Below are 55,926 nucleotides of genomic sequence, written 5' to 3'. Positions count from 1 at the left end.
CTGCGGCAAATCCACCTTGCTGCGCATCGTGGCGGGGCTGGACCAGCCCACCACCGGGCAGGTGCTGCTGGACGGTGTACCGGTGCAAGGGCCGGGGGCCGACCGGGGCATGGTGTTTCAGAGCTACACGCTGTTTCCGTGGCTGACCATCGAGCACAACATCCGCTTTGGCCTGCGCGAGCGCGGCATGCCCGAGCGCGAGCAAAAAGAACGGGCCGATTTCTTCATCGCCAAGGTGGGGCTGCGCGGGTTTGAGCAGCACTTCCCCAAGCAGCTGTCGGGCGGCATGCAGCAGCGCACGGCGATTGCACGGGCGCTGGCCAACGACCCCAAAATCTTGTTGCTAGACGAGCCCTTTGGTGCCCTGGACAACCAGACCCGCGTGCTGATGCAAGAGCTGCTCTTGGGCATTTGGGAGTCCGCCCAAAAAACCGTGCTGTTCGTCACGCACGACATCGACGAAGCCATCTTCATGGCCAACCGCGTGGCGGTGTTCAGCGCCCGGCCTGGCCGCATCAAGACCGAGCTGGCGGTGGACTTTCCGCACCCCCGGCATTACACGATCAAGACCTCGCCCGAGTTCATGGCCCTCAAGGCGCGGCTGACCGAAGAAATTCGTGCCGAAGCCATGGCCACCGATCTGCACTGAGTCAGCTTTCACGCTGCTTTGAAACCGACGCCCTTCATGACCCGCCTTGCTCCTTCTCCCGCCCAGTTGGCCACACACATGGCCACTGACACGGCCACCGCCCACCGCCCGCACAAAGCGCGGGCGGCGCGGCCGGCCTCGGGCGATGTGGCCTTGTTCCAGCAGGTCAAGGACCACATTGCCCGCCAGATTCAAGACGGCACGCTGCGTGCGGGTGACCGCCTGCCGTCCGAGCACGAGCTGGTGGCGCAGTTTGGCATCTCGCGCATGACCGTCAACCGGGCCTTGCGCGAGTTGGTGACTCAGGGGCGCATCGTGCGCGTGGCCGGTGTGGGCAGTTTTGTGGCCGAACAAAAACCGCAGGCCAACTTGCTGCAAATCGTCAACCTGGCCAGCGAAATCCGCCAACGCGGGCACGACTACGCCTGCGAAATGTTGGTGGTCGAACGCGTGGCGGCCACCCTGGAAGTGGCTGCCGCCCTGAATGTGCGCACCGGCGAGTCGGTGTTCCATTCGGTGTGTGTGCACCTGGAAGATGGCGTGCCCATTCAGCTCGAAGACCGCTTTGTCAACCCGCAGGTGGTGCCCGACTTTGCGCAGCAAGATTTCACGCAGCAACAGCCTTCGGAATTTTTGGTGCGCACCGTGCCGTTTGACGAAATCGAGCATGTGGTCGATGCGGTGCTGCCCACACCCGAGCAGGCGCAGCGCCTGCAAATGGACGCGGCCGAGCCCTGCTTGCTGCTCACACGCCGCACCTGGACCCAGGGCGTGCCGGTGACCCTGGTGCGCTGCCTGCACCCGGCCAGCCGCTACCGCCTGGGCAGCCGCTACAGCGCCAGTGGCAACCCGATGTCGACCTGATGCCTGCACGAAACTGAAGGCCCATGATGTTTGCCAGTTCTCTCCTCCGTTTCACGCGTTCTGCCTCTCGTGTAGGAGCCCACCCTGTGGGCGATGGTTTCAGGGGCGTGTGCCACGCCCATCGCCCACAGGGTGGGCTCCTACACCAACACACCTGCGACAGGCCTTTCGCTCAAGACTTCAACAGGCCGGCTGAATAAGCTGGTCATGACCCATCCCCTCAGCACCCAGCACATGACACACACATTTTTGAACCTCATTCCCGGCCAGGTGCCTTTGGTCGATTGGTGCGCCATTTACCGGGGCGCTACTCCCGTGCTGGACACGGCTTGCGCCACGGCGATTCAAGCCAGTGCCGACAGCGTGGCCCGCATCGTGGCCAAGGGCGAGCCTGTGTACGGCATCAACACCGGCTTTGGCAAATTGGCCAGCGTGCGCATTCCTGCCGAAGACCTGGAAACCCTGCAACGCAACATCGTGCTCTCGCACGCTGCGGGTGTGGGCGAAGCCACGCCGGTGGCCATCACCCGATTGATGATGGCTTTGAAAATCGCCAGTCTGGCCCAAGGCGCTTCGGGCATTCGCCCGGCCACGCTGGCTTTGCTGGAAGCCATGCTGACCCAGGGCATCATCCCGGTGGTGCCTTGTCAGGGCTCGGTTGGGGCCTCGGGCGATCTGGCCCCGCTGGCGCACATGACGGCCGTGATGATCGGCATGGGCGATGCCGACACGCCCCAAGGCCGCATGCCCGCCGAACAAGCGCTGGCCAGCGTGGGCCTGACCCCGGTGACGCTCGGCCCCAAAGAAGGCTTAGCCCTGCTCAATGGCACGCAGTTTTCCACCGCCAACGCATTGGCCGGTTTGTTTGAAGCCGAGCGCCTGTTCCAGTCGGCCCTGCTCACCGGTGCTTTGGCCACCGATGCGGCCAAGGGGTCGGACGCGCCTTTTGATGCCCGCATCCACCGCCTGCGCAAGCACCGGGGGCAGATCGCCACCGCCGAGGCCCTGCGCCAGTTGCTCAGCGGCAGCGCCATCCGCGCCTCGCATTTGCAGGGGGACGAGCGCGTGCAAGACCCGTATTGCCTGCGCTGCCAGCCGCAGGTCATGGGCGCGTGTTTCGATGTGCTGCACAACGCCGCCCAGTTGCTGGAGACCGAGGCCAACGGCGTGTCCGACAACCCGCTGATCTTCAGCGACACCGACGAATCGCTGTCGGGCGGCAACTTCCACGCCGAGCCGGTGGCCTTTGCCGCCGACATGATCGCCATGGCCATTTGCGAAATCGGCTCTTTGGCCGAGCGCCGCATCGCCATGCTGGTGGACCCGGCGCTGTCGGGGCTGCCCGCATTTCTGACACCCAAGCCGGGACTCAATTCGGGCTTCATGATCCCGCAGGTCACCGCGGCTGCGCTGGTCTCAGAAAACAAACAACGCGCCTACCCGGCCAGTGTCGATTCGATCCCCACCTCGGCCAACCAAGAGGACCATGTGTCCATGGCCGCGCACGGTGCACGCCGCCTGCTGCCCATGGCCGACAACGCCATGGCGGTGATCGGCATCGAGTGGATGGCCGCGGCCCAAGGCTGTGACTTTCATGCGCCGCTGCACACCAGTGCGCCCCTGGCCAGCGCCATGGCTTTGCTGCGCACACGCGTAGCGCACCTGAGCGACGACCGCCACATCCAGCCCGACATGCAAGCGGCCATCGACATGGTCAAAAGCGGTGCCTTGCTGCAATGCGGCTCGGGCCTTGATTTGCCCGGCCTGCGCTGAACGCCTCTTATGTATCCATTGCTCACCCTCAAGGAGACCCCATGACCCCCTCCATCGACCCCCGCCTCGACCCGACCCGCGTGGTGCGTGCGCCGCGTGGCAGCACGCTCACTTGCAAGAACTGGGTCACCGAAGCCGCTTACCGCATGATCCAGAACAACCTGGACGCCGAGGTGGCCGAGAACCCGCAAAGCTTGGTGGTCTACGGCGGCATTGGCCGCGCCGCCCGCGACTGGGCCTGCTTTGACCAAATCCTGGCTTCTCTCAAAGACCTGAACGAAGACGAGTCCTTGCTGATTCAATCGGGCAAACCCGTGGGCGTGTTCAAGACGCACGCCAACGCGCCGCGTGTGCTGATTGCCAACTCCAACCTCGTGCCCAAGTGGGCCAATTGGGAGCACTTCAACGAACTCGACCGCAAGGGCCTGTTCATGTACGGGCAGATGACGGCGGGCTCGTGGATTTACATCGGCACCCAAGGCATCGTGCAAGGCACGTTCGAGACCTTTGTGGAGGCGGGTCGCCAGCACTACCACAACGACTGGACAGGCCGCTGGATTTTGACGGCCGGACTGGGCGGCATGGGCGGCGCACAGCCCTTGGCCGCCACGCTGGCCGGAGCGTGCTCACTGAACATCGAATGCCAGCAAAGCAGCATCGACTTCCGTTTGCGCACCCGCTATGTGGACAAGCAGGCCAAAGACCTGGACGATGCTCTGGCCCTGATCGCACACCACACCGCCGCCAAAGAGGCGATCTCGATTGCCCTGTTGGGCAACGCGGCAGAGATCCTGCCCGAGTTGGTGCGTCGCGCCAAGGCAGGCGGCATGCGCCCCGATCTGGTGACCGACCAGACTTCGGCGCACGACCTGATCAACGGCTACCTGCCCCCGGGCTGGACCGTGGCGCAGTGGAAAGCCGCCCAGCACGACCCCGCACAGCACGCCCGCCTGAAGGCCGAAGCTGCACAAGGCTGCGCCACCCAGGTGCAAGCCATGCTGGACTTTCAGGCCATGGGCATCCCCACGGTGGATTACGGCAACAACATCCGCCAGGTGGCCTTTGACCATGGCGTGAAAAACGCATTCGACTTCCCCGGCTTTGTGCCCGCCTACATCCGCCCCATGTTTTGCGAAGGCAAGGGCCCGTTCCGCTGGGTGGCCTTGTCGGGTGACCCCGAAGACATCTACAAAACCGACGCCAAAATCAAGGAACTGTTTCCGAACAACACGCACACCCACCGCTGGCTCGACATGGCGCGTGAACGCATCAGCTTTCAGGGCCTGCCTGCACGCATTTGCTGGCTGGGCCTGGGTGAGCGGCACCTGGCCGGTCTGGCCTTCAACGAGATGGTGCGCACGGGCGAACTCAAAGCCCCCATCGTGATCGGCCGTGACCACCTGGACACCGGCTCGGTGGCCAGCCCCAACCGCGAGACCGAAGCCATGAAAGACGGCACCGACGCCGTGAGCGACTGGCCGCTGCTGAACGCCTTGCTCAACACCGCAGGCGGCGCCAGCTGGGTCAGCCTGCACCACGGCGGCGGCGTGGGCATGGGCTATTCACAACATTCGGGCATGGTCATCGTGGCCGACGGCACCGACGCAGCGGCCGAGCGCCTGGCGCGTGTGCTGGTCAACGACAGCGCCTCAGGCGTGATGCGCCACGCCGATGCCGGGTACGAGCTGGCCGTGGCCACCGCCAAAAAGCAAGGGCTGAAGTTGCCCATGATCAAGTGATGTGGTGAAGCGAACCATGACTGACGGTTTCAACTTGGCGGCCATGCCCAGTGCCGACGGCGTCTGGCATCACTTGCACCTGGCCCCTGAGGCCTTGGGTGCAGGTACACCAGCCCTGCCCGATGGGGCCATCGTGGTCGCGCAAGGGGCCATCGCCTGGGTGGGTGCACACACCGATTTGCCAGACGCTTACCGGCCACTGCCCTCACACGACGGCCAAGGTGCCTTGGTCACGCCCGGCCTGGTCGACTGCCACACGCACCTGGTGTACGGCGGCCAACGCGCCAACGAATTTGCCATGCGCTTGGCCGGTGCCAGTTACGAAGAGGTGGCGCGAGCGGGGGGCGGCATTGTGTCCAGCGTCAAGGCCACGCGCCAGGCCAGCGAAGAAGCCTTGTTCGACGCGGCCGTGCCCCGTTTGCAGGCTTTGCTGGCCGAAGGCGTGTGCGCCATCGAGATCAAATCGGGTTATGGCCTGAGCCTGGCGCACGAGCGCAAACAGCTGCGTGTGGCCAGGCGGCTGGGCGAGGTGTTTGGCGTCACGGTGCGCACCACGTTTTTGGGGGCGCATGCGCTGCCACCCGAATACGCCGGACGCAGCGACGACTACATCCGTCTGGTGTGTGAAGAGATGATGCCCGCGCTCGCTGCCGAAGGCCTGGTGGATGCGGTGGATGTGTTTTGCGAAACCATTGGCTTCACGCTGGCCCAGACCGAGCAAGTCTTCCAGGCCGCGCAAGCGCTGGGCTTGCCGGTCAAGCTGCACGCCGAGCAGCTGTCGGACATGGGTGGCTCGGCGCTGGCGGCACGCTTCGGGGCGCTGTCGTGCGACCACATCGAACACCTGAGCGCCGAAGGCATCGCCGCCATGCGTCAAGCGGGCACAGTGGCCGTGCTCTTGCCCGGCGCTTACTTCACCCTGCGCGACACCCACTTGCCGCCCATTGCCGACCTGCGTGCTGCTGGCGTGCCCATGGCCGTGTCCACCGACCACAACCCGGGCACCTCGCCTGCTTTGAGTTTGCTGCTCATGGTCAACATGGCCTGTACCTTGTTTCGCCTCACAGTGCCCGAGGCCTTGGCGGGCGTGACACGCCATGCCGCGCAGGCGTTGGGCCTGCAGGCCACACATGGCCGCATTTCAGCCGGGTGCCCTGCCAATTTTGTGCTGTGGCCATTGGGCGATGTGGCAGAACTCGCCTATTGGCTGGGCCAACGCCCGGCCTGCAGCGTGGTGCGCCAGGGCCGTTTGGCGGTCGATGGCATGGGCCTGCACCGAATGAGCCCCTTGCCCGAACATCCACCCTTGTCTCCTCATCAAGCATGACTTTTCAAACCACCGAACCCCCTTTTCGCTTTCGCCAAGGCACGCGACCTTTGCTGATTTCGATGCCGCATGTGGGCACGCATGTGCCGCCCGCATTGGCCGCACGGTTCACCGACGAGGCCCAGCGCGTGCCCGACACCGACTGGCATCTGGAACGCCTGTACGACTTTGCCGACGCGCTGGGGGCCTCGGTGCTGGTGGCCACGCATTCGCGCTTTGTGATCGACCTGAACCGCCCGCCAGACGGAGCCAGTCTGTACCCCGGGCAAAGCGTGACGGGCCTGTGCCCGGTGGACTTGTTTGACGACCAGCCGCTGTACCGCGACCCGGCCGATGTGCCAGGCGAGGCCGAAATTGCCGAGCGCCGCGAAGCCATTTGGCAACCCTATCACGCGCAACTGGCGCAAGAGCTGACCCGCATCAAGGCGCAGCATGGCGTCGCGGCCTTGTGGGACGCGCACTCGATCCGCTCGGTGGTTCCGCGATTTTTTGAAGGCCGTTTGCCCGACCTGAACCTGGGCACGGCAGACGGTACCAGCTGCTCACCTTTGCTGGCCGAGCAGCTGCTGGCCATTGGCCAGTCAGCACCGAGCTACACCGCCGTGCTCAATGGCCGCTTCAAGGGCGGGCACATCACGCGCCAGTATGGCAATCCGGCGCAAGGCATCCACGCCGTGCAGCTGGAAATGACGCAGTGCAGCTACATGCAGGAAAGCTGGCCGTTTGACTATCTGCCTGAGGTGGCGAAAGGCGTACAACCCCATGTACGGCGCATGCTGGAGGCCGTGCTGGCCCTTGTGGAAACCTCCCCGGGATGACCGCCCACTTGTAGGTCGGCACTCGAAGAGTCCGACGTTTCCCATCAAGCACAAGCCCTTTTCCTGGCAGTCGCGGTCAGCAAGCATTTGTCGGAGTCTTCGACCACCGACCTACAAATGTGCAGCGCATGCTGAAAGCGGTGCTGGCCTATATGGAAACCACCTCCGCATGACCGCCTCCCGTAGGTCGGCACTCGTAGAGTCCGACGTTTCCCATCAAGCACAAGCCCTTTTGCTGGCAGTCGCGGTGAGCAAGCATTTGTCGGGGTCTGCGACCACCGACCTACAAATTTGCAGCGCATGCTGGAAGCGGTGCTGGCCTTTATGGAAACCACCCCCGCATGACCGCCTCCCGTAGGTCGGCACTCGAAGAGTCCGACGTTTCCCATCAAGCTCAAGCCCTTTTCCTGGCAGTCGCGGTGAGCAAGCATTTGTCGAGGTCTGCGACCACCGACCTACAAATGTGCAGCGCATGCTGGAAGCGGTGCTGGCCTTTATGGAAACCACCTCCGCATGACCGCCTCCCGTAGGTCGGCACTCGTAGAGTCCGACGTTTCCCATCAAGCGCAAGCCCTTTTCCCTGGCAAAACCGGTGAGCAAACATTTGTCGGGGTCTGCGACCACCGACCTACAAATGTGCAGCGCATGCTGGAAGCGGTGCTGGCCTTTATGGAAACCACCTCCGCATGACCGCCCCCCCGTAGGTCGGTACTCGCAGAGTCCGACGTTTCCCATCAAGCAAAAGCCCTTTTCCTGGCAGTCGCGGTCAGCAAGCATTTTTCGGGGTCTGCGACCACCGACCTACAAATGTGCAGCGCATACTGAAAGCGGTGCTGGCCTTTATGGAAACCACCCCCGCATGACCGCCCCCCGTAGGTCGGCACTCGCAGAGTCCGACGTTTCCCATCAAGCAAAAGCCCTTTTGCTGGCAGTCGCGGTGAGCAAGCATTTGTCGGGGTCTGCGACCACCGACCTACAAATGTGCAGCGCATGCTGGAAGCGGTACTGGCCTTTATGGAAACCAACCCCGCATGACCGCCTCCCGTAGGTCGGCACTCGCAGAGTCCGACGTTTCCCATCAAGCTCAAGCCCTTTTCCTGGCAGTCGCGGTGAGCAAGCATTTGTCGAGGTCTGCGACCACCGACCTACAAATGTGCAGCGCATGCTGGACGCGGTGCTGGCCTTTATGGAAACCACCCCCGCATGACCGCCTCCCGTAGGTCGGTACTCGAAGAGTCCGACGTTTCCCATCAAGCACAAGCACTTCTCTGGCAGTTGCGGTGAGCAAGCATTTGTCGAGGTCTGCGACCACCGACCTACAAATGTGCAGTTGGTTTCATCCACCCAAAGCGTCAAGTGCACTCAAGTCACAATCAAGCCCTTTGCAACGACACACACCGAACACACTTTCCGGCATGCACACCCTTGAACAACTGCGCAGCGGCGCACTGGCGGGCACACGCCGCCTAGATCTGTCTTGCGGCCTGACCGAAGTGCCGGACGAGGTTTTTGCCCTGGCCGACACGCTGGAGGTGCTCAACCTGAGCGGCAACCGCCTGCGCGATTTTCCGCACCAGCTGAGCCAACTGCACAAGTTGCAGGTGCTGTTTGCCTCGGACAACGAATTTGAAGTGCTGCCCGAAGTGCTGGGCGATTGCCCGGCTTTGCAAATGGTCGGCTTCAAGGCCAACCGGATTGCCCATGTGCCTGCCGCCTCGCTGCCCCCTGCCTTGCGATGGCTGACCCTGACGGACAACGCCATCGGCCATTTGCCCACCGAATTGGGCCGACGCCCCGCTTTGCAAAAGCTGATGCTGGCGGGCAACCAACTCACCGGGCTGCCCGATAGCCTGCAGGCTGCTCAAAAACTGGAATTGCTGCGCGTTTCGGCCAACCGTCTGGGCAAGGTGCCCGGCTGGCTGACCGAATTACCGCGCCTGTCCTGGTTGGCCTTGGCGGGCAATGCCCTGGGCTGGGTTTGTCCCGCAGGGTCTGACTTGCCAGGCATCGCTTGGCCCGATCTGACGCACGGCCCGCTGCTGGGCGAGGGCGCTTCGGGCCACATCCACCGCGTGCTGGCCACGGATTGGCCACACGCCTTGGCGCTCAAGCTGTTCAAAGGGGCTGTCACCAGTGATGGCCTGCCCGAAGACGAACTGGCCGCCTGTCTGGCGGCGGGCCAGCACCCGAGCCTGACCACGCCGGTGGCACGGCTCACAGACCACCCCACGCAAGCCCAGGGTTTGCTGATGCCGCTGATTCCCGCCGCACACATCAATCTGGCGGGGCCGCCCAGTCTGCAAAGCTGCACCCGCGACGTGTACCCGCCGGGCTTTCAACTCTCATCCTCTTTGGCACTGGGCATTGCCCACGATGTGGCCCATGCGCTGGCGCACCTGCACCAGCGTGGTGTGATGCACGGCGACCTGTATGCCCACAACATCCTGATGGACCCGGTGCACGGTCAGGCGCGGCTGGGTGACTTTGGCGCGGCCACGCGATTGCCCGGGGACACACCCGAGCTGCGACAAAGCCTGCTGGCGCTGGAGGTGCGGGCTTTGGGGTGTTTGCTGGAAGAATTGGCCCTTGCGGTGCAGCCCCCATCGCCAGCCTCTGCCATGACACCTTGGCATCACGAGTCAGGCACGTCCTCAACAGCAGATGACTCATCAGCCGACGCAGCCGTCCAAACCCTGCAAGCACTGGCCCGTGCCTGCCTGTCAGATCAGCCGCGTCAGCGACCCACTGCGGTGGAGGTGGCCCAAGCCCTCCAAACCCTCAAGCCTTGACGATCGTGACCTGATTCAGCTGGGCCTGCGCCTTGACCAGCGAGGGCACCATCTCGCTGCCGTAGCCCAAAGCCACGGCCGTGTTCAAGGCCTGGTGCACGCTGGTGCCAATCATGGAGGGCACTTTCACGCTCTCGGTCAGGTGCGAGTAGTAACGCAAATCCTTGGCCGCGTTGTTCAGCTCGAACTTCATCGCGCCGTAGTCGCCCTGCAGGGTTTTGCTCATCAGCTGGAACAGGCCCGAATTCACGCCCCCAGCCGAGATGACCTGCACCAGTTTGTCCAGGTCCACGCCCGCCTTGGCCCCCACCGAAAAAGCTTCGGCCGTGGCCGTGCAAATGGCCTGCGCCACAAAGTTGTTGAGCAGCTTGATGACGTGGCCAGAGCCCATTTCGCCGACATGGAACACGTTTTCGCTGTAGGCGCGAATCACGGGCTCGATGCGGGCAAACACTTCGGGTGATGCGCCCACCATGGAATTGAGCTTGCCCGCCTCGGCCTCGATGGGCGTGCGCGTCAGCGGTGCGTCCACATAAATCACGCCTTGCGCAGCACACAAGGCTGCGAGGCGGCGTGTGGACTCGGGCTCGCTGGTGGAGGTGTCGATGACGATCAGGCCCGCGCGTGCCTGGGACAAAATGCCGCCCGGCCCGGCCACCACCGCCTCGACCTGGGGTGAGCCGGTCACACAAATGAGCACCGCGTCGCATGCCGCCAAGTCGGAATAAGCGCTGACCTGCCGCGCCCCTGCCGCCAGCAAGTCCTGCACAGGCGCGGTGCGTTGGTGCACCGTGATCGATAAATCAAAACCCTTGGCCCGGATGTTCTTGGCCATGCCATGGCCCATCAAACCCGAAGCGCCGACAAATCCGATGTGTTGCATGTGAGTCTCTGGTGTGTGGTGAATGAGCGGTCATTCTGGGAGAAAGTACAGGATGGGGCTGTCGCCTGTGCAGCCGGAGACGGCCTTCAGTACCCCTGAAATCAAGCGTTCAGGTCAGCACTTGCAATCCGTGTTTTTGCACAATGTCCAGCAGCTTCAAGGCCATGCCGCTGGGCTGCTTGTTGCCGGTTTCCCACTTTTGAATCGTGGATTCGCTGGTGTTGAGGTACAGGGCGAAGACCGGTTGACTCACATGCTCACGCTCACGCAATTGTTTGATTTGATCGGGTGCCAGCAAGGTGGGGCGTGACCCAGCAAGAAGCATCCAATTGACGCAGGGTGGCCTTGTCGATCCCGCCGACTTTGAGCAAGGCTTTGGCCGATGCATGGGCCGCCTGCAGGGCATCGCTTTTGAATTTGGGTTTAGGCGTCATGACAAATCTCCAAAAAGTCACCTTCATCCAGCTTTGCTGAATTGAAGGTGTCGGGTCGGCCCTTTGAAGGATTCAATGGTCAAAGGTGTTGTCAAAGCTTAAGCGAAGACAGGGATGGCTTGTTGGGTGTGCTGCGCACCCATCGCCCACAGGGTGGGCTCCTACAAAAATTCATCCCTTGCCTGTTGCTCAAGACTTCAATGGGCCGAATCAATCGGGTGGCAGAACAAGCCGCTACAAGGCCAGCGCCGTCGTGTTCTTGACCTCTTCCATCACCGCATAAGTGCGCGTTTCGCGCACGCCGGGCAGTTGCCACAGCACGGTGCCGGCAAATTCGCGGTAGGCGTTCATGTCGGCGGCGCGGGTCTTGAGCAGGTAGTCAAAGCCCCCGGCCACCATGTGGCACTCCATGATTTCGGGGCGCACCTGCACCGCCGCCTTGAACTGCTCGAACACATTGGGGCTGGTGCGGTCGAGCAAGATTTCCACAAACACCATCATGCCCGCACCCAGTTTGAGCGGGTTCAGCCGCGCCTCGTAGCCCAGGATGAACCCTTCGCGTGTGAGGCGCTGCACCCGCGCCAGCACCGCCGTGGGCGACAGGGCCACGCCTTCGGCGAGCTTGAGGTTGCTGATGCGGCCATCACGTTGCAGCAGGTCCAGGATGCGGCGGTCGGTGCGGTCAATGTCTGGGCTTGAGGGGTTCATGCTTCACCTTATTTATGGGATGGCCTTGATTTTGGTGAATTGTTCGGCCATTCATGCAGACGATGGCGACGCATATGAAGCAAAGCCTGCTTTCTTCATGCTTTTTTCATCTGAGGTTCATGTGGGTGCTCGCCGCCCCGTCACAATCGGTGCATGTTTGGTCGACGTCTGAGTCTGGCGCTGGTTTGTCTGGCCTTGGCCGCTTTGCTGCAAGGGGCACTGGCATGGTGGGCGATTGAATCGGCTTCGGCGCAAGTGACCCGCGGAAGGGTGGCAAGTGACCTGGTCAAAGGGCATTGGCAACTGGCCGCCAGCAAGCAGCGTCTGCGCAGTTGGACCTCACAAGCCTTGTTGCTGCCCAACCCCAACCCGGCCGAGCGTGACGCACACATCAGCGACATGCGCAAAACCCTCGACAGTTTGCAAGCCTTGACCCAAAAAGCCTTGGCTCTGGACACGGACGAAGCGCGCGCGCAGCGCGACTGGCGTGATCGGCAAGACACCCTGGCGATGCTGCGGCACAGCGTGGACGAACTGGATGTCGCCTTGCGCACTGTGCGCCCATTGCCTGCTGACGCCGACCCCGCCGCCACCTGGGATGCGTTCAAACGAACGTTCGACACCTCACAAGGCCAAGATTTGCGAGAGCACGTCAGGCAAACCATTGCGCGCGAGCAAGCTGCCGAAATGCGTGAACGCAACGCCGCCGACCGCGCCCTGCTGCAACTGGCAGGGGGTGTGCTGCTGGCCACTTTGGCCATTGCGCTGCTGGCCGCCACTTTTGCGCTGTATTTCGCCCAAGCACTGCGCAGGCCGCTGAACAACCTGAACAGTGGTGCGCAAGCCCTGCAGCGAGGAGAACTTCACCACCGCATGGACGAGCGCGGGACCGACGAGTTTGCCGCCGTGGCCCACACACTCAACACCATGGCCGTGGAGTTGCAGCAACACCGCGAGCGCGAAACACAAGCCCGGCACGAACTGGAGCGCCAAGTGAATGCCCGCACCGCCGAGCTTCAAGAGGCTTTGCATGCGCTGCAGCAGGTGGATGCGTCTCGCCGCCAGCTTTTTGCCGACATCAGCCACGAACTTCGCACGCCCACCACCGCCATCCGCGGTGAGGCCGAAATCGCGCTGCGTGGCAAAACCAAGACCAGCGACAACTACCAGGACAGCCTGCGCCGGATCGTGGAGATCTCTACTCAGCTGGGGCAGGTCATTGACGATCTGCTCACCATGGCCCGCAGCGATGCCCATGCCTTGTGGGTGCAGACCCAGGCCCTGCCTGTCGCCGCACCGGTGAATGAAGCGCTTGCGCAGGTGCAGGCCCTGGCCCAGCAGCGGCAGGTGTCGGTGGTGTGGGACAACATGGCTTCGCCGGATTTGACCCTGTGGTGCGACGGCCCCCGTTTGCGCCAGCTGATGGTCTTGCTGCTGGACAACGCGATCCGCTACTCGAATGAAGGCGCACAGGTGAGCTTGCAGACCTCGACCGATGGCAAGGACTGGCACGCCCATGTGGTCGACCAGGGCATTGGCATATCGGCCGACGAACTGCCTCGCGTGTTCGAGCGGCACTTTCGCGGTGAGCAGGCACGCCGCCATCGGGCCGATGGCGTGGGCCTGGGCCTGTCTTTGGCGCTTGCGCTGGCCGAGGCCCACGGTGGAACACTCGACATCACCTCGGTCGCCGGACGGGGCACCACAGTCAGCTTGAGCCTGCCCCTGAAGCAGAGAGAAAACGCATGAACATTCTGGTGGTGGAAGACGACCGCCGCGTGGCCGACTTTCTGGAACGCGGCTTGCGTGCCGAAGGCCATGTGGTGCATGTGGCCCGCAATGGCCCCGACGGCTTGGCGCTGGCGCAGCGCGCGCACCGCGAACGCCAAAGCGCCGACCCGCCCACGGTGGTGCTGCTGGATGTGATGCTGCCGGGGCTGAGCGGGCTGGAGGTGTGTCAGAGCCTGCGCGCGGCCCGGGTGGGCCTGCCCATCCTCATGCTCACCGCCTTGGGCACGGTGGAAGACCGGGTGGCAGGTCTGCGGTTGGGGGCGGACGATTACCTGCCCAAGCCCTTTGCATTTGAAGAGCTGCTGGCCCGCATCGACGCCTTGGCCCGGCGTGCCCACAGCGAACCCCAGCTCAAAGCAGAGGCCTTGCAAGTCGACGACCTCTTGCTGGACCTGACCACCATGCGCGCTCGCCGGGGCGAAAAGCCGCTGGACATGACCGCCCGCGAACTGGCTTTGCTGGAGTTGCTGATGCGCCACCCCGGGCGTTTGTTCAGCCGAGAACGCATTTTGGCCAATGTCTGGGGCACCCATGAGGACCCGCTCACCAATGTGGTGGATGTCTACATCCGCCGCCTGCGCAGCAAGATTGACGAGGGGCAGGGCCGCGCCCTGATCCACACGGTACGTGGCTTGGGGTATCGCTTGGAATGATCCTAGAAAACGCAGTTGAACGCGCCCGAGGGTGCAGCCATGGGGGGCAATGGCCAGGCGCGAGGAGGCCGCAGGCTGCACCCCTGCAACGACGAGCAACGCCGCCAGTGCCCCCCAGGGCTGTGCCATCGGGTGCGTAGCGGGATTACCCACAAGGTGAGCGTCTTCGTGCTCACAGAATTCAGAATACATCAGGGTTTCCAGCGGGTTCAAAGCGGTCAACTGCGTTTTCTAGGTTCAACCCAGACCCAATAAATTGGCGGCGCTTTTGTCGTTGGTTTCTGCGTTTTGCAAAAGCCGCATTTGCATTTCAAATTGACGGGCTGCATGAATCATTCCGACCATGGCTTCCACAGCGTTCACGTTGGAGCCCTCGAGCACCCCCGTCTCCATGCGTGCCGTGGCGTCGGCTGGCAAAGATGCCCCATCTGGCATTCTGAATAAACCATCTGCTCCTCGAAGCAAGCGCTGATCGGGTTCCGGGGTGGCCAGTTTGAGCCGCCCCACAACGACGCCCGTTTGGCCCGCAACTTTTGCCGTCACAGTTCCATCGGTGCCGATGCTGGGTTCTGCATGGGCCGCCATATTCAGCGGTGCCCCCGAATCGTCGAGCATGGGCAGACCTTGGGCATTGACCAGGGCACCCTCTGCATTCACATGCATGGCACCAGCCCGCGTGTAGGCCTCAACACCATCAAGGCCTTGCACAGCAAACCAGGCACCCCCTTTGGCCATCGCATCCAGGGGATTGCCCGTCGATTGCGCCAGGCCAGGTGTGTCGGCGTAACCCGCTGTGGTTTCGAGTGCAAAAACACGCGTGCTGGGGCCCTCACCTTCCAAGGGAACTGAGCGGTAAGTGGAAAATTCAGAACGAAAACCAGGCGTGGAAACATTGGCCAAATTGCTGGCCAGCACGCTTTGCCTTTGCATCGCGGCGTTGGCACCGGACATGGCGGTGTAGATCAATCGGTCCATGGTGAGACTTTCCGTGTCTGATCCATCAACGCAGATTGACCAACGTGGACATGACCTGGTCTTGCGTCTTGAGCGTTTGAGCGTTGGCTTGATAGGCCCGCTGCGCCGTCATCATGTTGACCAACTCGGCCGTCAGGTCCACGTTGGACTCTTCCAAAGAACCCGATTGAAGGCTGCCGAAATTCTCGCTGCTGGGCGTGCCTTTGACCGGTTTTCCCGAAGAGGGGCTTTCTATCCAATTGCCGCCAACGGTGGAGACCAGCCCTTGTGAATTGTTGAATTTGGCCAAGACCAACTGGCCTTGCGATTGACTCTTGCCGTTGGAGTAGCGCGCATAGACGCTGCCATCGGGCTCAATCGACACGCTGTTCAAATTGCCTGCAGCGTAGCCATCTTGGCTCAGCTTGCTGACGGAAAAACGAGCGGCCAACTGGGTCAGGCCTTTCAGGTCAACCGATGCATGGATGTCGGTTGTTTTGTCAGCTTCTTTGAATGGAATGGTCGGCAAGGCAGGTGTTGCTGATTTAAACGATCCATCATTGTTGAAAGTGACCGTGCTCAGCAAATTACCAGCAGCCATTGCAAATGGGGTGGCGTTGTCCACCTGATAGTGAACTTCCCATGAGTTGGGGATTGCTGGGGCCGATTTGACAAAATACAAATTGACAGGTTTGGCTTCACCCTGGCTGTTGTACACATCGAAGGATGAACTGTAGGTGGTGTAGGCCGGTGTATTGGTGGCTGTGTCATACGCAGGCGCTTGCGCATCAAGATTGACTTTGGCCGTGATGGCAGAAGTTTTTTGACCCACAATGCCTTTATCAAGAGGCACAGTGATGGCTGAGGGTGTCCGGCCTACGACAGCCCCAGTGGTCGGATCGGTTTTGAAGCCCATGACCTTCGCACCCTGTCGGTTCACGAGTTGCCCATCTTTGTCAATTTGCAAACTGCCCGCGCGGGTGTAAGTCGTGCTGGCGTCGGCCATTTCCAATTGCAAAAAACCATTGCCATTGATGGCGACATCCAGCGCGTTGCCGGTGGCCGAGACATTGCCCTGCAAGAATTGCTGCGAAACAGCGCCCACTGCCACACCTTGCCCTGCGAACAGGTTGCTGCTCGAACCCGTGGCCGAACCCACCATTTGCGAAAAATCGGTGCGCGAAGATTTAAATCCAGTGGTGTTGGCGTTGGCCACGTTGTTGCCAATGACATCGAGATTTTTGCTGGCCGCATTCATGCCAGACAAACCGTATTGAAAACCCATGAATGACTCCTTGACTGTTTGGAATTAATAAACCGACTTGATGTGTGAATAGCTCACATCACCGCTGTTTTGCAGCCTGAACGACAAACCCGCTGCCGTGCTGTTTGCGGTCGAGACCACCTTGTCATAGGCCATCGTTTGGGCTTGAACAGCTTGGCCCAATTGACTGGCTTTGATTTTGAAATGCGTGCCTTGCGGAAAATCACTGGCGTTCAATGAAAAGTCCTGACGCCCTGCATTCATAGGTCCCAAATCTTTGCTGCCCACTTTATGACCCGCTGCATTGAAGACCTCCAGCTGAACTTGCTCCGCGCTGCTGGCAAGCTCAAATGCGCCACGTGACACGCCTGAGGCTTGTGCAGACAGGCGGTCGCCGTTGACCAGCACATCACGGCCGATCATCTGCAGACCTTGCAGGCTATGTGAGGCCTGCATTTGCCCGGTCATCAGTTCAATGCTTTGCTGCATTTTTTGAATCCCCGTGACGGTGTTGATCTGCGCCATTTGGGAGGTCATCTGCGCGTTGTCCATCGGATTCATGGGGTCTTGGTTGTTCAGCTGTGCCACCAACAGTTTTAAAAAACGGTCCTGCATTTCGGCGCCGCTTTGCGCCCTGCTGGGAGCCAAAGGAGCAGCTGCAGGCGTGCTTGCATTGAGACTGGAGACGCTGGCGATCATGGTGTGCTCTTTTGGAAAAAGTTCATTGGCCCATTTGCAGGGTTTTGAGAAGCAAGGTTTTGGCCGTGTTCATGACTTCGACGTTGTTTTGATAGGCCCGTGAAGCTGAAATCATGTTGACCATCTCTTCGATGGGGTTCACGTTGGAGTACGTCACCATGCCCTGGGCATCTGCGCTGGGGTGACTGGGTTGATGGTTCTTTCGGCTCGGTTCATTGCTTTGAACAATGTCGCTGACTTGAACCCCCACCGTGGCGTCAGAACCCATGGGGATCGACTGAAACATCACTTGACGCGCCTTGTAGGCTTGCCCATCTGGGCCCGCCACGGCATCGGCATTGGCCAAGTTGCTGGCCACCACGTTCAGGCGCTGCGACTGTGCGCTGATGGCGCTGCTGGAGACTTGAAAAATTGAAAGCATGGACATGGCTGTTTTCCTTCAGAGTCATTGCCCTTGAATGGCACTTAACAGCGTTCGCACTTGACCATTGATGAAGCGCAAAGTGGCTTCGTAGTGCAATGCGTTGTCGGAAAAACTCGCACGCTCGCGGTCCATGTCGACGGTGTTTTTGTCTGCACTGAGCTGGCTGGGCATGGCGTAGAGCTCCTGCGTGCTCAGCACTGGGGACCGAAAGGGCATGTGGGCCGCATGCGTTGACTGCACGCCAGCGCCTGGTGCTGCGCCTTGGCCAGTGGCTTCCAACAGTTTTTGCGTGAAATGAAATTCACGACCGACATAGCCGGGGGTGTCGGCATTGGCGATATTGGAGGCCAGTACCTGTTGCCTTTGCGATCGAAGCAACAAGGCTTGGCCTTGGAAGTCCAGATTTGTCATCATTTGTGCAAGCATGTCTAAATCCTCGTTGCGCTCTAGTATCAAAATTTTTGTGAATTTCATTGCTTTGAATACATCGGTTTTTCTCCTTCAGTTCAAGCTTTTCAATGTCTGATGTGCGCCTACATTTCCAGGGTCTTCGCACGCCAGCACCGCCTTGATGGCGCACTTGTTTCATGAAAACCCTTGAGGAGTTCGCCTTGAATTGGATTTACAAAAACACCACCCTGGCTGCCTTGGGTTTGTATGCTTGCTTGAGCACGGCACAAACAGACAATGACTGGCGTGCGTTGACGCAAAGCTGGATCGCGTCTGAACTGCAATCGAGCAAGTCAAAACTTCCGAAAAATTTGCGGATGGACATTCAAGTCGGCCAGTTGGACACCCGACTGAGCTTGAGCCCCTGTGAAAAGGTCGAACCCTTTTTGCCGGCTGGCACGGTGCTGTGGGGGCGCTCGCGCATCGGCTTGCGCTGTGCTTCGCACGATGCGCGTTGGCAAGTCTTCATGCCCATCACCATCAAGGCGTATGGCCCGGCATTGACTGTGGTCAGGTACTTGCCTGCGGGCACCTTACTCACATCTGAGCATGTTCAAGAAGCTGAGGTGGATTGGGCAGCCAACGCTTCTCCGATCGTGCTGGCCAGTCAGGACTGGCTTGGGAAAAGCTTGTCACGCAATGTGTCCATGGGCGAGGCCTTGCGAGCCTCCCTGCTCCAGTCCCCCCCCGCTTTTGCAGCAGGCACCAAAGTCAAGTTGCTGTTGCAGGCCCCTGGATTTGAACTGGCAAGCGAGGGCCAATCTTTGAGCCCCGGAAAATTGGGGGAGCCAATTCGTGTGCGCTTGGACAACGGTCGGATCGTCACAGGCAAGGTGGTGGACGAACGAACAGTCTGGATACCTTTTTGAATTATTTTTCAAATCGTTCCACAAAAGACCTAAATCAGGACTGCGCATGGCCGATAAAGGGGCATAGGTGCGCAAGTCACTTGGAGAAATCATGAAAATCACCCCACTGTCAGAATCTCACGCGACAAGCAGTTTGCCCACCAGCAAAGTCGAGGCGGCTGGCAGCGGCAAAACCCCCGCCACAAGCAAAAGTTGGGTGGTCTCTTTGTCCAGTGCAGTGCAGTCCATGGCCCATGTGGACACTCTTGCCGGCGTGATGAACATGGCCAAGGTCGATTCCGTTCGAGCCGAGTTTCAGAAGGGCACTTTTCGGGTCAACCCGGAGGTGATTGCCGATAGGCTGCTTGAAGGCACACGCGAACAATTGCGGAGGCAAGCTTGAAGCAAGCGATAGATTTTTTGGCTGAGGTGAACCGTTCAGTGGGTGAAAGCGCCTGTGCACTTCGCAAGGCTGAACCTCTTTTGCTCCTCAAGTCATCCGAGGCCTTAAGTCAAATGATGACGAAATGGCACAGGTCTGAGCTGGATGGTCAAGGAACTGCTCCACTCAAAGACAAGCTGTCTCATTTAGAAATTGTCATTGAGCAATTGAAGCTTCAACAAAGCCATTTGCAGCAACAAAAAGCACAAGTTGAGAAACAACTGAAAGTACTGCTCCCAGATTGGTCCAATGGGCTGTATGCCAATAGCTCAGGCCAGCGCGCCGCCGCTACAAGCCCAAGCACATCTGTTCACGCATGACTTGTTTTGCAGTTTGACGCGTCATTGGCCTAGGGGCCTGTTCACGAATTGCCTCTTCAAGGCTCTTGGCCAATCCGGGAAAAAATTGTCTGATGCCATGGGTGTGGGCACGACACGCCTGAATCCGTGACTTGCTCGACCCCAAGCTGCAGCCCCTGCGCAATCGGCTTGATGCACATGATCAAGCCAATGGGCCGAAGCCCCAACGCCGTGCTGGCACAAAGAGCCCACGCCGCAGAACTGCCGCAGTTTCATGTATGGCAAGCTGGGCAAAGCGGCCACACGCCCAGCCAAGTCGCCGTCATCAACGCCCGGGGCATGCCGCCGTCCCAAGCCCTGCCACCAAACGACTCATCGGCCAATAAGACAGCGCAGGCAACCCCTTGTGGAGCGACGGCCCGCTGCAGGCCAAAAACCTGTGCCGGTTAAATGACCAAAGCGCCCCCACCGTGGTGCTGTGCGACGTCGATTTTGGAAACCTGACCGACCACGACAAACGCAAACTCTTCGTTGGGCTGCCCCGTGCTCAAAAGCGCGTGGACATGGTGCTCAGCGACACGGCGGCCCGGGCGCTGGCTGGCTTGTCTGCAATGTGGTGCTGCATTTTGCTGGCTGGGTGCCGAGCACGCCAAGGCGACTCTTGCACAATGCGAGATCAATGGACAAAAATGGGACAACACGGATGTGGCATGGGGCGTTTCGTCTGCAAGCTTGGCAGCGCCTGACTGATGAGCGCATGGCTTCGAGGCGATGCGAACGCAACCCAGCCCCATGGTCAAGCACCCACCCAACAGCCCCGCTGCACAAGGGATGAAAGCCATCACTCCAAAAGACAATCGAACGTTTGATGACCGGTTCGCCGCACCATGACCCAACAACAGCACCACCCCCACTCAAGCCCTCGCCAAATCACCCTTCGTGGCCTCGCCTGTGCGTGCCTCGTGCTGCTGGCCTCTTGCTCGACACCCGCTCCGCTCAACCCAGCGCCTGCAATGCCGGACAAAATCACGACTGCAAAGCCGGTACCCGCCAGCGTCACCACCTTCAGTTCGCCCAGTGGGCCTCCCTTGGCAGCAAGGGTCTGGGCCAGTACTCAGCCACAACACATCGTGCTGGGCGTGCATGGCTTTAACGATTACAGCAAAGCCTTTGCCCCCCTCGCCCAGCACCTGGTGGCCGAACTGCAAGCCACGGTGTACGCCTACGACCAACGCGGCTTTGGTGGCAACCCCCAACCGGGCATTTGGCCAGGATCGCCCACACTGCTGGCAGACTTGCGCCACATCGCATCCCAACTTCGCCAGCGCCACCCCGGCCTGCCCCTGACGGTGGTGGGCGAAAGCATGGGCGGTGCGGTCGTGTGGGTGGCCGCCAGCGAAGCACCCGGATTGGCCGCCGACCAAATCATCCTCAAAGCCCCCGCCGTCTGGGGTGCGCAAAGCATGCCCTGGTACCAACGCCTGAGTCTGTACACCATGAACCTGCTGGTGCCTGACATGAGCTTCACCGGCCGGGGCTTGCCCTCGCTGGGCATCCGTCCCACCGACGACCCCGAAGTCTCACGCGACTTGAGCCGCGACCCGCTGTTCATCAAAGCCACCCGTGTGGGCAGCCTGGCCGGAGTGACCGAACTCATGGGCCGCGCCCAAAGCCAAAGAGTCCTGCCACCCCAACGCACCCTGGTGCTGTACGGCCTGCGCGACCGCATCATCCCGCCGCAACCCGTGTGCGATTGGCTGACGCACCTGAACACCGCGGTGACCAAGCCCGGTGCGACCGATGTCGTCGTGTACCCGGATGGCTGGCACCTGCTGACACGCCAACTGCGCACCCGCGAGCCGCTGCAAGACATGGCCCGCTGGCTGCAAAACATCCCCTTGCCCCACCAGCAAAGCACGGCGCAGGCGCAACAAACGGTGTGTGGACGAGGCTGAGTGCAACATCACCGCCAAGTCAACCCACCACCACCTGGCGCTCCTATGTGCCTTCTGATTGATTCGGCCCGGTGAAGTTTTCACTGCTCAAAGATGTTGCAGATCGGCGGTCGAAGACCCTGACATGGGCCTGCGCCCAAACCCATCCTGTCGGACTTTGCGAGTGGCGACCTGCGAGATGACTTTTTTCAAACATTTCAAACTTCAGCGTGCCGGACCCATAACCCAAGCCCAAACGCGCTGACTGTATCGGCTGCTCCTGGCTCAATCGCCTCGGGCTGAAACACCTGCTCACCCGCTGCTGCCAAAGCCCCACGCGTACTGGTCGCGCAAAAACTCGCTGACCACGCACAACCTCAAGCGCTGCAATTGGGGGGCAACGACCGCCGCACGCGCCAACACCTTGGCCGTGATTTGCGCCGCCAACAGAGGGGCCAGCTGCCGTGTGGATGGCCCCGGCCACGCCCGAGTCAAAGCGCAAATTGGCATTGGCGCTGTTGACCACCGCCTTCATGTCGGAGTGCTTGAGGATGTGGCCAACGATGACTTCGATCTTCATGGGTTTTCTCCTGCGAATACCCGATCTTGCGGACTGGCGGGCTCCAGTCGCGAGCTTCAGCCCCCTGCTTTTTTCAGACGCACATCGAGGCAAAGGCCTCAATGCTGATTCGTCTCACCCCACCATCGCCCACATCTCCAGCGGAGACACGCCAATCGCCCCCCTGGCCTGCGCCTGCGCCAGCAGCTCGCGGTCTTCGGTGACGACCAGCCGGGTGGTTTGGGTACCGCGATACATCTCCGATTGCAAGCTTTCCAGAATCCGGCCGTCGGCGCGGTCAGCGCCTTGCCCCCCAGAAAACCACACCCGCAGGTTGTCGGTTTCGCTCCAGTGTTGCTCGTCCGGGCCGTCGAACCAGATGTCCGCTTGCAGTAGCGGGTGCAAGGTGGCGAGGGTTTTGACCCGATCAATCAGCAAGTCGCGGGCTTGGGCATTGGGGCCCTGCCCCGGCTTGAAGTAATGGGCCCCGATGAGGGGTTTGAGCTTGGGCAGGAGGTTGTGGCCGTCGATCAGCAGGCGGCAAGGCCGTGCGTGCAGCAGGCAATCGGCCAGGTGCTGTGTGGGGGTGAAGGGCGGTGGCGTGTCTTTGGGGTTGGGGTGGTGCGCGGCATAGATGGCCATGGCCTGACGGTCGACGAGCGCATAGGCTTGTTGGCACACGGGCAGGCTCCAGGCTTCTGCCAGCATGGTGCGTTCCAGCGCTTTTTTATGGCTTTGCAGGGCGTCGATGTCGTGCAAGGTGTGCAGGGTTTGGGCCCATGCGCGCAGTTGGGGTGATTGCGGCTGCAGGCTGGTTTGGTTCAAGCGGGCTTCGGTGGCGTCGATGTGGGTGGACAGCACCCGGATTTCGTCGGCCAGCTGAGGCAAGGGGCGCAGGGCTTCTTGTTGCGCGGTTTGGAGCGCGGCCAGCAGGCTGCGGGCCTGGGCGAGTTCTTCGGCAACTCGAGCGCGGGTGCCGTAGCGTTGGTCTTGTTGGGATTGTCGATCCAGCAGTTGCCGGGCGCGCTCCAGCGCATTGTGGCTGGCGGGCAAGCCCTTGGCCAGGCTTTCGCTGGGGGCTAGCCAGGGGGCTAGGCGCTGCTGCAGTCCGTCGGCAATGCCTTGCGCGATGCTGTTGCGCCATTGGCTTTGCAGGGCGCTCAGGTCGCTGCTCAGAACGTTGGCGCGGCTGGTCTGCCCCGCCAGGTCGGTGCTGATTTTGCTGTTCAGGATTTGCAGCCTGTCGCGTTCGCTGGCCAGCGCATTGCGCTCTTTCTGGATTTGACGGTAAGGCGTGCTGGAAATGATGTCTCGCTCTTGCTGCTCTTTGCTCAGGGCGGGCGCGGCCTGGGGTGCCGGTGCGCGTGGGGTGCGGACTGCGGGCGCTTGGTAAGGCTCGCCTTGCAAAACCGGGCGCAGGGTATCGAGCAGCGGTTTGAACCGCTGCTTGAAGGTGTCTTCTTCTGGGGGCTTGGCTTTGGTGAGGTCTTTGGCAGGCTTGGCCAGTTCAGCGTGGGCCATTTTTCGAACAGTTTCGCGGGCATCGAGCAGCATGGCCGTGAGGATGGGCAAACGGCCAAAGTGCGCCACCAGCGCGGGCAGGCCTTGTTGCAGGGCCTTGCTGCTGAGCACGTCTACCAGCGCTTCCGACAAGGTGGCTGTGCGCAAGATGTCAAGAATGGGCGGCGGCGGCGATTTGAGTTGCAGCTTGGCCTGCACGCGTTGGCGCAGCATCTCAACATTGGGTTTGTCCTGCTTGAGGCCTTTGAGCAAGTCCGGCATTTTGCGGGCACCCGTGATCAAAAGGGCATCGGGCATGGCGTCGATGGCGGCTTTACAAAACGCCTGCATGTCTTCGTCCAGCGGGTAGTCGTCAAGGGTCATGGCGGTATGGGGTCAATCCGGGTGCGGGCATTGTGACGGCAAAAATCCCATGCTGCGGTGCACTTGGGTGCCGGTGTGAACCATTGGGGCTTTGCAAATGCAGGTCAAGCGCACAATCAAGCGCACAATCAAGCGCGCCGGGCGTGCGCTTGGGCAATGAGGTGCCAGACCGGCATCATCACGTAAGCCTCATCGTGCAGGCTGTCGTCATAGCGGCCATAGCGTTCTTGGGCAAACGCCATGGCGTAGACCGTATCGGCCCCGTGCGCCAGGAGCATGGCGGTGATTTCCTTGAATTTCTGCAAATCGGGCTCCTCCAGCATGTTGTCAGACACTCTGAACAGCACCATGCTCAGCACCGTGACCGGCTGAAGGCTGCCATGGTCCTGGCCCATGGATCGGACGTGGTGAATGTCTGCCCCCGCTTGCAGGCATTGTTGAATTTTCAAAAGGTCGGCATCAGCCACCGCATCGAGCAATTCTTCGTTGAGTTCATGATCGGTCATGCCCCGACAGTAACAGCCGACAGCTTGGGTTTGCAGCTCAGAAAAATCACAGGGGTCAATTTTTGGGGTATTGCGTATTGGGTATTTCCGAAAAAAAACCATACCTGGCTCAAACCCCATCAAGCCATTGATTCGGCTCTGTGAAGTTTTCAATGCTCAAAAATGTTGCAGGTCGGCGGTAGAAGACCCCGACAGGGGCCTGTGCCCAAACCCATCATGTCGGACTCTGCGAGTGCCGACCTACAAAATGGCACGTCTCACACATTGACGTTGCTGGTCGACGGTCGAAGACCCCGTCAGGGGCCTGTGCCCAAACCCATCATGTCGGACTCTGCGAGTGCCGACCTACAAAATGGCACGTCTCACACATTGACGTTGCAGGTCGGCGGTAGAAGACCCCGACAGGGGCCTGTGCCCAAACCCATCATGTCGGACTCTGCGAGTGCCGACCTACAAAAGCTTTGCCCGTTGAATACTTCACAGGGCTGGATCGATGAAAGACAACTTTCCCAAACGGAACAGATTTGCCAAAAATGACCCGCAAGATTATGATTTTTTTCTTTTAAACAGCGAAAATCATCATCATGAAAAAATTATCATTTATCTTCATTGCCTTGCTCAGCACCTCGGTTTGGGCCCAAGACGCCACATGCACCGCCGCTGTGGGCGAAAAGAAACTGGCAGGCGCAGCCAAGACATCGTTCCTGAAAAAATGTGAAGCCGACGCCACCGCCAAATGCGAAGCGGCTGCTGCCGAACGCAAACTGGCTGGCGCCGCTAAAACCAGCAACATCAAGAAATGTGTCAAAGAAGCTGTGGGCGAATCTCAGTAATCAGGCCTGAGTGCAGCCCCTTCATCCGGGGCGCACCATCTTGCAGCTGGTGGGCATGCGAGCCTGTTCGGCTTTGATCTGGCGCACCACCTTGAAGCCGTAGCCCGAGCCTTCCACATCAAACGGCACGCCCGGCTCACCTTGGCGCGCCATCACGCCAACCGCCAAGGGTTGTTGAAACTGGTGGTCTTCAGCGCGCATGCTGCCGGTTTGCCCAGCCAGGCTGACCTGGGCTTTTTCCAATGCCAAGGCCAGGGCCACCGGTTCGGTGCTGCCCGCGCGCTCTATGGCCTGCGCCAGCGCCTCGATCATGAGTTGCATGCGCAGGTGCGCATAGTCTTCACTCGGCTTGGGAAAACGCTGACGGAAGGACTGGTAAAACTGCGCGCTGGCTTTGCCCGGCACATTGGGCAGCCAGTCGGCCACCGCAATCACCCGGCCAACCCCAGCCTCGCCGATGGCTGCAGGGGCACCCAGTGCATTGCCGTAAAAGGTGTAGAACTTGCCTTCGTAGCCCGCCTCTCGCGCGGCCTTGACCAAGAGTGTGAGGTCGTTGCCCCAATTGCCCGTGACGACGGCCTGTGCGCCGCTGGCCTTGATTTTGGCGGCGTAGGGCAAGAAGTCTTTGACCCGGCCCATGGGGTGCAACTCTTCCCCCACGATCTTCACATCGGGGCGCTGGTCGGCCAGTTGGCGCTTGGCTTCGCGCAGCACGGCTTGGCCAAAACTGTAGTCCTGACCGATCAGGTAGGCCGATTTGACGGACTTGTCTTCACCCAGGACTTGCATCAAGGCGGTCATGCGCATGTCGGCATGGGCATCGAAGCGAAAGTGCCAGAAGCTGCATTTTTCGTTGGTCAGTGCCGGATCGACGGCGGCATAGTTCAAAAACAGCACGCGCTTGCCCGGTTCGCGTTCATTGTGTTTGTTGATGGCATCGATCAAGGCGGCAGCATTGGCGGATGAATTGCCTTGCATGACAACCAGCGCGCCGTCGTCAATGGCCGACTTGAGGGTCGACAGGGCTTCTTCACTTTGCCCTTTGCTGTCGTAGCGTTCCAGTGCCAGGGGTCGCAGACCTTGCGCAGTTTTGACCCCTCCCCGCGCATTGACCCGCTCAACGGCCCAGGCGATGTTGCGCACCACGGCTTCGCCGGTGTTGCCAAAGGGGCCGCTCAGGCCTTCAATGAGTGCCAGCTTGATGGGGGCCGGGGATTGTGCTCCTGCGCTCAAGGCCAACAAAGACAAAGCGGTCGTCAACAAACAACGGCGGGACAAAACGTGAAACGGGGCCAATAAACGCATCAAACAATTTCCTTTCAGCGCCGCTGTATGGAGTTCAAAGCGGTGCAATGGGTTGAAAAAAAAGCCCGGACTAGCCGGGCTTTGGGCTGAAGGCTGAACTTCAATCAGGCGAAATTGGCTTCCGCGAAAGACCAGTTCACCAACTTGTCGAGGAATGTCTCAACGAACTTGGGACGCAGGTTGCGGTAATCGATGTAGTAGGCATGCTCCCACACGTCCACCGTCAGCAGGGCTTTGTCGGCGGTGGTCAGGGGGGTGCCAGCAGCGCCCATGTTGACGATGTCCACCGAGCCGTCGGCTTTTTTGACCAGCCATGTCCAGCCAGAGCCGAAATTGCCCACGGCGCTCTTGACGAAGGCTTCTTTGAAAGCGGCGTAGCTGCCGAACTTGGCATTGATGGCATCAGCCAGCGCGCCTGTAGGCTCGCCGCCGCCTTGGGGTTTCATGCAGTTCCAGAAGAAAGTGTGGTTCCAGATTTGGGCCGAGTTGTTGTAAACGCCGCCGCTGGATTTTTTGATGATCTCTTCGAGGGACATGCTCTCGAATTCGGTGCCTTTTTGCAGGTTGTTCAGGTTCACGACGTAAGCGTTGTGGTGCTTGCCGTGGTGGAACTCCAGGGTTTCCTGGCTGTAGTGAGGGGCCAGCGCGTCAATCGCGTAAGGCAGTGCGGGCAAGGTGTGTTCCATGAGGGATCCTCTAGTAGGTACAGGTTGAAAGAGAACGCATGGATTTTAGAGGCTGAGTGGCCCCCCTTCGCATTCAGGGTATTTGACCTCAAGAGACTGCAACCGCACAGTGAGTCAGCGCACAGTTATCGGACGCAGCGAGTGCCGACCTACAGAGGCATGTATGCGTAGGTCGGTGGTCGAAGACCCCGACATTTGGCCTGATTGACCACCGTCGCCTGCAACCAGCGGTTTGTGACACGCGTGCATCGTCGGACTCTGCGAGTGCCGACCTACAGGGGGCATGTATGCGTAGGTCGGTGGTCGAAGACCCCGACGTTTGGCCTGATTGACCACCGTCGCCTGCAGCCAGCGGTTTGTGACACGCGTGCATCGTCGGACTCTGCGAGTGCCGACCTACAGAGGCATGTATGCGTAGGTCGGTGGTCAAAGACCCCGACGTTTGGCCTGATTGACCACCGTCGCCTGCAGCCAGCGGTTTGTGACACGCGTGCATCGTCGGACTCTGCGAGTGCCGACCTAGAGGGGGCATGTATTCGCAGGTTGGTGGTCGAAGACCCCGACGTTTGGCCTGATTGACCACCGTCGCCTGCAACCAGCGGTTTGTGACACGCGTGCATCGTCGGACTCTGCGAGTGCCGACCTACAGGGGGCATGTATTCGCAGGTCGGTGGTCGAAGACCCCGACGTTTGGCCTGATTGACCACCGTCGCCTGCAACCAGCGGTTTGTGCCACGCGTGCATCGTCGGACTCTGCGAGTGCCGACCTACGGGGCGGGTGGTAGGTCGGCACTCGAAGAGTCCGAGCCTCTGGAATCACCGATTCGACCGAACCGTGAGCGGCACGTCGCCGTCAGCCAAGGTGGCCCGGACGTTTTGACCTGGCTGAAACTGGGCCACCTGGGTCAAGGCCTGGCCGTTTTCATCGCTGAGCCAGGCATAGCCGCGCTCGAGCACGCGGTGTGGATCGACCGAAGACAGGCGCAAGGCGGCAAGTTCCAGGCGCTGGCTGCGCTGCGCCACTTGGCCCTGGCTAAAGCCCAGGCGGTCATTCAGGCGTTCTAACTGGTGGCGGCTGTTGCCCAAGCCGCTTTGCGCCCCTGCTTGCAGTCGGTGCGCCAGCCGGTCCAGCCACTGGCTGTGCTGCCCCAGCAGGGCTTGGGGGCGACTCAGGCGGGCGGTGATGGTGCTCAAGCGCTGTGCCTGGCGCTCTTGCTGGCGTTGCAGGCCGACGCCCCAACGGGCACCCAGGCTGCCCAACTGCTGCGATTGCCGGTCATGCTGGCGTTGCAAGCCGTGCCCCAGGCGCGTGGCGAGGCCATCGAGCCGCTGGGCCTGGCGGTCTTGCTGGCGCAGCAGGCCACGGCTGAGTCGGTGTTCGAGCACGGACAGGCTTTGCAGCCCCACGCCCCGGTCAGGCGCGGCCATCTCTGCAGCGGCCGTTGGGGTGGGTGCCCGCACATCGGCCACAAAGTCGGCGATGGTGAAGTCGATTTCGTGACCCACGCCGCAGATGATCGGCACCGGGCTTTGGGCCATCACGCGGGCCAGGGTTTCATCGTTGAAGGCCCACAAGTCTTCCATGGAGCCACCGCCGCGCACCAGCAAGATCACGTCCACAGGCGCGCTCATGGGGTTGTCCTCTGCCGTGAGGGCATACATGTTTTGCAGGGCTTGCACCAGTGTGGCGGCGGCCCCGTTGCCTTGCACCAAAGCGGGTGCCATGAGCACCGGAATGTGCGGCACGCGCCGCTGCAAGGCGGTGACCACGTCGTGCCAGGCGGCGGCACCCAGCGAGGTGACCACGCCAATGGCGCGGGGCTGCCCGGGCAATGGGCGTTTGTGCACCGGATCGAACAGGCCTTCGGCCTCGAGCTTGGCTTTGAGACGCAAAAACTGCTCGAACAAGGCCCCCTGCCCGGCCCGCTCCATGGATTCGACCACCAGTTGCAGATCGCCCCGGGCCTCGTACACGCTCAATCGGCCCCGCACCTCGACCAGTTCACCGTCTCGGGGCGAAAAGTTCACCAGGCTGGCGGCCCGCCGGAACATGGCGCAGCGGATCTGGCCTGTATCGTCCTTGATCGAGAAGTAGCAATGCCCGCTGGCTGCGCGCGAGAAGCCCGAAATCTCGCCCCGAACAGTGACGGGATTGAATTGCGCATCCAGCGTGTCAGCCACAGCGCGGCACAGCGCCGAAACCGTCCACGCACGGGGCGTCAAATCATCAAAATGTGCCATGGGACCTTATTTTTCAAGGGTTTCGAAACGTTTTTCTGCGCAAAAGCGCATGCAGCGTGCACCAAGTACTCCACAGGCGCAGGCGCTGTCACGAAAAAGCCATATACCAGGGAAGAAGAAAATCAAAATCACTTTAAGTCCTTGATTTGACACAATTTTTTAATTTAATGAATCGAGTAAATCAGAACTGAAACGCGACAAACACAAGTACCCAAAAAACCGTATCGGGAAGTTTTTCACAAAGTTATCCACAGAAAAACAAGCTTCAATCCCCCCGCTTTGTGCCCATCTGGGCCCAGCCCATGGCCTTCGACCTTCGTCCATAATCACAGGCGTTTACGACCCTTATGAAACTGGGAGAAATTGCTTTGTTATCCATCATACAAGCCGCCGGATGGCCGATTTGGCCACTGATTTTGTGTTCCATTTTGGCCTTGGCACTGATCGCTGAACGCCTTTTTCAGTTGCGAACAAGTAAAATTTTGCCGGCCAAATTGATGGATCAAGCCCTGGACGCCACGCGCCGGGGGTTTCCCAATGAAGATGTGATTGCCAAACTGGAAAACACCGGCCTGACAGGCACTGTGCTGGCCAGCGGCCTGCGCGCTTTGCAAATGAACCCCCAGGCCACCAACGAAGACGTGCATTCGAGCATGGAAATGGCCGGTCGCGTTGCAGCGCAAGAGCTCGAGCGCTATTTGCCCACCTTGGCCACCATCGCCTCGGCTGCGCCTTTGCTGGGCCTGTTGGGCACGGTGGTGGGCATGATCGAGATTTTTGGCGCACACACCGCTGGCAACAACCAGCCAGCGCAACTGGCACACGGCATCTCGGTGGCCCTGTACAACACGGCGCTGGGTTTGATTGTGGCCATTCCGGCCTTGATGTTCTGGCGCTATTTCAGGGGGGTGGTCGATGGCCACCTGCTGGCCATGGAACAGGTCTCTGAGCGCTTTGCCCGCCACTTGGCCCATTTGCGCGACTGAGTGGGTGTGCTGTGAAGTTCAGAAAAACCCAAGGCTCGCCCGAGCCCGAAATCAACCTTGTCCCCTTCATTGATTTGCTGCTGGTGATCCTGATTTTCCTGATGCTGACCACCACCTGGTCACGCTTGACGGAGATCAACCTCACCTTGCCGGTGGCCGACGCGCAAAAGCAGACCGAGCGCCCACGTCACATCATCCTGACGGTCACCTCTCAGGGGCAATATGCCGTCAACAAATCGCCTGTGGGCGGGACGTCGGTCAGCGCCTTGGCTGCGGTGCTGGCACCATTGGCGGCCAAAGACGTGACCCTGATCATCAGCGCTGATGCCTCGGCCACACACCAAGCAGTCGTCAACGCCATGGAAGCGGCCCGCCGCAGTGGCCTGTCGCAAATCACTTTCGCCACCCAATCGGCCGAAGTTCCGGGCTCCTGAGCGGCCATGTCGCCCAGCGCCTTCCTTCACCAGCATTTGCCCCAAGTCTGGTTGCAGCGCGGTTTCGTCGCCCGGCTCTTGCTGCCAGTGGCCTGGGCCTATGGTGCTTTGGTGGCGCTGCGCAGCTGGGCCTATGGCGCGGGCCTGTTCCGATCCGAGCGCGTACCGGCGCTGGTCATCGTGGTGGGCAATGTGGTGGCCGGTGGCGCTGGCAAAACCCCCACGACCATCGCCTTGGTCCAACACCTGCTGTCGCAAGGCCTGCGGGTCGGGGTGATTTCTCGCGGCCATGGGCGGCAAACCCGTGACACCCGGCCCGTGGCGCTGAACAGCCTGCCCCAGGACGTGGGCGATGAACCCCTGCTGATTCACCAAGCCACCGGCGTGCCCCTGTGGGTGGGGGCCGCGCGGGCCGATGCCGCCAAAGCGCTGCTGCAAGCCCACCCCGAGGTGCGCGTCATCGTCTGTGATGATGGCTTGCAGCACCTGGCGCTGGCCAGAGACCTGGAAATTTGCGTGATGGATGAGCGCGGCGTGGGCAATGGCTGGCTGCTGCCTGCCGGCCCCTTGCGTGAGCCCTGGCCGCGCAAGGTGGATGTGCTGCTGCACACCGGCGCATCGGGCGTGACGGGTGGGTTTCAGGCCCGCAGGCAGTTGGCCTCGCATGCCCGCAGGGCCGATGGCCGCCTTGTGCCGCTGCAAGACTTGAAACACCAGGCCGTTGACGCCGTGGCGGGTCTGGCCCGGCCCCAGGCGTTTTTTGACATGCTCAGGCAGTCCGGCCTGACTTTGGCCCGGACCATCGCCTTGCCCGATCACCATGACTATGCTCAGTGGCCCGCATCGACTTCGGACCGGCCCTTGCTGTGCACCGAAAAAGATGCCGCCAAGCTGTGGCCGCACGCCCCCCATGCCTTGGCCGTGCCGCTGCAACTGACGGCGGAAGAGGGTTTCTGGCAAGCCCTGGACGCCCTCATTGCCCAAAAATGGCAGGCCCACGCCTGACTTGGGCTGGCGCAAGCGATACCCCCCGGCCTGCGCCCGGTATCATCGGAGCATGGACACCAAATTGCTTGAACTGCTGGTTTGCCCGGTCACCAAGGGCCCCCTCAACTTTGACCGCGAGCGTCAGGAACTGCTCTCGCGCAGTGCCCGACTGGCTTATCCCGTGCGCAACGGTATCCCGATCCTGCTGGAAAACGAAGCCCGCACCCTGAGCGACGAAGAAATCGACAAACTCGCAGCCCTTCGCCCTGCTCTCTGATTTCTCCCCATGAGCACAACCCCCTCTTCGGGCTTCACGGTCCTGATTCCGGCGCGCATGGCTTCAAGCCGCCTGCCCAACAAACCCATCGCCGACATTGCAGGCACCCCCATGGTGGTGCGCGTGGCGCAAAGAGCGCTGCTGTCGCAGGCCAGCCGTGTGGTGGTGGCGGCCGATGATGAACGCATTGTTCAGGCCTGCCGAGCGCATGGCATTGAGTCCTTGCTGACGCGCCAGGACCACGTCAGCGGCAGTGACCGCCTGGCTGAGGCCTGCCAATTGCTCGCTCTGCCCAATGACGCCCTGGTGGTCAATGTGCAGGGCGATGAGCCCGTGATTCCCCCGGCACTCATCAACGAGGTGGCCCGCCTGCTGACTGAACGCCCCGACGCCAGCATGAGCACGGCGGCCCACGCCATCAGTTCGCTGGAGGAATTCACCAACCCCCATGTGGTCAAAGTGGTCATGGATGCGCGCCAGATGGCCCTGTATTTCAGCCGCGCCCCTATCCCCTGGTGGCGCGACGGGCAATCGGGCCCGTCCTTGACGGCCCTGCCTAGCCCCGCCCCGCTGCGCCACATCGGCATTTACGGCTACCGCGCCGGATTTCTGGCCTTGTTTCCACAACTGCCGCCCGCCCGCGTCGAAACCCTGGAGTCACTCGAACAGTTGCGCGCCCTGTGGCACGGTCACCGCATCGCGGTGCATGTCACAGACGAAGCGCCCGGACCTGGCGTGGACACCCCGGAAGACCTCGAACGCGTGCGCCAACTGCTGACCCGCTGATCCCCGCAAAGGGCAGGCCAGCTCCGTAAGCCTGCTTAGAGCCAAGCGTGATATTCTCAAAAGAGCGGTCAGGCCTGCCTGGCTGAAACGATTTCAAACGATAAGGACCTCACATGAGACTGATTCTGTTGGGCGCGCCCGGCGCCGGCAAAGGCACACAAGCCACCTTCATTTGCCAGAAATACAACATCCCTCAAATCTCCACCGGCGACATGCTGCGCGCTGCGGTCAAGGCGGGCACCCCTCTGGGCTTGCAAGCCAAAGCCGTCATGGAGTCCGGCGGTCTGGTCAGCGACGACCTGATCATCAACCTGGTCAAGGAACGCATCGCCCAAGCCGACTGCGCCAACGGCTTCCTGTTTGATGGTTTCCCCCGCACCATCCCTCAGGCCGATGCCATGAAGGCCGCAGGGGTCAAGCTCGACTATGTGCTCGAAATCGACGTGCCCTTTGACGCCATCATTGAACGCATGAGTGGCCGCCGCTCTCACCCCGCCTCGGGCCGCACCTACCACGTCAAATTCAAACCACCCCAAGTCGAAGGCATGGACGATGTGACCGGCGAACCGCTGGTGCAACGCGCCGACGACCAGGAAGAAACCGTCAAGAAACGCCTTCAGGTCTACAGCGACCAGACCCGCCCACTGGTGGACTACTACTCAGGCTGGGCCAAGACCGATGCAGCAGCAGCCCCCAAGTACCGGGCCATCAGCGGCACTGGCAGCGTAGAAGACATCACCGCACGCGCCTTTGCGGCGCTGGCTGACTGATTTTTTCAAGCCTCAGTCCAACAACAAAGCCCCGCTCTGCGGGGCTTTGTCTTTTCTGGACTTACTGCATCAAATCCAGCATCAGGCTGATCCGCGCCTTGTACACATTGAGCCCCAACGGTGCCAGCTGCAGCGCAGCAAGCTGTCCCACGATCTGGCCTTCGGCACAGCGACTGACAAGCCTTAAGGCCACGCCCTGCTTTTGAGCTTCGGCCAGCGTGGTCAGCAGGCTGCGGTGCACCGTACCGTTGCCTGTGCCCGCCACCACCAGCCCCTTAGCGCCAGCGTCAACCAGGGCGCGCACCTGGCGGGCATCAGCACCCGCGTGGCAGTGCAGGACCGCCACCCACGGCCAATCGGCCACGGCCTGGGCCAGTGCCTGAGGGGCATGGGCATGCGGCTCGGGCGCATGGCATGGGCCTGACCAGCGCACCTGTCCTTGCTCCACCCAACCACGCGGACCGGCTTCACCCGAGCTGAAGGCATCGAGTCGGTAGGGGTGTACTTTTTGCACATCGCGAGCGCTGTGGATGCGGCCCGCGCTGACCGCCAGCACACCCCGCGCCATCGGGTCGAGGACCACGGCCATGGCGTCCAGCAGGTTTTGCGGGCCGTCTGGTGCCAGCGCTGTGGCCGGGCGCATGGCGCAGGTCAGCACCACCGGCTTGGTGCTGTGCAGCACTTGTTGCAAAAACCAGGCGGTTTCTTCCAAAGTATCGGTGCCATGGGTGATGACAAGGCCGCCCACATCAATCTGCGCCAGCCAGTGGCTGCAGCGCTGGGCCAAGATTTGCCAGGTGGCGTGATCCATGTCCTTGCTGTCGAGCTGGGCCACCTGTTCGCCCACCAAGGCGACGTCTTGCAGCACGTCATTAAGGCCAGGAACAGCGTCCAGCAGGTGCTGCACACCCAGCTGCCCGGCGGTGTAGCCGGTGTGGTCACTGGCACTGGCGGCGGTGCCAGCAATGGTTCCCCCAGTGCCCAAAACCACGATTTTTCCGATTTTTTTTACCTCAAACACTTGCACAGCCTCAAAAACTGGTTAAAAATACAGTCACTGGATAGAAAAACAGCCATCCAATCCTTCACAAGGAGACCGCCATGATCGACAGCCCCAAACTCACCGCCCGGCAGCAAGAAATTCTGGAACTGATCCAGAACACCATCGCCAACACCGGCGCGCCTCCCACACGCGCTGAAATCGCCAGTGTGTTGGGCTTCAAGTCGGCCAACGCGGCAGAAGAACACCTCAAGGCCCTGGCCCGCAAAGGTGCCATCGAACTGGTCAGCGGCACCTCACGCGGCATCCGCCTCAAAGGCAGCACACGCAGCAATTTGCGCGCCCCCTCCGATCTGTTCAGCCTGACCCTGCCTGGCCTCGGTCAGCTGAGTTTGCCACTTGTGGGCCGTGTGGCCGCCGGTTCGCCCATTCTGGCGCAAGAACACGTCGACCGAACCTACCAGGTCGAAAGCAGCCTGTTCACCGAGCAACCCGACTACCTGCTGCGTGTGCGCGGCATGTCCATGCGCGACGCGGGCATCATGGACGGTGACCTGCTGGCCGTCAAATCCACCAAAGATGTGCGCAACGGCCAAATTGTGGTGGCCCGCCTGGGTGATGAAGTCACCGTGAAGCGCCTGCGCAAAACCGCCACTGGCATCGAGTTGCTGCCCGAAAACCCGGACTACCAAACCATTGTGGTCAACCCAGAAGAGCCTTTTGACATCGAAGGCTTGGCCGTGGGCTTGATCCGCAACACCCTGCTCATGTAAATCCCCGCTTTTTGCACCAGGTGGCGGGCGCAGACAAATCACTTTGTCGGCCCTGGTGCAAATAGCTTTCTTTGCAATCCTGCCTGTGTCCAACCTCACTATTTTGAAAGGTTTCACATGGGAATCGCTCTGCTTGCTTTTTCGGGTCTTTTTCAAGGCCTGACGACCTTCCACCACGCCAAACCTGCGGCCATCTCGAATCCGTCGACGACCAAACGCTTGCGCCCGCTCTGGCCCAACCGCCACACAACGTGCGCAACTTCGGGCGTCCTGTCCATGCCGCGCATGATGCCACCCAGTGCCACTGCAGCCGCGCCCTACTCACGTCCGCCTTTGCGGGTGATGCGGATCACCGAGTCGGGGCAACGCACTGCGGGAGCAGGGCGCATGGTCATTTCAGGTCGCATGGCCGATGTGTGCGCCGAGCTGGACCGATTGGCTGCCCTCGAGGCCATGCACACACCCAACTGAAAAACCACCGGCTTGCACCGCAGGCCTGGTTTACGCCCAAATCTGGCTACACAAAGTATTGAAAAGGGGCCACCGCTCACCTGATCAGTGCCTTGGCAAGGCACAATCAGGGGATGAATATTGTGATCCTCGACGACTATCAGGATGCCGTGCGCAAACTCGACTGCGCCACCAAGCTCGAGAACTATCCCGCCAAGGTATACACCAACACCGTCAAGGGCATTGGGCAATTGTCCGTTCGGCTCAGGGATGCAGACATCATTGTCCTCATCCGTGAACGCACCCAACTGACCAAAGCCCTGATTGAAAAGCTCCCCCGTTTGAAGCTGATCTCTCAAACCGGCCGTGCAGGCAGTCACATTGATCTGGCCGCTTGCACCGAGCGCGGCATTGCGGTGGCAGAAGGCGTGGGTTCCCCCGTTGCGCCAGCCGAGCTGACCTGGGCCTTGATCATGGCCGCTTCGCGGCGGCTGCCCCAATACATCAGCAGCCTCAAGCACGGTGCCTGGCAACAGTCCGGACTCAAATCCAGCTCCATGCCGCCCAATTTTTGCCTGGGCACTGTCCTCAAAGGGCGAACGCTAGGCATCTGGGGCTACGGCCGCATTGGCGAGTTGGTCGCAGGTTACGGCAAGGCGTTTGGCATGGAAGTGCGCATTTGGGGCAGTGACGAATCCCGTGTTCGCGCTGTGCGGGATGGCTATCAGGCTGCCACCAGCCGCGAATCCTTTTTTGAGCAAGCGGATGTGCTGAGCCTCCATCTGCGTCTGAACGAAGCCACCGAAGGCATCGTGCGCTCCGAAGATTTGGGTCGCATGAAACCCACAGCGCTGTTTGTGAACACTTCACGCGCCGAACTGGTTGAAGCCAACGCCCTCATCGGGGCCTTGAACCGGGGCCGACCAGGCATGGCCGCGATCGATGTGTTTGAATCCGAGCCCATTTTGCAAGGCATGGCATTGTTGCGTTTGGAAAACTGCATTTGCACGCCGCACATTGGCTATGTGGAAAAAGACAGCTACGAGATGTATTTGGGCGCTGCCTTTGACAACGTGCTGAACTACATCAAAGGCACCCCGACCAACATCGTCAATCCCGGTGCCTTGCAAGTGCGGCGCTGAAGGTGAGGTCTGCCCCCACATCTTCACCGAGCGAGCATCTGCCATCGGTCTTGTGGTCCATGATGTTTGGCAACGTGGTCATTGGCAGTGGCGTGATGATGGCCACCGGCATCCTGAACGACGTGATCGCCTCTTTGAACGTCTCGGTGGCCCAGGCCGGGCAGCTGATCTCGGTGTGCGCCTTGATCGTTTGTCTGGGCGCCCCAGTTCTGGCCGCGTGGGTGGCCGGTTGGGACCGCAAAAAATTGCTCAGCTGGAGCCTGGTCTGGTATGGGCTGTGGCACGCATTGGCAGCTTTGGCAGCTTTGGCACCCAGTTTTTCCAGTTTGCTGGCCTGTCGCGTGCTGGCCATGTTGGCTGCGGCCATCTTTACCCCCCAAGCGGCTTCGTGCATTGCCCTGCTGGTGCCTGAACACCAGCGCGGCCGAGCCATCACTTTTGTGTTCCTCGGTTGGTCCGTGGCGTCGGTGATCGGCAGCCCCCTGGGGGCCTGGATTGGGGGCGTCTGGGGTTGGCGCTGGTCCATGGCGCTGATTGCCGCTTTGTCGCTGTTGGGAGCAGCCTGGCTGTGGCTGCGCATGCCCGAGCGGGTCGTGCCACCCGCCTTGTCGGCCGCGGCCTGGCGGCAGACCTTGTCATCGCGCACTTTGCTGATCACACTGAGCGTGACTGTGCTGTCCGGGGGTGGTCAATTCATCTTGTTCAGCTACCTGGCTCCTTACATGACCCAACGATTTGCCACCAGTCCGGGGCAGTTCAGTGCCATGCTGCTGGGCTATGGGGCCATGGGATTTGTGGGCAATGCCTTGCTGTCTCGCCACATTGAACGAGTGGGTGCCTCCCGCGCCGTTTTCATGGCTCTGTTGAGCATTGCAAGCGGCATGCTGCTGACCCCCTGGACAAACCACTGGATCGCCATGGGCCTGGCCCTGCTGCCCTGGGGTTTGGGGGTGTTCGCCTCCAACTCGGCCCAACAAGCCCGACTGGTCAACCAGGCCCCCTGGTTGGCCTCGGCGTCAGTCGCCTTGAACACCTCGGCCATCTACGCAGGGCAGGCGCTGGGGGCGACTGTTGGCGCTGCCGTGATCGTTCATCAAAGTTTGACCTCTCTGCCACATTTCAGCCTGATGGGCATGCTGCTGGCCCTGGGTCTGAGCGCACTGGCCACACGCTATGCCCGGCTTCACCCGCTTTCGCGCCCCGGCTGAGTGCTGAATCTGGGGCGATAATCCCACGTTACGTGCCAGTTACCGCCTTGGGCACCTCCGAGTAATCCCCGGGCTTTACACAACTGGTCTTCTGGGCCCAGACTTTTCATTTATCGACATGACTCTCGCATTTTCCAAAGTTGCCATCATCGGCGCCGGTGCCATGGGCCGGGGCATTGCCCAAATCGCCGCTCAAGCAGGCAGCCAGGTCTGGCTGTACGACACCCAACCCGAAGCCATTGCCAAAGCGCGAGATGCCGTGTTCCAGCAATGGGACAAGTTGCAGGAAAAAGGCCGCCTCACAGCCGAAGCCGTGGCAGGCCACAAAAGCCGCCTGCTGGGCGCTGCCAGCTTGCAAGACCTGGCCGAGTGCGAGTTGGTGGTCGAAGCCATCGTCGAAAGGCTCGACATCAAGAAAAGCCTGTTCACCGATCTGGAAAAAGTGCTGGCCCCCAGCGCCGTGCTGGTAACCAACACGTCTTCGCTGTCCGTGACTGCGATTGCTGCCGCCTTGCAGCGCCCCGCCCAGTTTGCGGGCTACCACTTCTTCAACCCCGTGCCTTTGATGAAAGTGATCGAGGTGATTGCGGGCCTCAAAACAGACCCCGCTGTGTGCCAACGCCTGTCTGAATTTGCCCGCCAGATGGGCCACACCCCCGTGCAGGCGCAAGACACCCCAGGCTTCATCGTCAACCACGCCGGGCGCGGTTACAGCACCGAAGCGCTGCGCATTGTGAGCGAAGGCATCGCCGATTTCGCCACCATCGACCGCATCCTGCGCGACCAGGTCGGCTTCAAACTCGGCCCCTTCGAGTTGTTTGATTTGACGGCACTCGATGTCTCGCACCACGTCATTGAAGCGATTTACCACCAGTACTACGAAGAGCCGCGCTACCGCCCCAACGTCATCACCGCCCAGCGTCTGGCCGGTGGCGTGGTCGGCAAAAAAGTGGGCGAAGGCTTCTACAAATACGTGGATGGCGCAGCGCAAGTGCCGGCTGAGCCGCCCGTGCCCGAGGTGGAGACCATACCGCCCGTGTGGGTCTCGCCCCGCGCAGCCCGCCGCATGGAACTGCTGCAACTGCTCAAAGACCTGGGCGCCAAAATCGAAACCGGCGCATCGCCCTCCCCTGAAGCGCTGACCATCGTCGCCCCGCTGGGCTTTGACATCACCACCGTGGCCGTGGTCGAACGCCTGGACCCGGCACGCACGGTGGGCATCGACATGCTGGTCAATGACGCCGCCACCAAGCGCCGCGTGCTGGCCACCAACCCTGCAACCCGCGCCGACATGCGCGACGCGGCCCACGCCCTGTTTGCCCGCGACGGCAAGGCTGTGTCGGTCATCCGCGACAGCGGCGGCTTTGTCACCCAACGCGTGGTGGCGACCATCGTGAACATCGCGTCCGACATCTGCCAGCAACGCATTTGCACACCAGAAGACCTGGAAACCGCCGTGACCTTGGGCTTGGCTTATCCGCTGGGCCCATTGGCCATGGGCAACCGGTTTGGCCCGGACAGCATTTTGGAAGTACTGTTCAACATGCAAACCGTCTATGGAGACATGCGTTACCGCCCCAGCCCCTGGCTGCGCCGCCGCGGTGCGATTGGCCTGTCCTTGATGCACACGGAAGACTGAAAAATGACAGCACAACTGCTCAGCACCAGCGAAGGCCAGACCCTGGTCCTGACCCTTAGCAATCCGGAGTTTCGCAACGCGCTCGGACCAGAGATGTATGCCGCCGGGGTCGAAGCCCTGAGCGTGGCGGAATCCAGCGCCGATGTGCGCAGCGTGGTGATCACCGGGGCCAATGGCATTTTCAGCGCGGGTGGCAATTTGCAGCGATTGCAAAACAACCGCCAATTGCCGCCCGAACACCAGGCGCAAAGCATTGAAGGCCTGCACAACTGGATCGAAGCCATCCGCACCTTTCCCAAACCCGTGATCGCCGCCGTCGAAGGCCCTGCAGCCGGTGCCGGATTTTCCCTGGCGCTGGCTTGCGACATGATCGTCGCAGCCCGCAACAGCGTGTTTGTGATGGCCTACAGCTCCATTGCTTTGTCACCCGATGGTGGCGGCAGTTGGAGCCTGTCGCGTGCCGTGCCGCGCCAGCTGGCCACCGAACTCCTGATGTGCGGCGAGCGCATCGGTGCCGAGCGCCTGCAGCAACTGGGCGTGGTCAACCGCCTGGCCGATGCCGGTCAGTCACTGCAGCAAGCCTTGGAGCTGTGCGAACAACTCAACGCCCAGGCCCCCAACGCGCTGGCCAGCATCAAGGAGTTGCTGGGCGAAGCTGACGCCAGCAACCTCAATGCGCAGCTGGCCCGCGAACGCGATCACTTCGTCAAAAATCTGCACCACACCAACGCAGGCATTGGCATTGGTGCGTTTTTGAACAAGCAAAAACCCCAATACGAATAAAGCGACTGGTCCCCCAGGCGACAAAAAACCGATTCCCAGTCACTCAAAGGACAGAGCATGGACGAACCAATTCTGACAATGGAGGAAAGAGAGGCGATCAATGGTGGTCGCTGGTTCTCCAGCCTTTCACCTTCACTTCGTCACGACATACTTCGATGCGCTTACGTCAAACGTTTCAAGGACGGCGACATGCTCGCGGCTCGCGGAGATCCGCCCGAGCAGTGGATCGCCTGCGCCAAGGGCGCGGTGCGCGTGAGCTCGACCTCGGTGTCCGGCAAGCAGATCACTCTGACCTATGTGGAGCCGGGCATCTGGTTTGGAGATGTATCGATCTTCGACGGGGACCGACGCACACACGACTGCTATGCACACGGCGACACGACCACGCTCAACGTGGCCAAGGCCGACTTCAAAAAAATCCTGTCGCAGCACGTCGAGTTTTACGAGGCCATGCTGCGACTTCAGTCGCGCCGCATTCGCCAGCTCTACGGCTTGGTGGAAGACCTCAACACCTTGCCCCTGCGTGCGCGTCTGGCCAAACAACTCAACCATTTGCTGCGCAGCTACGGCGTGCCCAGCCTGTCGGACGCCAAGGCGATCCGCATCAGCTTGCAGCTGGCGCAAGAAGAGCTGGCGCAACTCCTGGGTGCATCGCGGCAACGTGTGAACCAGGAACTCAAGCAAATGGAGCGCGAGCAGATCATCCGCATCGAGCCAGGTGGCCTGGTGGTGCTGGACCGCGAAGGCTTGCTGCAAATCGTCAACGCGGATCACTGAACCGGTTTTTTCAACATCAATCACCGCTTAAATCAGCGGCAACAGGTACCTCATGAGTGCTTTTGATCATTTCGTGGGGACCCGGCCTGTCACGGGCTCTCACGCGTTCGACGTTTTAGCTTTGGAAAACTGGCTCAGCGCCAGACTGCCAGACTTTGCAGGCCCCTTGAGCGTCGAGATGTTCAAGGGTGGCCAGTCCAACCCCACTTACAAGCTCATCACGCCCGCACGCCAGTACGTGATGCGGGCCAAGCCTGGTCCCGTGGCCAAGCTGCTGCCCTCGGCGCATGCCATCGAGCGCGAATTTGCCGTCATGCAAGGCCTGCACGGCACCGATGTGCCAGTCGCCCAGATGCATGTGTTGTGCGATGACGAGTCGGTGATTGGCCGCGCCTTCTATGTGATGGAATTTGTGCAAGGCCGTGTGCTCTGGGACCAGTCTCTGCCCGGCATGTCGCCTGCCGAGCGCGGCGCCATCTACGACGAAATGAACCGGGTGCTGGCGGCGCTGCACAAAGTGGACTTTGACAAGCAAGGCCTGGCCAGCTACGGCAAACCGGGCAATTACATTGAACGACAGATCGGCCGCTGGAGCAAGCAGTACGCCGCCTCCATCACACAGCCCATTCCCGAGATGGACCAGCTGATCGAATGGCTGCCCCAAAACATCCCGGACAGCGCCAAAGACGAGTCCTTGGTCGGCATTGTGCATGGCGACTACCGCCTGGACAACCTGATGTTCCACCCCACCGAGGCACGTGTGCTGGCGGTGCTGGACTGGGAGTTGTCCACACTGGGCCACCCGCTGGCCGACTTCAGCTACCACTGCATGGCCTGGCACATCAGCCCCGGCACCTTCCGCGGCATTGGTGGGCTGGACCTGCCCGCTTTGGGCATCCCGTCTGAAGCCGAGTACATCCGCCGCTATTGCGAGCGCACCGGCTTCACCACACCCGAAGTTCTGGCCAAGGACTGGAACTTCTACCTGGCCTACAACATGTTCCGCATCGCGGCCATCTTGCAAGGCATTGCCAAGCGCGTGGAAGACGGCACCGCCTCCAGCGATCAGGCCAAAACATCCGGTGCAGGCGCACGTCCCATGGCCGAGCTGGCCTGGCAATTTGCCTGCAAAGCCTAACCCCCCATCACGACCCATCACTTCAAGGAGATAGACCATGGATTTTGAATACACCCCCAAGGTCAAAGAAATGCAGGCCCGCCTGTTGGCCTTCATGGACGAACACATTTACCCCAACGAAGCGAGGTTCTTCGAGGAAATCGCCGAGAACCGGGCCAAGGGCAATGCCTGGGTACCCACCAAGATCGTTGAAGAACTCAAACCCAAGGCCCAGGCCGCTGGTTTGTGGAACCTGTTTCTGCCCAAGTCCACCCGCGCACCCCAAGGCCTGTCCAACCTCGAATACGCCCCGATGTGCGAAATCATGGGCCGCGTGCCTTTTGCCGCAGAAATCTTCAACTGCTCGGCGCCCGACACCGGCAACATGGAAACGCTGGAGCGTTATGCCAGCGAAGAGCTCAAGGACACTTGGCTCGAGCCCCTGCTGCGCGGCGAAATCCGGTCGGCCTTCTTGATGACCGAGCCCGATGTGGCCTCGTCCGACGCCACCAACATCGAGTGCGAAATCCGCCGCGACGGTGACGAGTACGTCATCAACGGCCGCAAGTGGTGGTCGTCCGGCGCGGGTGACCCACGTTGTGCGGTCTACATCGTCATGGGTAAAACCAACCCAGATGCTGGCCGTCACGAGCAACAGTCCATGATTGTGGTGCCCGCCAACACCCCCGGCATCACCGTGGTGCGCGCCCTGTCGGTGTTTGGCTACGACGATGCGCCGCATGGCCACATGGAAGTCGTGCTCAAAAACGTGCGCGTCCCGGCCGAGAACATCTTGCTGGGCGAAGGCCGTGGCTTTGAAATCGCCCAAGGCCGCTTGGGCCCTGGCCGCATTCACCACTGCATGCGCACCATCGGCATTGCCGAGCGTGCCTTGGAGCTGATGTGCAAACGCCTGAACGAGCGTGTGGCCTTTGGCCGCGAAGTGGCCCGCCAGACCGTGTGGCAAGAGCGCATTGCCGAGTCGCGTTGCATGATCGAGCAGGCGCGCCTGCTGACCCTCAAAGCCGCGCACATGATGGACACCGTGGGCAACAAGGTGGCCAAGGCCGAGATCGCGATGATCAAGATCGTGGCCCCCAACATGGCCTGCCAAATCATCGACTGGGCCATTCAGGCCCACGGCGGTGGCGGCGTGTCGCAAGACTTCCCGCTGGCCTATGCCTACGCCCACCAGCGCACCCTGCGCCTGGCAGACGGCCCCGACGAGGTGCACCGCAACTCGCTGGCCAAACTGGAACTGGCCAAACAGCTGGCCATGCCCGGTGATTTGGGTATGCCCATCACACGAGGCAGCTGATCGCTGCACCGCCACCCGAAACGGCCTGCATATGCAGGCCGTTTTTTTTGCAAAGGTCAGACTCCTGCCTTGAACCTGGAATACGCCGTTGACAGTGTTCAAGCCGCTGCAGCCTCCCTGCGCAACCTGGGCGCTGTGCCTCCAAATACCCCCACCTTGTGACAAGTGCTAAGCACCCAAGGACACAGCCTTGGGGCAAGCTCGGACCCATCCAACGGCGATTGACAGGATCATGCGTCCGTCTTTGCAGCCATAGTCAACCATGCTCATGATGCGATGGTTTGCAGTGCTTGTATCTCGCGCATCGCGCGCGAGGATCAGCTCATGCAAATTCCGCACTGAGCCTTTCGTTAGGGATTCGGCCCTGTGAAGTTTTCATTGCACAAAGATGTTGGCGCTCGTCGGTCGAAGACCCCAGCATGGGCCTGCGCCGAAACCCATCATGTCGGACTCTGCGAGTGGCGACCTGCGAAATCACATGCCTCACACCTTTCAAACTTCATCGTGACGGATCAATAAGACTTCAATAGGCCGGATCCATAGCCCAAGCGACAAGACTGCATCACCCAAAGCGAATACGCCATCACTGACATGACCATCTTCCCTGGGCTGCGCAGCTGGCAAAACCAGGGCATTGACTGGACCGACTGTCCACGACTCAAAACCTGGTTTGACCGAATCGCTGAACGTCCTGCTGTGCAAAAAGCCTGCTCGCGCCGACCGACGCACACGCACCTCTGCGGGCTGACAAGGCCAAGCAAACCCTGTTTGGACCTGCGCAGTACAAAAAACGTTGAAAGATTTTCAGTTGTTTGTGCAGCGCGTCAAAAAACCAAGTTTTGACGGTTAGAATACAGGCAGTCGGAGCGTAGCGCAGCCTGGTAGCGCATCTGCTTTGGGAGCAGAGGGTCGCGAGTTCGAATCCCGCCGCTCCGACCATTCCAAGAACTGAGGCCCGCAAGGGCCTTTTGTTTTTGCAGCATCTGTCCGTAGCTCAGTTGGATAGAGCAACAGCCTTCTAAGCTGTGGGTCCCTGGTTCGATCCCAGGCGGGCAGGCCACCCATCTCAAGGGTGTGCGGCGATCACCCCCCAATTGCCTGGTTTGAAAAAGCAGCCAAAGTGCCAGCGTGATGGGCGCTTTCAAAGTCCACGATTCCTCAAAAAACATGCTTTTTCATGCATCCACCTGAAGGTTTTCAGGGTATGCACTTAGAAAAAATCGGCCGCTCCAAGCCCAATACCGCACTTAAAGTGCCATCATCATTCGGTATGCTTTGTCCAGATTCTTCTGGAAAAATCTTGGCATTCGACAATTCCAATTGCACCTCAGGAGCAAACAAACATGACCCATTCGTTGACCTCCCGCCGCCAGATGCTGACCCAAGGCGCTGCTTTGATGAGCGCCAGTACTGCCAGCTTGTTGGTGCCTCAAATCGCTCAAGCTCAAAGCAGCAAGATCCGCGTGGGCCTGATGCTGCCCTACACCGGCACCTTTGCCCAATTGGGTGTGGCCATTGAAAACGGCGTGCGCATGGCCATCAGCGAACAAGGGGGCAAACTGGGCGGCCGCGAGATCGAATGGTTCAAAGTGGACGACGAGTCCGAGCCCTCCAAAGCCATCGAAAACGCCAACAAATTGGTGCAACGCGACAAAGTCGATGTGCTGATCGGCACCGTGCACTCAGGCGTGCAAATGGGTATCCACCGCGTGGCCCGCGAAAGCGGTGTGATCAGTTTGATCCCCAATGCGGGCGTGCACATCGCCACCCGCGCCCAGTGCGCCCCCAATGTGTTCCGCACCAGCTTTTCCAACAGTCAGCCCACCATGGCGCTGGGCGAAGCCATGGTCAAGCGTGGCCACAAAAAGGCAGTGTGGATCACCTGGAAATATGCCGCTGGCGACGAAGCCTTTGAGGGCTTTAAAGAAAGCTACACCAAAGCGGGCGGCACCATCGTTAAAGAACTCGGACTGCCCTTCCCCAACGTTGAGTTCCAGGCGCTGCTGACCGAAATCGCCGCGCTCAAGCCCGACGCTGTGGCCTGCTTTTTTTGCCGGTGGTGGCGCGGCCAAATTCTTGCGCGACTATGCAGCCGCAGGCCTCAAGGGCAAAATTCCGCTGTACGGTTCTGGGTTCCTGACCGAAGGCGTGCTCGAGGCCGCAGGCCCAGCGGCCGACGGCGTGCTCACCACACTGCACTACGGTGACGGCATCGAGACCAAGCGCAACAACGAGTTCCGCTTGAACTACGCCAAAACATTCAAGATGCAGCCCGACGTGTACGCCGTCCAAGGCTACGACACCGGCTTGCTGCTGGTGCAAGGGGCCAACGCTGTCAAGGGCGATGTCAGCCAAAAAGCGGCCATGATCAAGGCCATGGAAGTGGCCGTGATCGACAGCCCACGCGGCAAGTGGACCATGAGCAAGTCGCACAACCCGGTGCAAGACATTTACCTGCGCGAAGTCTCGAACAAAGAAAACAAAGTCATTGGCATCGCCGCCAAGGCATTGGCCGACTCAGGTGCTGGCTGCCGCATGTGATGCGACAAGCGCCCACCGGGAGCACCCCGGGTTGAGTGCAATCAAACCCATTTGACCGTGATCCGCCTCCAGGCGGAACACCCGTCAAATGGGTTTTTCTTCGCCTGGCACCTGACCATCCCCGAAAAGACCCCACGTCAATTGCCGCAGCCATTGGTGACCCGGGTCACGGTGCAAACGACTGTGCCAAAACTGGTGGATCGCACTTTCAGCTACAGGAATGGGTAACTCGCGCTTGCTCAATCCAAACGGCCCAAGGGTTCGATCGGCAAAGCGCTCGGGCACCGTGGCAATCAGGTCCGAGTGGCTGAGGACATCGCCCAGCGCCACATAGTGCGGCACCGTCAAGCGAAAATGCCGACGCAATTTCTGATTCTCCAAAGCCACATCCACCCGACCATGCCCCGTTCCGGCCGCCAGGATGCGCACATGCTCGGCCTGCGTGAAGCTGCTCAGGGTCAGCGGATTGCCAGCAGCCAGCGGGTGCCCCCGGCGCATCAAACAAATGTATTTCTGCCGAAACAAGGCTTGCTGAAAAAACCCCGCCTGCAGCTGCGGCAACAAACCCATGGCCAGGTCAATGCGGCCTGTGGCCATGTCCTCTTTGAGCGAGGCCTGCGTCACGCTGACCACCTGCAAGGTCACCCCGGGGGCTGACCGCGTCAAGGCATCCACCAGCACCGGCAAAAAATACATCTCGCCCACATCGGTCATGGCCAGGGTGAAGCTGCGCGTGCTCAGCGCAGGGTCAAATGCCGCCCGCACATTCAAGGCTTGTTGCAAACCATCCAAAGCCAGGGCCACGGGTTCGGCCAATTGCAAGGCATAGGGCGTGGGCTCCATGCCCCCTTGCGTGCGCAAAAAAAGATCATCGCCCAAAGTGCTGCGCAAACGCCCCAAGGCGCTGCTGACGGCAGGCTGACTCATGCCCAGCACCTCAGCCACCGTGGACACCCGCTTCTTCAATAGCAAGTGATGCAAGACCACCAACAGATTCAGATCGATTTTGGAGATATCCATGGGAAGACGCCCTTTGATATTTGATTTTCAAATACTGACTATACAAAAAATCCGATTTACTTATTTTTTGAATTTACGCATGATCCACGTCAAGTTTGATCAGGAGTCTCCATGCAGGAACACCCCATTCACTGGGAAACAGCAGGCACAAGCCGTGTCCCATTTGCCCTCTATGCGAACCCTGACAACCACAAAAAAGAGATGGATCGCTTTTTCTACAAAGCCCACTGGAGCTATGTGGGCCTGGAGGCCGAGATTCCCAAGCCAGGCGACTTCAAACGCACCGTGATTGGCGAACGCTCGGTCATCCTGACCCGCAGCCAGGACGGTCAAATTCACGTCGTTGAAAACGTCTGCGCGCACCGGGGCATGGCGTTTTGCCGTGAGCGCCATGGCAACAAAAAAGAACTGGTTTGCCCCTACCACCAGTGGAGCTATGCGCTCGATGGCCAACTGCAAGGCGTGCCTTTCCGCCGTGGCGTGCGCCAAGATGGCAAGGTCAACGGCGGCATGCCCGCCGACTTCGACCCCAAAGACCATGGACTGAACTCGTTGAAAGTGGCGACACGGGGCGGGGTCGTGTTTGCCTCGTTTGACCATGCGGTGGAGTCCCTCGAAGACTTCATGGGCCCCACCATCCTGCGTTACTTTGACCGCCTGTTCAACGGCCGCAAGCTCACCATCCTGGGCTACAACCGCCAACGCATTCCGGGCAACTGGAAGCTGATGCAGGAAAACATCAAAGACCCTTACCACCCCGGTCTGCTGCATACCTGGTTTGTGACCTTTGGCCTCTGGCGTGCCGACAACAAATCCGAGCTGCGCATGGACGAACACCACCGCCACGCGGCCATGATTTCCACGCGTGGCTCAGCGGGTCAGGCTGCGGGGGACAAAGCCCAAGTCACGCAAGTGAGCAGCTTCAAGGCCAGCATGCAGCTCAATGACCCGAGTTTTTTGGACATCGTGCCCGAGCCTTGGTGGCAACTGGGTGATCAGATGCCGACGGCGGTGATGATGACCTTGTTCCCCAGCGTGATCTTTCAGCAGCAGGTCAACAGCGTGTCCACCCGCCACATCCAGCCCGACGGGCACGGCGCATTCGACTTTGTCTGGACTCATTTTGGCTTTGAAGATGACACCCCCGAGATGACCGAGCGCCGCTTGCGCCAGTCCAACCTGTTTGGCCCGGCGGGCTTCGTGTCGGCCGACGACGGCGAAGTGATCGAGTTTTCGCAACAGGCCTTTGAAAGCAAACCCGAGCACCACATGCTGGTGGAGCTGGGTGGGCGCGATGTGGGCGAGACCGACCACATGGTGACCGAAACGCTCATCAGGGGCATGTACGCCTACTGGCGCAAAGTGATGGAGGATTGATCATGGCCAAACCCTTGATAGACCTGCAAACCTGGTTCGACATCCAGCAACTTTATGCCGATTACGCCAGCGCCGTGGACAGCCGCCAATGGGATTTGTGGCCCGAATTTTTCACCGAGCAGTGCGTCTACAAACTGCAACCGCGTGAAAACTTTGAGCGCGGCTTTCCGCTGTGCACGCTGTCATTCACCAGCAAGGGCATGCTCAAGGACCGCGCGTATGGCATCCAAGAGACGCTTTTCCACGACCCCTATTACCAGCGGCATGTGGTGGGTGCCCCCATGGTGCTGCGCGTTGAAGACGGCCGCATCCACACAGAAGCCAACTACGCGGTGTTTCGCACCAAGCTCGACAAGGAAAGCACCGTGTTCAATGTGGGCCGCTACATCGACACCATCGTGCAAACCCCCGAAGGCTTCAAGTTCGCTGAACGCCTTTGCGTGTACGACAGCGAGATGATTCCCAACTCCATCATTTACCCCATCTGATCGTGAAGCCCCTATGACCCTATGGATTGACGTGGCCGCCGAGGCCGATTTGTTTGAAGGCGCAGGCATCGCTGTCACCCCCGAAGACCAAGACATTGCCGTCTTCAAACTCGAAGATGGTGGCGTTTTCGCCATCAATAACCTGTGCAGCCATGGCAACGCCAAACTCTGCGATGGCTTCGTCGAAGGCCACAGGGTGGAGTGCCCCTTTCATCAGGCGCTGTTTGATGTGCGTGACGGCACCGTCAGCTGCGGCCCGGCCACCGAGCCGGTCAAGTCTTGGCCTGTCAAGATTGAGAATGACCGAGTTCTGCTGAAGCTCGACCAGTGACTGCAAAGCAACCGTTAAACTAGCCTTCGGCGGACTTGTTCCGCCGTTTTTACAAGCGCTTTTGCTTGACTCTTTCCTTTGGACGCAGATCTGATGGACTTTGTGAATTTTTTGATCCAGCTGCTCAACAGCGTCCAGTACGGGCTGCTGCTGTTCATGCTGGCAGCGGGCCTGACACTGATCTTCGGCATCATGGGCGTGGTCAACTTGGCGCACGGCAGCTTTTACATGCTGGGGGCTTACCTGGCCTGGTCTTTGGCCGCGCAGCTGGGCAGCTTCACTTTGGCCATCATTGTGGGCACGGCCCTATCGGTGGCCTTTGGCTTGCTCATTGAGCGTTTGCTGTTTCGCCACTTCTACCACCGCGACCACCTGGACCAGGTGCTGCTGACGTTTGGCCTGATTTACGTGTTTGAAGAACTTCGCTCCATGATTTGGGGCGACGATGTGCACGGCCTGCCCGTGCCCGAGTTGCTGGCCGCATCCATCCCCTTGACCGAAAACCTGTCTTATCCGGTGTACCGCCTGTTCATGTCGGGCGTGTGCTTGGTGCTGGCTTTGGGCCTGTATTTGCTGATCTCCAAAACCCGCTTGGGCATGAAGATCCGTGCGGGAGCTTTCAACCGCGAGATGACCGAGTCGCTCGGCGTGAACATCAAACTCATCCACTCGGTGGTGTTCGCTCTGGGCATTGGCCTGGCCTCGATCGCGGGCATGATCGCCGCGCCCGTGTCCAGCGTCTACCCGAACATGGGCTCACAGGTCTTGATCATGTGCTTTGTGGTGGTGGTCATTGGCGGCATCGGCTCGGTGCGCGGTGCCTTGATTGCCGCCCTGCTGGTCGGCCTGGTCGACACCTTTGGCAAGGTGCTGCTGCCCCAGGCCTCAGGCATGCTGGTGTATGTGCTGATGGCCGCTGTGCTGCTGTACAAACCCGAAGGCCTGTTCAAGCAATGACGACGAGAAGAACAACATGAGCATGCCCCAAATTCACCTTGAAACCCTGCCGCGCAGCATCCAGCTGGTGATGGTGCTGGGCTTTTTGGCGCTCGCCGCCTTCCCCTTTGTCGGCTCCGACTTTTACACGGCCATGGTCGTGCGCATGATGATCCTGGCCATCTTGGCCATGAGCCTCGATTTGCTGCAAGGCGTCACGGGCCTGGTCTCGCTGGGCCATGCCGCTTACTTTGGTTTGGCCGGTTATGTGCTGGCTTTTGTCACGCCGCAAAACGAGCCCATCAGCTTGTTCACCAGCTTGCCGCTGGCCGTGGGTGGGGCTGCGCTGGCGGCTTTGGTCATTGGCTTTTTGGTGGTGCGCACGCACGGCATCTACTTCATCATGGTGACCATGGCTTTTGCCCAAATGATTTTTTACATCTTCTTTGACAACAAGGCGCTGGGCGGCTCGGACGGTTTGTTCCTGAACTTCCGCCCCGATGCGGGCATCATCGACCTGGAAAACAAGCGGGTGTTTTATTACTTCACGCTGGGCTGTTTGCTGGCGGTGTATGTGTTTTTGCGCCGCCTGCTCTGGAGCCCCTTTGGCCGGGCGCTGTCGGGCATTCGGGTCAACGAACACCGCATGCGGGCGCTGGGCTTCAACACTTTCAGCCACAAGTTGGCAGCCTTCACCTTGGCGGGGGCCTTGGCGGGTCTGGCGGGTTATTTGTGGGCCGCACAAACCGGTTTTGTGAACCCCGAGCTCATGGGCTTTCACATGAGCGCACACGCCATCATGATGGTGATTTTGGGCGGCATGGGCAATTTTGCGGGGGCCATTGTGGGCGCCTTCAGCTTTGAGTATTTGCTGCATGTCTTCAAGGATTTACCCGATGTGGGCAGCTTCAAAACCGGCAAACACTGGCAGATGTGGATGGGCCTGTTCATCGTGGCGCTGATCATCTTTGCCCCGAAAGGCATTTTGGGCCTGATCAACCGGGCTTTTGGCAGCCCATCGGCCAAGGAGGCGGGTCATGACTGAGCGCCAAGTCTTGATGTCCGCACGCGCCCTGACCAAGCGCTTTGGCGGCTTGGCGGCTGTGAACGACGTCTCGCTGGATTTGTGGCTGGGCCACATCCACGCAGTGATTGGCCCCAACGGCGCGGGCAAGTCCACGCTGACCAACCTGCTCTCGGGCGATCTGCCGCCCACCAGCGGCAGCATTTCTTTGGGTGAGCACCCCATCAGCGGCTGGACGCCCGAAAAAATCTCACGCCACGGCCTGGGCCGCAGCTACCAAAAGACCAACATCTTCAGCACCTTCAGCGTGTGGGACAACGTGCGCCTGGCCGCCCAATCGCGTGTGCAGCCCTCCCCCTTCAACCCGCTGGGCTGGTTGAAGGCAGCGGCGCGCATGCAGGCCGTGAATGCTCGGGCCGAGCGCGCAATGGAACTGGCTGGTCTGCAAGACCGCCGCCACGCCCAAGCCGGGGCCACCAGCCACGGTGAACAACGCCAACTGGAAATCGCCATGACCTTGGCCACCGAGCCCCGGGTGCTGCTGCTCGACGAACCCCTGGCCGGCATGGGCCAGGCCGAGGCCGAGCGCATGGTGCAGCTGCTGCTGCGCCTCAAAACAGAACACGCCATCTTGCTGGTGGAGCACGACATGGACGCCGTGTTCACGCTGGCCGACCACCTCACGGTGATGGTCAACGGACAAGTGATTGCGAGCGACACGCCTGTGGCGGTGCGGGCCGATGCGGGTGTGCAGGCCGCTTACCTGGGTGAGGAACATTGAGATGAGCGACTTGTTGATCCAGGCCCAAGACCTGAACACCTTTTACGGCGCGAGCCACATCCTGCGCGGCGTGAACTTTTCTGTCGGCCGGGGCGAGACGATTGGCCTCATGGGCCGCAACGGCATGGGCAAAAGCACCCTGCTCAAAACCCTCATGGGCATCGTGCCGCCACGCTCGGGCACGGTGGACATCAAAGGCCAGCGCATGAACGATCGCCCCACGTTTGAAGTGGCGCAACTGGGCATCGCCTACGTGCCCGAAGGCCGGGGTATTTTTGGGAACCTGAACGTGGTGGAAAACCTGCAAATGGCGGCGCGCACCGGAACCCAAGGGCAACGCGACTGGACTTATGAGCGCGTGCTCGAGACCTTCCCGCGCCTGAAAGAACGCCTGGGCCACGGCGGCCAGCAACTGTCCGGCGGTGAGCAGCAAATGCTCACCATCGGCCGAGCGCTCATGACCAACCCCGACGTGCTGATCCTCGACGAAGCCACCGAAGGCCTGGCCCCGCTGATCGCCCGAGACATCTGGCGCATCTGCAGCCTCATCAAGGAAAGTGGCATCAGCTCGATCATCGTGGACAAAAACTGGAAACACGTCACCCAGATCACCGACCGCAACATCATCCTGGTCAAAGGCCAGGTGGTGTTCGAAGGCTCCTCGCAAATCCTGCTGAACGACCCGAGTGTGCTGGAGCAGCATTTGGGGGTTTGAGGCCCATCACAGCAAGGGACGCAACGCCCGCGCAGACTCCAGCAAGAGCGGTAGCCACTTGCGCTGCACGGCCGCATCAGACAACTGCTCGGCGGTGCCCACCACATTCAACGCGGCCAAGGTCTGGCCCTGCATGTTGCGCAGGGGCACCGCCAGCGCATGGATGCCCAGCTCGTGGCCATCACGGGCCAGGCAGTGGTCTGCCTGCCGCACCTGCTCAATCAGTGCCTTAAACCGGGTGGCATTGACCTCAGTTTGCGGCGTGATTCGGGCCAGCTCGCGGCCTTTAAGCCAAGCGTTGAACTCGGCCTTGGACAAATTGGCCAGCAAGACCCGCCCTGTGGACGTGGCGTGCGCGGGCAGACGTGCCCCCAGGTGCAGGCCATAAGCCAGGTGCCGCACGGGTTCGGCCACGCCTGCGCTGCGCGCCACGATCACGCCCTCGCCGCCGTCCAGCACCACGGCGCTGAAAGCCGCCTGCGTTTCCTGCGCCAGGTGGTTGAGCGTGGGCTGCAGCGTGCGCGGCAGGCGCGAAGTGGCCATGTAACTGCCCGCAAAGCGCAGCACCCGTGCCGACAACCAGTAATGGCTGCCATCCGTCTCCAGATAACCCAGCTCAGCCAGCGTGAGCAAATGCCGCCGGGCCGCCGCCCGGGTGATGCCCGTGCGCTGCGCGGCCAGCGTGGCGTTCAAGCGCTGGCGTTCGGTGTCAAAGGCTTCGAGCACGGCCAGGCCTTTGGCAAGGCCTTCGATGTAGTCAGCTTTGGCGATGGTCATGGGGGGCCTTGGTTGTGAAATGTCGGCTCTCTTGCCGCCGACCTACCAGAGTCAGACCCCGCAGGCCAATAGCAACAGAGCCAACATGCTGCGCTGTGCAAGCGCGTTGATGCGCATCAATTTGCGCGATGATCGCACAAATTATCCATGGATCGCACAAACTCGGATAAGCGCAAGGTGTTGAAACCGATGGGCCGCCTAAGCTTGCGCTCATTGTTTTTGAGACCTTTTGAGGGAGACATGCGCATGACCAAAGCCACCCGCACCCAAGTTGCCATCATTGGCGCAGGCCCCTCGGGCCTGCTGCTGGGGCAACTGCTCCACAAAGCCGGCATAGACGCCATCATCGTGGAACGGCAGACCGGCGACTACGTGCTCTCGCGCATCCGCGCGGGCGTGCTGGAGCAAGTCACCATGGACCTGCTCCATGAGGCCGGTGTGGGCCAGCGCATGCACGCCGAAGGCCTGGTCCACGGCGGCTTTGACCTGCTGTTCAAAGGCGCACGTCACCGCATCGACATGAACCAGCTCACGGGCGGCAAAAACGTCATGGTCTATGGCCAGACCGAAGTCACCCGCGACCTGATGGACGCCCGCCAGGCAGCAGGCTTGCCCACCGTGTATGAAGCGGTCAATGTGCAGGTGCACGAGTTTGACTCTGCCAAGCCCCGCGTCACATACGAAAAAGACGGCCACACCCACACCATCGAGTGCGATTTCATCGCGGGCTGCGACGGCTTTCATGGCGTGTGCCGCGCCAGCGCCCCCAAAGACAAAATCCGCGAATACGAAAAGGTCTACCCCTTTGGCTGGCTCGGCGTGTTGTCCGACACTCCACCTGTGCACCACGAACTCATTTACGCCAACAGCACGCGCGGCTTTGCCCTGTGTTCACAGCGCAGCGCCACGCGCAGCCGCTACTACCTGCAAGTGCCCCTGACCGACAAAGTCGAAGACTGGAGCGACGAAGCCTTTTGGGAAGAGCTGCGCAAGCGCCTCGACCCCGAAGCCCGTGAGCACCTGATCACCGGCCCCAGCATCGAAAAAAGCATCGCCCCGCTGCGCAGCTTTGTGACCGAGCCCATGCGCTTTGGCCGCATGTTCCTCGCCGGTGACGCCGCCCACATCGTGCCACCCACAGGCGCCAAGGGCCTGAACCTGGCCGCCACCGACGTGAAGTACCTGTCCACCGCCCTCATCGAGTACTACCTGGGGAACTCCGAAGCCGGCATCGACAGCTATTCAGAGCGCTGCCTGCGCCGCATCTGGCGTGCCGAGCGCTTTTCCTGGTGGTTCACCAGCCTGATGCACCACTTTCCCGAAAACGGCGACATCGGCCAAAAGTTCCAGGACGCCGAACTCGACTACCTGATCCACAGCGAATCAGGTTCACGCACGATTGCTGAAAACTACGTGGGACTGCCGCTCAATTTTGGTGATTGACGTCGGACTCTGCGAGTGCCGACCTACTGGGGCCGTGCATTCGTAGGTCGGTGGTCGAAGACCCCGACCAGCGGCCTGCGCCGAAGCAAAAAATCGTCGGACCTGAAGGTGCCGACCTACGAGGGCCGTGCATTCGTAGGTCGGTGGTCGAAGACCCCGACATGGGCCTGCGCCAAAGCAAAAAATCGTCGGACCTGAAGGTGCCGACCTACGGGGGCCGTGCAGTTGTAGGTCGGCGGTCGAAGACCCCGACATGGGCCTGCTCCAAAGCGGAAAATCGTCGGACCTGA

At 60.7% G+C, this 55,926-nt stretch carries 56 protein-coding genes, 2 tRNA genes and 1 pseudogene (1 of these 59 only partly in view); 41 read left to right on the top strand and 18 right to left on the bottom strand.

Features of this window, described 5'->3' with window-relative positions:
• The 8 genes from H663_RS36070 to H663_RS36040 form a co-directional block, all read left to right on the top strand.
• On the top strand, window positions 1-649 hold the 3' portion of the coding sequence (locus H663_RS36070; RefSeq protein WP_205872740.1) for an ABC transporter ATP-binding protein. 134 nt of this gene lie to the left of the window's left edge; only the last 649 of its 783 coding nucleotides appear in the window; its start codon lies off the left edge, out of view; it ends in the stop codon at window positions 647-649.
• A 78-nt stretch (window positions 650-727) separates the two neighbouring features.
• Window positions 728-1,513: a histidine utilization repressor gene (gene hutC, locus H663_RS36065; protein WP_116695910.1), complete on the top strand. Its 786-nt coding sequence runs from the start codon at window positions 728-730 to the stop codon at window positions 1,511-1,513.
• Window positions 1,514-1,720: 207 nt separating this feature from the next.
• Window positions 1,721-3,286, top strand: coding sequence for a histidine ammonia-lyase (gene hutH, locus H663_RS36060; RefSeq protein ID WP_240620550.1), 1,566 nt, complete (start codon window positions 1,721-1,723; stop codon window positions 3,284-3,286).
• Window positions 3,287-3,327: 41 nt separating this feature from the next.
• Window positions 3,328-5,025: a urocanate hydratase gene (gene hutU, locus H663_RS36055; RefSeq protein WP_053173224.1), complete on the top strand. Its 1,698-nt coding sequence runs from the start codon at window positions 3,328-3,330 to the stop codon at window positions 5,023-5,025.
• 16 nt (window positions 5,026-5,041) lie between these two features.
• Entirely contained in the window at window positions 5,042-6,352 is a 1,311-nt protein-coding gene (gene hutI / locus H663_RS36050; RefSeq protein ID WP_053173222.1) for an imidazolonepropionase, read from the top strand.
• On the top strand, window positions 6,349-7,170 hold the full coding sequence (gene hutG / locus H663_RS36045) for an N-formylglutamate deformylase (RefSeq protein ID WP_053173221.1): 822 nt from the start codon (window positions 6,349-6,351) through the stop codon (window positions 7,168-7,170). The genes hutI and hutG overlap by 4 nt, the downstream gene beginning before the upstream one ends.
• A gap of 513 nt (window positions 7,171-7,683) precedes the next feature.
• Window positions 7,684-7,860: a hypothetical protein gene (locus tag H663_RS41690; RefSeq protein ID WP_165803938.1), complete on the top strand. Its 177-nt coding sequence runs from the start codon at window positions 7,684-7,686 to the stop codon at window positions 7,858-7,860.
• 725 nt (window positions 7,861-8,585) lie between these two features.
• A complete protein-coding gene (locus tag H663_RS36040) occupies window positions 8,586-9,959 on the top strand; it encodes a leucine-rich repeat-containing protein kinase family protein (protein ID WP_053173219.1) in 1,374 nt (457 codons plus the stop codon).
• On the opposite strand, the gene H663_RS36035 is transcribed toward H663_RS36040, so the two are convergent.
• The 4 genes from H663_RS36035 to H663_RS36025 all read right to left on the bottom strand — a co-directional run bounded on the left by H663_RS36035 (window position 9,949) and on the right by H663_RS36025 (window position 11,984).
• Window positions 9,949-10,842: an NAD(P)-dependent oxidoreductase gene (locus H663_RS36035; protein ID WP_053173217.1), complete on the bottom strand. Its 894-nt coding sequence runs from the start codon at window positions 10,840-10,842 to the stop codon at window positions 9,949-9,951. The two genes, H663_RS36040 and H663_RS36035, sit on opposite strands and share 11 nt — an antisense overlap.
• A gap of 109 nt (window positions 10,843-10,951) precedes the next feature.
• A complete protein-coding gene (locus H663_RS42545; RefSeq protein ID WP_420844061.1) occupies window positions 10,952-11,140 on the bottom strand; it encodes a helix-turn-helix domain-containing protein in 189 nt (62 codons plus the stop codon).
• Window positions 11,106-11,276, bottom strand: a complete 171-nt coding sequence (locus tag H663_RS42540; protein ID WP_420844060.1) for a hypothetical protein — start codon at window positions 11,274-11,276, stop codon at window positions 11,106-11,108. Before H663_RS42540 ends, H663_RS42545 begins: the two co-directional genes overlap by 35 nt.
• A 234-nt stretch (window positions 11,277-11,510) precedes the next feature.
• Window positions 11,511-11,984, bottom strand: coding sequence for an Lrp/AsnC ligand binding domain-containing protein (locus H663_RS36025; RefSeq protein ID WP_053173213.1), 474 nt, complete (start codon window positions 11,982-11,984; stop codon window positions 11,511-11,513).
• Window positions 11,985-12,137: 153 nt separating this feature from the next.
• Here H663_RS36025 and H663_RS36020 point away from each other — a divergent pair, with 153 nt between their 5' ends.
• Both H663_RS36020 and H663_RS36015 read left to right on the top strand, forming a co-directional pair.
• Window positions 12,138-13,733 (top strand): sensor histidine kinase, encoded by a 1,596-nt coding sequence (locus tag H663_RS36020; protein ID WP_053173211.1) that lies wholly within the window; start codon window positions 12,138-12,140, stop codon window positions 13,731-13,733.
• Window positions 13,730-14,428 (top strand): response regulator transcription factor, encoded by a 699-nt coding sequence (locus H663_RS36015; protein ID WP_053173209.1) that lies wholly within the window; start codon window positions 13,730-13,732, stop codon window positions 14,426-14,428. Before H663_RS36020 ends, H663_RS36015 begins: the two co-directional genes overlap by 4 nt.
• A 237-nt stretch (window positions 14,429-14,665) precedes the next feature.
• Here H663_RS36015 and H663_RS36010 read toward each other — a convergent pair whose 3' ends face one another.
• Genes H663_RS36010 through flgB form a run of 5 tightly spaced genes read right to left on the bottom strand, consistent with a single transcriptional unit; the run spans window position 14,666 to window position 18,195 of the window.
• Entirely contained in the window at window positions 14,666-15,403 is a 738-nt protein-coding gene (locus tag H663_RS36010) for a flagellar basal body rod protein FlgF (protein WP_053174660.1), read from the bottom strand.
• A 25-nt stretch (window positions 15,404-15,428) separates the two neighbouring features.
• Window positions 15,429-16,667, bottom strand: coding sequence for a flagellar hook protein FlgE (flgE, locus tag H663_RS36005; protein ID WP_053174657.1), 1,239 nt, complete (start codon window positions 16,665-16,667; stop codon window positions 15,429-15,431).
• Window positions 16,668-16,691: 24 nt separating this feature from the next.
• On the bottom strand, window positions 16,692-17,345 hold the full coding sequence (locus H663_RS36000) for a flagellar hook assembly protein FlgD (protein ID WP_053174655.1): 654 nt from the start codon (window positions 17,343-17,345) through the stop codon (window positions 16,692-16,694).
• A 22-nt stretch (window positions 17,346-17,367) separates the two neighbouring features.
• A complete protein-coding gene (flgC, locus tag H663_RS35995; RefSeq protein ID WP_053174652.1) occupies window positions 17,368-17,772 on the bottom strand; it encodes a flagellar basal body rod protein FlgC in 405 nt (134 codons plus the stop codon).
• 18 nt (window positions 17,773-17,790) lie between these two features.
• Complete coding sequence (flgB, locus tag H663_RS35990; RefSeq protein WP_053176817.1) at window positions 17,791-18,195, bottom strand: flagellar basal body rod protein FlgB; 405 nt, start codon at window positions 18,193-18,195, stop codon at window positions 17,791-17,793.
• A gap of 185 nt (window positions 18,196-18,380) precedes the next feature.
• On the opposite strand from flgB, the gene flgA reads away from it, so the two are divergent.
• The 4 genes from flgA to H663_RS35965 all read left to right on the top strand — a co-directional run bounded on the left by flgA (window position 18,381) and on the right by H663_RS35965 (window position 21,763).
• A complete protein-coding gene (flgA, locus tag H663_RS35985; protein WP_165803937.1) occupies window positions 18,381-19,088 on the top strand; it encodes a flagellar basal body P-ring formation chaperone FlgA in 708 nt (235 codons plus the stop codon).
• A 91-nt stretch (window positions 19,089-19,179) separates the two neighbouring features.
• Window positions 19,180-19,470 carry a flagellar biosynthesis anti-sigma factor FlgM gene (flgM, locus tag H663_RS35980; protein WP_053174647.1) on the top strand — a complete coding sequence of 97 codons (291 nt, stop codon included), beginning with the start codon at window positions 19,180-19,182 and terminating at the stop codon, window positions 19,468-19,470.
• Window positions 19,467-19,829, top strand: a complete 363-nt coding sequence (locus H663_RS35975) for a hypothetical protein (RefSeq protein WP_053174644.1) — start codon at window positions 19,467-19,469, stop codon at window positions 19,827-19,829. The genes flgM and H663_RS35975 overlap by 4 nt, the downstream gene beginning before the upstream one ends.
• Window positions 19,830-20,821: 992 nt before the next feature.
• Complete coding sequence (locus tag H663_RS35965; protein WP_053174638.1) at window positions 20,822-21,763, top strand: alpha/beta fold hydrolase; 942 nt, start codon at window positions 20,822-20,824, stop codon at window positions 21,761-21,763.
• A 291-nt stretch (window positions 21,764-22,054) separates the two neighbouring features.
• Here the strand turns inward: H663_RS35965 and H663_RS41685 are convergent, their stop codons facing one another.
• The 3 genes from H663_RS41685 to H663_RS35950 form a co-directional block, all read right to left on the bottom strand.
• Complete coding sequence (locus H663_RS41685; RefSeq protein WP_165803936.1) at window positions 22,055-22,237, bottom strand: hypothetical protein; 183 nt, start codon at window positions 22,235-22,237, stop codon at window positions 22,055-22,057.
• A 199-nt stretch (window positions 22,238-22,436) separates the two neighbouring features.
• Entirely contained in the window at window positions 22,437-24,185 is a 1,749-nt protein-coding gene (locus H663_RS35955) for a hypothetical protein (RefSeq protein ID WP_053174635.1), read from the bottom strand.
• Between the two features lie 128 nt (window positions 24,186-24,313).
• On the bottom strand, window positions 24,314-24,691 hold the full coding sequence (locus tag H663_RS35950) for a hypothetical protein (RefSeq protein WP_133240052.1): 378 nt from the start codon (window positions 24,689-24,691) through the stop codon (window positions 24,314-24,316).
• A 584-nt stretch (window positions 24,692-25,275) separates the two neighbouring features.
• Between H663_RS35950 and H663_RS35945 the strand changes: the two genes are divergently transcribed.
• Window positions 25,276-25,524, top strand: coding sequence for a hypothetical protein (locus tag H663_RS35945; RefSeq protein WP_053174626.1), 249 nt, complete (start codon window positions 25,276-25,278; stop codon window positions 25,522-25,524).
• A gap of 21 nt (window positions 25,525-25,545) precedes the next feature.
• Here the strand turns inward: H663_RS35945 and H663_RS35940 are convergent, their stop codons facing one another.
• The 3 genes from H663_RS35940 to xseA form a co-directional block, all read right to left on the bottom strand.
• Window positions 25,546-26,829 (bottom strand): branched-chain amino acid ABC transporter substrate-binding protein, encoded by a 1,284-nt coding sequence (locus tag H663_RS35940; protein ID WP_053174620.1) that lies wholly within the window; start codon window positions 26,827-26,829, stop codon window positions 25,546-25,548.
• A gap of 104 nt (window positions 26,830-26,933) precedes the next feature.
• Window positions 26,934-27,515 (bottom strand): superoxide dismutase, encoded by a 582-nt coding sequence (locus tag H663_RS35935; RefSeq protein ID WP_053174617.1) that lies wholly within the window; start codon window positions 27,513-27,515, stop codon window positions 26,934-26,936.
• Window positions 27,516-28,331: 816 nt separating this feature from the next.
• Entirely contained in the window at window positions 28,332-29,756 is a 1,425-nt protein-coding gene (gene xseA, locus H663_RS35930; protein ID WP_053174614.1) for an exodeoxyribonuclease VII large subunit, read from the bottom strand.
• Between the two features lie 368 nt (window positions 29,757-30,124).
• On the opposite strand from xseA, the gene H663_RS35925 reads away from it, so the two are divergent.
• The 6 genes from H663_RS35925 to adk all read left to right on the top strand — a co-directional run bounded on the left by H663_RS35925 (window position 30,125) and on the right by adk (window position 33,996).
• Complete coding sequence (locus H663_RS35925) at window positions 30,125-30,742, top strand: MotA/TolQ/ExbB proton channel family protein (protein ID WP_053176815.1); 618 nt, start codon at window positions 30,125-30,127, stop codon at window positions 30,740-30,742.
• A gap of 11 nt (window positions 30,743-30,753) precedes the next feature.
• Window positions 30,754-31,176, top strand: coding sequence for an ExbD/TolR family protein (locus H663_RS35920; RefSeq protein WP_053174611.1), 423 nt, complete (start codon window positions 30,754-30,756; stop codon window positions 31,174-31,176).
• Between the two features lie 6 nt (window positions 31,177-31,182).
• Window positions 31,183-32,181: a tetraacyldisaccharide 4'-kinase gene (gene lpxK, locus H663_RS35915; protein WP_053174609.1), complete on the top strand. Its 999-nt coding sequence runs from the start codon at window positions 31,183-31,185 to the stop codon at window positions 32,179-32,181.
• A 52-nt stretch (window positions 32,182-32,233) separates the two neighbouring features.
• Window positions 32,234-32,440 carry a Trm112 family protein gene (locus tag H663_RS35910; RefSeq protein ID WP_053174605.1) on the top strand — a complete coding sequence of 69 codons (207 nt, stop codon included), beginning with the start codon at window positions 32,234-32,236 and terminating at the stop codon, window positions 32,438-32,440.
• Window positions 32,441-32,449: 9 nt separating this feature from the next.
• Window positions 32,450-33,226, top strand: a complete 777-nt coding sequence (gene kdsB / locus H663_RS35905; protein WP_053174602.1) for a 3-deoxy-manno-octulosonate cytidylyltransferase — start codon at window positions 32,450-32,452, stop codon at window positions 33,224-33,226.
• 113 nt (window positions 33,227-33,339) lie between these two features.
• Entirely contained in the window at window positions 33,340-33,996 is a 657-nt protein-coding gene (gene adk, locus H663_RS35900) for an adenylate kinase (RefSeq protein ID WP_053174600.1), read from the top strand.
• A 61-nt stretch (window positions 33,997-34,057) separates the two neighbouring features.
• On the opposite strand, the gene H663_RS35895 is transcribed toward adk, so the two are convergent.
• Window positions 34,058-35,023 (bottom strand): asparaginase, encoded by a 966-nt coding sequence (locus H663_RS35895; protein WP_083451267.1) that lies wholly within the window; start codon window positions 35,021-35,023, stop codon window positions 34,058-34,060.
• A gap of 74 nt (window positions 35,024-35,097) precedes the next feature.
• Here H663_RS35895 and lexA point away from each other — a divergent pair, with 74 nt between their 5' ends.
• The 12 genes and pseudogenes from lexA to H663_RS35835 all read left to right on the top strand — a co-directional run bounded on the left by lexA (window position 35,098) and on the right by H663_RS35835 (window position 46,744).
• Window positions 35,098-35,769, top strand: a complete 672-nt coding sequence (lexA, locus tag H663_RS35890; protein ID WP_053174597.1) for a transcriptional repressor LexA — start codon at window positions 35,098-35,100, stop codon at window positions 35,767-35,769.
• A 117-nt stretch (window positions 35,770-35,886) separates the two neighbouring features.
• Window positions 35,887-36,240, top strand: a complete 354-nt coding sequence (locus tag H663_RS35885; RefSeq protein ID WP_053174593.1) for a hypothetical protein — start codon at window positions 35,887-35,889, stop codon at window positions 36,238-36,240.
• A gap of 113 nt (window positions 36,241-36,353) precedes the next feature.
• Window positions 36,354-37,361, top strand: coding sequence for a D-2-hydroxyacid dehydrogenase family protein (locus H663_RS35880; RefSeq protein WP_053174590.1), 1,008 nt, complete (start codon window positions 36,354-36,356; stop codon window positions 37,359-37,361).
• A 59-nt stretch (window positions 37,362-37,420) separates the two neighbouring features.
• Window positions 37,421-38,569, top strand: coding sequence for an MFS transporter (locus H663_RS35875; RefSeq protein ID WP_053174587.1), 1,149 nt, complete (start codon window positions 37,421-37,423; stop codon window positions 38,567-38,569).
• Window positions 38,570-38,687: 118 nt separating this feature from the next.
• The gene (locus H663_RS35870) at window positions 38,688-40,208 is read left to right on the top strand and encodes a 3-hydroxyacyl-CoA dehydrogenase (RefSeq protein WP_053174584.1); all 1,521 of its coding nucleotides are present in this window, start codon (window positions 38,688-38,690) and stop codon (window positions 40,206-40,208) included.
• Window positions 40,209-40,211: 3 nt separating this feature from the next.
• Window positions 40,212-40,991 (top strand): oxepin-CoA hydrolase, alternative type, encoded by a 780-nt coding sequence (locus H663_RS35865; protein WP_053174581.1) that lies wholly within the window; start codon window positions 40,212-40,214, stop codon window positions 40,989-40,991.
• Between the two features lie 57 nt (window positions 40,992-41,048).
• On the top strand, window positions 41,049-41,768 hold the full coding sequence (locus H663_RS35860) for a Crp/Fnr family transcriptional regulator (protein WP_053174577.1): 720 nt from the start codon (window positions 41,049-41,051) through the stop codon (window positions 41,766-41,768).
• Between the two features lie 52 nt (window positions 41,769-41,820).
• A complete protein-coding gene (locus tag H663_RS35855) occupies window positions 41,821-42,906 on the top strand; it encodes a phosphotransferase (RefSeq protein WP_053174573.1) in 1,086 nt (361 codons plus the stop codon).
• Window positions 42,907-42,943: 37 nt separating this feature from the next.
• Entirely contained in the window at window positions 42,944-44,203 is a 1,260-nt protein-coding gene (locus tag H663_RS35850) for an acyl-CoA dehydrogenase family protein (RefSeq protein WP_053174571.1), read from the top strand.
• 862 nt (window positions 44,204-45,065) lie between these two features.
• Window positions 45,066-45,142: transfer RNA gene (locus tag H663_RS35845), tRNA-Pro, on the top strand.
• Window positions 45,143-45,186: 44 nt separating this feature from the next.
• Window positions 45,187-45,263: transfer RNA gene (locus H663_RS35840), tRNA-Arg, on the top strand.
• Window positions 45,264-45,558: 295 nt separating this feature from the next.
• Window positions 45,559-46,744: pseudogene (locus tag H663_RS35835) on the top strand (ABC transporter substrate-binding protein).
• An 84-nt stretch (window positions 46,745-46,828) separates the two neighbouring features.
• On the opposite strand, the gene H663_RS35830 reads toward H663_RS35835, so the two are convergent.
• Window positions 46,829-47,764 (bottom strand): LysR family transcriptional regulator, encoded by a 936-nt coding sequence (locus tag H663_RS35830; protein ID WP_053174568.1) that lies wholly within the window; start codon window positions 47,762-47,764, stop codon window positions 46,829-46,831.
• 111 nt (window positions 47,765-47,875) lie between these two features.
• On the opposite strand from H663_RS35830, the gene H663_RS35825 reads away from it, so the two are divergent.
• From H663_RS35825 to H663_RS35795, 7 genes are all read left to right on the top strand, one after another.
• A complete protein-coding gene (locus H663_RS35825; RefSeq protein ID WP_053174565.1) occupies window positions 47,876-49,141 on the top strand; it encodes an aromatic ring-hydroxylating dioxygenase subunit alpha in 1,266 nt (421 codons plus the stop codon).
• A 2-nt stretch (window positions 49,142-49,143) separates the two neighbouring features.
• A complete protein-coding gene (locus H663_RS35820) occupies window positions 49,144-49,629 on the top strand; it encodes an aromatic-ring-hydroxylating dioxygenase subunit beta (RefSeq protein WP_053174561.1) in 486 nt (161 codons plus the stop codon).
• A 13-nt stretch (window positions 49,630-49,642) separates the two neighbouring features.
• Complete coding sequence (locus H663_RS35815; RefSeq protein ID WP_053174558.1) at window positions 49,643-49,960, top strand: non-heme iron oxygenase ferredoxin subunit; 318 nt, start codon at window positions 49,643-49,645, stop codon at window positions 49,958-49,960.
• Window positions 49,961-50,053: 93 nt separating this feature from the next.
• Window positions 50,054-50,917: a branched-chain amino acid ABC transporter permease gene (locus H663_RS35810; RefSeq protein ID WP_053174555.1), complete on the top strand. Its 864-nt coding sequence runs from the start codon at window positions 50,054-50,056 to the stop codon at window positions 50,915-50,917.
• Between the two features lie 16 nt (window positions 50,918-50,933).
• On the top strand, window positions 50,934-51,941 hold the full coding sequence (locus H663_RS35805) for a branched-chain amino acid ABC transporter permease (protein ID WP_053174554.1): 1,008 nt from the start codon (window positions 50,934-50,936) through the stop codon (window positions 51,939-51,941).
• Window positions 51,934-52,701: an ABC transporter ATP-binding protein gene (locus H663_RS35800; RefSeq protein ID WP_053174551.1), complete on the top strand. Its 768-nt coding sequence runs from the start codon at window positions 51,934-51,936 to the stop codon at window positions 52,699-52,701. The genes H663_RS35805 and H663_RS35800 overlap by 8 nt, the downstream gene beginning before the upstream one ends.
• A gap of 1 nt (window position 52,702) precedes the next feature.
• Complete coding sequence (locus H663_RS35795; protein ID WP_053174548.1) at window positions 52,703-53,416, top strand: ABC transporter ATP-binding protein; 714 nt, start codon at window positions 52,703-52,705, stop codon at window positions 53,414-53,416.
• Window positions 53,417-53,422: 6 nt separating this feature from the next.
• On the opposite strand, the gene H663_RS35790 is transcribed toward H663_RS35795, so the two are convergent.
• Complete coding sequence (locus H663_RS35790; protein WP_053174546.1) at window positions 53,423-54,193, bottom strand: IclR family transcriptional regulator domain-containing protein; 771 nt, start codon at window positions 54,191-54,193, stop codon at window positions 53,423-53,425.
• A 246-nt stretch (window positions 54,194-54,439) separates the two neighbouring features.
• On the opposite strand from H663_RS35790, the gene pobA reads away from it, so the two are divergent.
• Window positions 54,440-55,636, top strand: coding sequence for a 4-hydroxybenzoate 3-monooxygenase (gene pobA / locus H663_RS35785; RefSeq protein ID WP_053176809.1), 1,197 nt, complete (start codon window positions 54,440-54,442; stop codon window positions 55,634-55,636).
• Window positions 55,637-55,926 lie beyond the last annotated feature (290 nt).

It is taken from the genome of Limnohabitans planktonicus II-D5, assembly GCF_001270065.2.
Taxonomy (GTDB): domain Bacteria; phylum Pseudomonadota; class Gammaproteobacteria; order Burkholderiales; family Burkholderiaceae_C; genus Limnohabitans_A; species Limnohabitans_A planktonicus.
Note: the sequence above shows the minus strand (reverse complement) of the source record. Positions and strands in the feature narration are given on the sequence as shown.

Excerpts from the sequence above, each read along its gene's own strand:
- H663_RS35940 (WP_053174620.1), bottom strand. The coding sequence starts at position 26,829 with ATGCGTTTATTGGCCCCGTTTCACGTTTTGTCCCGCCGTTGTTTGTTG.
- kdsB (WP_053174602.1), top strand. The coding sequence starts at position 32,450 with ATGAGCACAACCCCCTCTTCGGGCTTCACGGTCCTGATTCCGGCGCGC.
- H663_RS36010 (WP_053174660.1), bottom strand. The coding sequence starts at position 15,403 with ATGGACCGATTGATCTACACCGCCATGTCCGGTGCCAACGCCGCGATG.
- H663_RS35870 (WP_053174584.1), top strand. The coding sequence starts at position 38,688 with ATGACTCTCGCATTTTCCAAAGTTGCCATCATCGGCGCCGGTGCCATG.
- lexA (WP_053174597.1), top strand. The coding sequence starts at position 35,098 with ATGATCGACAGCCCCAAACTCACCGCCCGGCAGCAAGAAATTCTGGAA.
- H663_RS35790 (WP_053174546.1), bottom strand. The coding sequence starts at position 54,193 with ATGACCATCGCCAAAGCTGACTACATCGAAGGCCTTGCCAAAGGCCTG.
- H663_RS35800 (WP_053174551.1), top strand. The coding sequence starts at position 51,934 with ATGACTGAGCGCCAAGTCTTGATGTCCGCACGCGCCCTGACCAAGCGC.
- H663_RS35885 (WP_053174593.1), top strand. The coding sequence starts at position 35,887 with ATGGGAATCGCTCTGCTTGCTTTTTCGGGTCTTTTTCAAGGCCTGACG.
- hutG (WP_053173221.1), top strand. The coding sequence starts at position 6,349 with ATGACTTTTCAAACCACCGAACCCCCTTTTCGCTTTCGCCAAGGCACG.
- flgB (WP_053176817.1), bottom strand. The coding sequence starts at position 18,195 with ATGCTTGCACAAATGATGACAAATCTGGACTTCCAAGGCCAAGCCTTG.
- hutC (WP_116695910.1), top strand. The coding sequence starts at position 728 with ATGGCCACTGACACGGCCACCGCCCACCGCCCGCACAAAGCGCGGGCG.
- H663_RS35850 (WP_053174571.1), top strand. The coding sequence starts at position 42,944 with ATGGATTTTGAATACACCCCCAAGGTCAAAGAAATGCAGGCCCGCCTG.
- H663_RS36040 (WP_053173219.1), top strand. The coding sequence starts at position 8,586 with ATGCACACCCTTGAACAACTGCGCAGCGGCGCACTGGCGGGCACACGC.
- H663_RS36035 (WP_053173217.1), bottom strand. The coding sequence starts at position 10,842 with ATGCAACACATCGGATTTGTCGGCGCTTCGGGTTTGATGGGCCATGGC.
- H663_RS35965 (WP_053174638.1), top strand. The coding sequence starts at position 20,822 with ATGCCGGACAAAATCACGACTGCAAAGCCGGTACCCGCCAGCGTCACC.
- H663_RS36020 (WP_053173211.1), top strand. The coding sequence starts at position 12,138 with ATGTTTGGTCGACGTCTGAGTCTGGCGCTGGTTTGTCTGGCCTTGGCC.
- hutU (WP_053173224.1), top strand. The coding sequence starts at position 3,328 with ATGACCCCCTCCATCGACCCCCGCCTCGACCCGACCCGCGTGGTGCGT.
- H663_RS35950 (WP_133240052.1), bottom strand. The coding sequence starts at position 24,691 with ATGACCGATCATGAACTCAACGAAGAATTGCTCGATGCGGTGGCTGAT.
- H663_RS35815 (WP_053174558.1), top strand. The coding sequence starts at position 49,643 with ATGACCCTATGGATTGACGTGGCCGCCGAGGCCGATTTGTTTGAAGGC.
- H663_RS35830 (WP_053174568.1), bottom strand. The coding sequence starts at position 47,764 with ATGGATATCTCCAAAATCGATCTGAATCTGTTGGTGGTCTTGCATCAC.
- hutI (WP_053173222.1), top strand. The coding sequence starts at position 5,042 with ATGACTGACGGTTTCAACTTGGCGGCCATGCCCAGTGCCGACGGCGTC.
- H663_RS35865 (WP_053174581.1), top strand. The coding sequence starts at position 40,212 with ATGACAGCACAACTGCTCAGCACCAGCGAAGGCCAGACCCTGGTCCTG.
- H663_RS36000 (WP_053174655.1), bottom strand. The coding sequence starts at position 17,345 with ATGATCGCCAGCGTCTCCAGTCTCAATGCAAGCACGCCTGCAGCTGCT.
- H663_RS42540 (WP_420844060.1), bottom strand. The coding sequence starts at position 11,276 with ATGACGCCTAAACCCAAATTCAAAAGCGATGCCCTGCAGGCGGCCCAT.
- H663_RS35810 (WP_053174555.1), top strand. The coding sequence starts at position 50,054 with ATGGACTTTGTGAATTTTTTGATCCAGCTGCTCAACAGCGTCCAGTAC.
- H663_RS35855 (WP_053174573.1), top strand. The coding sequence starts at position 41,821 with ATGAGTGCTTTTGATCATTTCGTGGGGACCCGGCCTGTCACGGGCTCT.
- hutH (WP_240620550.1), top strand. The coding sequence starts at position 1,721 with ATGACCCATCCCCTCAGCACCCAGCACATGACACACACATTTTTGAAC.
- H663_RS41690 (WP_165803938.1), top strand. The coding sequence starts at position 7,684 with ATGACCGCCTCCCGTAGGTCGGCACTCGTAGAGTCCGACGTTTCCCAT.
- H663_RS35880 (WP_053174590.1), top strand. The coding sequence starts at position 36,354 with ATGAATATTGTGATCCTCGACGACTATCAGGATGCCGTGCGCAAACTC.
- adk (WP_053174600.1), top strand. The coding sequence starts at position 33,340 with ATGAGACTGATTCTGTTGGGCGCGCCCGGCGCCGGCAAAGGCACACAA.
- H663_RS35875 (WP_053174587.1), top strand. The coding sequence starts at position 37,421 with ATGATGTTTGGCAACGTGGTCATTGGCAGTGGCGTGATGATGGCCACC.
- H663_RS36025 (WP_053173213.1), bottom strand. The coding sequence starts at position 11,984 with ATGAACCCCTCAAGCCCAGACATTGACCGCACCGACCGCCGCATCCTG.
- H663_RS35825 (WP_053174565.1), top strand. The coding sequence starts at position 47,876 with ATGCAGGAACACCCCATTCACTGGGAAACAGCAGGCACAAGCCGTGTC.
- H663_RS35805 (WP_053174554.1), top strand. The coding sequence starts at position 50,934 with ATGAGCATGCCCCAAATTCACCTTGAAACCCTGCCGCGCAGCATCCAG.
- lpxK (WP_053174609.1), top strand. The coding sequence starts at position 31,183 with ATGTCGCCCAGCGCCTTCCTTCACCAGCATTTGCCCCAAGTCTGGTTG.
- flgC (WP_053174652.1), bottom strand. The coding sequence starts at position 17,772 with ATGTCCATGCTTTCAATTTTTCAAGTCTCCAGCAGCGCCATCAGCGCA.
- flgM (WP_053174647.1), top strand. The coding sequence starts at position 19,180 with ATGAAAATCACCCCACTGTCAGAATCTCACGCGACAAGCAGTTTGCCC.
- pobA (WP_053176809.1), top strand. The coding sequence starts at position 54,440 with ATGACCAAAGCCACCCGCACCCAAGTTGCCATCATTGGCGCAGGCCCC.
- flgE (WP_053174657.1), bottom strand. The coding sequence starts at position 16,667 with ATGGGTTTTCAATACGGTTTGTCTGGCATGAATGCGGCCAGCAAAAAT.
- xseA (WP_053174614.1), bottom strand. The coding sequence starts at position 29,756 with ATGGCACATTTTGATGATTTGACGCCCCGTGCGTGGACGGTTTCGGCG.
- H663_RS35945 (WP_053174626.1), top strand. The coding sequence starts at position 25,276 with ATGAAAAAATTATCATTTATCTTCATTGCCTTGCTCAGCACCTCGGTT.
- H663_RS35910 (WP_053174605.1), top strand. The coding sequence starts at position 32,234 with ATGGACACCAAATTGCTTGAACTGCTGGTTTGCCCGGTCACCAAGGGC.
- H663_RS35955 (WP_053174635.1), bottom strand. The coding sequence starts at position 24,185 with ATGACCCTTGACGACTACCCGCTGGACGAAGACATGCAGGCGTTTTGT.
- H663_RS35795 (WP_053174548.1), top strand. The coding sequence starts at position 52,703 with ATGAGCGACTTGTTGATCCAGGCCCAAGACCTGAACACCTTTTACGGC.
- H663_RS35935 (WP_053174617.1), bottom strand. The coding sequence starts at position 27,515 with ATGGAACACACCTTGCCCGCACTGCCTTACGCGATTGACGCGCTGGCC.
- H663_RS36015 (WP_053173209.1), top strand. The coding sequence starts at position 13,730 with ATGAACATTCTGGTGGTGGAAGACGACCGCCGCGTGGCCGACTTTCTG.
- H663_RS35820 (WP_053174561.1), top strand. The coding sequence starts at position 49,144 with ATGGCCAAACCCTTGATAGACCTGCAAACCTGGTTCGACATCCAGCAA.
- H663_RS35860 (WP_053174577.1), top strand. The coding sequence starts at position 41,049 with ATGGACGAACCAATTCTGACAATGGAGGAAAGAGAGGCGATCAATGGT.